The sequence below is a fragment of the Actinotalea solisilvae genome, assembly GCF_016464425.1.
GTDB classification, from domain to species: domain Bacteria; phylum Actinomycetota; class Actinomycetes; order Actinomycetales; family Cellulomonadaceae; genus Actinotalea; species Actinotalea solisilvae.
Genome location: NZ_JADDKQ010000020.1, coordinates 112,667 through 168,469 on the forward strand (window position 1 = coordinate 112,667; position 55,803 = coordinate 168,469).

Annotated in this window: 49 protein-coding genes; 28 read left to right on the forward strand and 21 right to left on the reverse strand. The window is 76.6% G+C overall.

The annotated features are described in order from the left end of the window. The first annotated feature begins 323 nt into the window (after positions 1 to 323). From nirB to JIG38_RS15840, 5 genes are all read left to right on the forward strand, one after another. Positions 324 to 2,939 (forward strand): nitrite reductase large subunit NirB, encoded by a 2,616-nt coding sequence (gene nirB, locus JIG38_RS15820; RefSeq protein WP_307844976.1) that lies wholly within the window; start codon positions 324 to 326, stop codon positions 2,937 to 2,939. Then, on the forward strand, positions 2,936 to 3,454 hold the full coding sequence (nirD, locus tag JIG38_RS15825; protein WP_199424781.1) for a nitrite reductase small subunit NirD: 519 nt from the start codon (positions 2,936 to 2,938) through the stop codon (positions 3,452 to 3,454). The genes nirB and nirD overlap by 4 nt, the downstream gene beginning before the upstream one ends. Then, complete coding sequence (gene cobA / locus JIG38_RS15830) at positions 3,451 to 4,677, forward strand: uroporphyrinogen-III C-methyltransferase (protein ID WP_199424782.1); 1,227 nt, start codon at positions 3,451 to 3,453, stop codon at positions 4,675 to 4,677. Before nirD ends, cobA begins: the two co-directional genes overlap by 4 nt. A 79-nt stretch (positions 4,678 to 4,756) precedes the next feature. Next, positions 4,757 to 5,851 (forward strand): uroporphyrinogen-III synthase, encoded by a 1,095-nt coding sequence (locus JIG38_RS15835; RefSeq protein WP_199424827.1) that lies wholly within the window; start codon positions 4,757 to 4,759, stop codon positions 5,849 to 5,851. Further along, positions 5,848 to 6,693 carry a sirohydrochlorin chelatase gene (locus tag JIG38_RS15840; protein ID WP_307844977.1) on the forward strand — a complete coding sequence of 282 codons (846 nt, stop codon included), beginning with the start codon at positions 5,848 to 5,850 and terminating at the stop codon, positions 6,691 to 6,693. Before JIG38_RS15835 ends, JIG38_RS15840 begins: the two co-directional genes overlap by 4 nt. Here JIG38_RS15840 and JIG38_RS15845 read toward each other — a convergent pair. Next, positions 6,590 to 8,323, reverse strand: a complete 1,734-nt coding sequence (locus JIG38_RS15845; RefSeq protein WP_199424783.1) for a GGDEF domain-containing protein — start codon at positions 8,321 to 8,323, stop codon at positions 6,590 to 6,592. The genes JIG38_RS15840 and JIG38_RS15845 overlap by 104 nt on opposite strands. A gap of 165 nt (positions 8,324 to 8,488) precedes the next feature. After that, complete coding sequence (locus tag JIG38_RS15850) at positions 8,489 to 9,355, reverse strand: CPBP family intramembrane glutamic endopeptidase (protein WP_199424784.1); 867 nt, start codon at positions 9,353 to 9,355, stop codon at positions 8,489 to 8,491. A gap of 173 nt (positions 9,356 to 9,528) precedes the next feature. Between JIG38_RS15850 and JIG38_RS15855 the strand changes: the two genes are divergently transcribed. The 4 genes from JIG38_RS15855 to JIG38_RS15870 are packed head-to-tail and all read left to right on the forward strand — an operon-like array spanning position 9,529 to position 12,419. After that, positions 9,529 to 10,371 carry a hypothetical protein gene (locus JIG38_RS15855; protein WP_199424785.1) on the forward strand — a complete coding sequence of 281 codons (843 nt, stop codon included), beginning with the start codon at positions 9,529 to 9,531 and terminating at the stop codon, positions 10,369 to 10,371. A gap of 55 nt (positions 10,372 to 10,426) precedes the next feature. Continuing rightward, on the forward strand, positions 10,427 to 10,702 hold the full coding sequence (locus JIG38_RS15860) for a transcriptional regulator (protein WP_199424829.1): 276 nt from the start codon (positions 10,427 to 10,429) through the stop codon (positions 10,700 to 10,702). Next, positions 10,699 to 11,670 (forward strand): ABC transporter ATP-binding protein, encoded by a 972-nt coding sequence (locus JIG38_RS15865; RefSeq protein WP_199424786.1) that lies wholly within the window; start codon positions 10,699 to 10,701, stop codon positions 11,668 to 11,670. Before JIG38_RS15860 ends, JIG38_RS15865 begins: the two co-directional genes overlap by 4 nt. Further along, positions 11,667 to 12,419 carry an ABC transporter permease gene (locus tag JIG38_RS15870; protein WP_199424787.1) on the forward strand — a complete coding sequence of 251 codons (753 nt, stop codon included), beginning with the start codon at positions 11,667 to 11,669 and terminating at the stop codon, positions 12,417 to 12,419. The genes JIG38_RS15865 and JIG38_RS15870 overlap by 4 nt, the downstream gene beginning before the upstream one ends. A 104-nt stretch (positions 12,420 to 12,523) precedes the next feature. Here the strand turns inward: JIG38_RS15870 and JIG38_RS15875 are convergent, their stop codons facing one another. The 3 genes from JIG38_RS15875 to JIG38_RS15885 all read right to left on the reverse strand — a co-directional run bounded on the left by JIG38_RS15875 (position 12,524) and on the right by JIG38_RS15885 (position 15,761). Next, positions 12,524 to 15,079, reverse strand: coding sequence for a heavy metal translocating P-type ATPase (locus JIG38_RS15875; RefSeq protein ID WP_199424788.1), 2,556 nt, complete (start codon positions 15,077 to 15,079; stop codon positions 12,524 to 12,526). Between the two features lie 88 nt (positions 15,080 to 15,167). Beyond that, the gene (locus tag JIG38_RS15880; protein WP_199424789.1) at positions 15,168 to 15,404 is read right to left on the reverse strand and encodes a heavy-metal-associated domain-containing protein; all 237 of its coding nucleotides are present in this window, start codon (positions 15,402 to 15,404) and stop codon (positions 15,168 to 15,170) included. 75 nt (positions 15,405 to 15,479) lie between these two features. Then, a complete protein-coding gene (locus JIG38_RS15885; RefSeq protein WP_199424790.1) occupies positions 15,480 to 15,761 on the reverse strand; it encodes a metal-sensitive transcriptional regulator in 282 nt (93 codons plus the stop codon). Between the two features lie 181 nt (positions 15,762 to 15,942). On the opposite strand from JIG38_RS15885, the gene JIG38_RS15890 reads away from it, so the two are divergent. The 3 genes from JIG38_RS15890 (at position 15,943) to JIG38_RS15900 (ending at position 20,193) form a co-directional block, all read left to right on the forward strand. Then, the gene (locus JIG38_RS15890) at positions 15,943 to 17,274 is read left to right on the forward strand and encodes an alpha-amylase family glycosyl hydrolase (protein WP_199424791.1); all 1,332 of its coding nucleotides are present in this window, start codon (positions 15,943 to 15,945) and stop codon (positions 17,272 to 17,274) included. A gap of 69 nt (positions 17,275 to 17,343) precedes the next feature. Further along, a complete protein-coding gene (locus JIG38_RS15895; RefSeq protein WP_199424792.1) occupies positions 17,344 to 18,681 on the forward strand; it encodes an MFS transporter in 1,338 nt (445 codons plus the stop codon). Between the two features lie 267 nt (positions 18,682 to 18,948). Further along, complete coding sequence (locus JIG38_RS15900; protein WP_199424793.1) at positions 18,949 to 20,193, forward strand: GNAT family N-acetyltransferase; 1,245 nt, start codon at positions 18,949 to 18,951, stop codon at positions 20,191 to 20,193. Positions 20,194 to 20,374: 181 nt separating this feature from the next. Here JIG38_RS15900 and JIG38_RS15905 read toward each other — a convergent pair whose 3' ends face one another. The 10 genes from JIG38_RS15905 to hemE all read right to left on the reverse strand — a co-directional run bounded on the left by JIG38_RS15905 (position 20,375) and on the right by hemE (position 31,643). Then, positions 20,375 to 22,132 carry an HNH endonuclease signature motif containing protein gene (locus JIG38_RS15905; RefSeq protein ID WP_199424794.1) on the reverse strand — a complete coding sequence of 586 codons (1,758 nt, stop codon included), beginning with the start codon at positions 22,130 to 22,132 and terminating at the stop codon, positions 20,375 to 20,377. 60 nt (positions 22,133 to 22,192) lie between these two features. Next, on the reverse strand, positions 22,193 to 22,462 hold the full coding sequence (locus tag JIG38_RS15910) for a hemerythrin domain-containing protein (protein WP_199424795.1): 270 nt from the start codon (positions 22,460 to 22,462) through the stop codon (positions 22,193 to 22,195). A 64-nt stretch (positions 22,463 to 22,526) separates the two neighbouring features. Further along, positions 22,527 to 23,867, reverse strand: coding sequence for a glutamate-1-semialdehyde 2,1-aminomutase (gene hemL, locus JIG38_RS15915; protein WP_372419904.1), 1,341 nt, complete (start codon positions 23,865 to 23,867; stop codon positions 22,527 to 22,529). A gap of 203 nt (positions 23,868 to 24,070) precedes the next feature. Next, the gene (gene hemB / locus JIG38_RS15920) at positions 24,071 to 25,057 is read right to left on the reverse strand and encodes a porphobilinogen synthase (RefSeq protein WP_199424796.1); all 987 of its coding nucleotides are present in this window, start codon (positions 25,055 to 25,057) and stop codon (positions 24,071 to 24,073) included. Then, a complete protein-coding gene (locus JIG38_RS15925) occupies positions 25,057 to 25,947 on the reverse strand; it encodes a uroporphyrinogen-III synthase (RefSeq protein WP_199424797.1) in 891 nt (296 codons plus the stop codon). Before JIG38_RS15925 ends, hemB begins: the two co-directional genes overlap by 1 nt. Next, positions 25,944 to 27,038 carry a hydroxymethylbilane synthase gene (hemC, locus tag JIG38_RS15930; protein WP_199424798.1) on the reverse strand — a complete coding sequence of 365 codons (1,095 nt, stop codon included), beginning with the start codon at positions 27,036 to 27,038 and terminating at the stop codon, positions 25,944 to 25,946. The genes JIG38_RS15925 and hemC overlap by 4 nt, the downstream gene beginning before the upstream one ends. Then, on the reverse strand, positions 27,035 to 28,285 hold the full coding sequence (locus JIG38_RS15935; RefSeq protein WP_199424799.1) for a ferrochelatase: 1,251 nt from the start codon (positions 28,283 to 28,285) through the stop codon (positions 27,035 to 27,037). The genes hemC and JIG38_RS15935 overlap by 4 nt, the downstream gene beginning before the upstream one ends. Continuing rightward, on the reverse strand, positions 28,282 to 28,956 hold the full coding sequence (hemQ, locus tag JIG38_RS15940) for a hydrogen peroxide-dependent heme synthase (protein WP_199424800.1): 675 nt from the start codon (positions 28,954 to 28,956) through the stop codon (positions 28,282 to 28,284). The genes JIG38_RS15935 and hemQ overlap by 4 nt, the downstream gene beginning before the upstream one ends. 112 nt (positions 28,957 to 29,068) lie before the next feature. Next, positions 29,069 to 30,553 (reverse strand): protoporphyrinogen oxidase, encoded by a 1,485-nt coding sequence (hemG, locus tag JIG38_RS15945; protein ID WP_199424801.1) that lies wholly within the window; start codon positions 30,551 to 30,553, stop codon positions 29,069 to 29,071. Between the two features lie 10 nt (positions 30,554 to 30,563). Beyond that, positions 30,564 to 31,643, reverse strand: a complete 1,080-nt coding sequence (gene hemE / locus JIG38_RS15950; RefSeq protein WP_199424802.1) for a uroporphyrinogen decarboxylase — start codon at positions 31,641 to 31,643, stop codon at positions 30,564 to 30,566. Positions 31,644 to 31,723: 80 nt separating this feature from the next. Here hemE and JIG38_RS15955 point away from each other — a divergent pair, with 80 nt between their 5' ends. Then, complete coding sequence (locus JIG38_RS15955; RefSeq protein ID WP_233405110.1) at positions 31,724 to 33,055, forward strand: glutamyl-tRNA reductase; 1,332 nt, start codon at positions 31,724 to 31,726, stop codon at positions 33,053 to 33,055. A 415-nt stretch (positions 33,056 to 33,470) separates the two neighbouring features. Here JIG38_RS15955 and JIG38_RS15960 read toward each other — a convergent pair whose 3' ends face one another. Beyond that, the gene (locus tag JIG38_RS15960; RefSeq protein WP_199424804.1) at positions 33,471 to 34,961 is read right to left on the reverse strand and encodes a CoA-acylating methylmalonate-semialdehyde dehydrogenase; all 1,491 of its coding nucleotides are present in this window, start codon (positions 34,959 to 34,961) and stop codon (positions 33,471 to 33,473) included. 252 nt (positions 34,962 to 35,213) lie between these two features. Between JIG38_RS15960 and JIG38_RS15965 the strand changes: the two genes are divergently transcribed. Beyond that, positions 35,214 to 36,068, forward strand: a complete 855-nt coding sequence (locus tag JIG38_RS15965; RefSeq protein ID WP_199424805.1) for a hypothetical protein — start codon at positions 35,214 to 35,216, stop codon at positions 36,066 to 36,068. Positions 36,069 to 36,126: 58 nt separating this feature from the next. Here the strand turns inward: JIG38_RS15965 and JIG38_RS15970 are convergent, their stop codons facing one another. Together JIG38_RS15970 and purB are read right to left on the reverse strand one after the other, a co-directional pair. After that, positions 36,127 to 36,354: a hypothetical protein gene (locus JIG38_RS15970; RefSeq protein ID WP_199424806.1), complete on the reverse strand. Its 228-nt coding sequence runs from the start codon at positions 36,352 to 36,354 to the stop codon at positions 36,127 to 36,129. A 103-nt stretch (positions 36,355 to 36,457) separates the two neighbouring features. After that, a complete protein-coding gene (purB, locus tag JIG38_RS15975) occupies positions 36,458 to 37,942 on the reverse strand; it encodes an adenylosuccinate lyase (RefSeq protein WP_199424807.1) in 1,485 nt (494 codons plus the stop codon). 117 nt (positions 37,943 to 38,059) lie between these two features. Here purB and JIG38_RS21110 point away from each other — a divergent pair, with 117 nt between their 5' ends. The 5 genes from JIG38_RS21110 to JIG38_RS16000 all read left to right on the forward strand — a co-directional run bounded on the left by JIG38_RS21110 (position 38,060) and on the right by JIG38_RS16000 (position 42,425). Beyond that, a complete protein-coding gene (locus tag JIG38_RS21110) occupies positions 38,060 to 38,875 on the forward strand; it encodes a DUF4129 domain-containing protein (RefSeq protein ID WP_199424808.1) in 816 nt (271 codons plus the stop codon). Then, positions 38,872 to 39,396, forward strand: coding sequence for a hypothetical protein (locus JIG38_RS15985; protein ID WP_199424809.1), 525 nt, complete (start codon positions 38,872 to 38,874; stop codon positions 39,394 to 39,396). Before JIG38_RS21110 ends, JIG38_RS15985 begins: the two co-directional genes overlap by 4 nt. A gap of 89 nt (positions 39,397 to 39,485) precedes the next feature. Beyond that, positions 39,486 to 40,424, forward strand: a complete 939-nt coding sequence (locus JIG38_RS15990) for an AAA family ATPase (protein ID WP_307844983.1) — start codon at positions 39,486 to 39,488, stop codon at positions 40,422 to 40,424. Between the two features lie 13 nt (positions 40,425 to 40,437). After that, the gene (locus JIG38_RS21115; RefSeq protein WP_199424811.1) at positions 40,438 to 41,784 is read left to right on the forward strand and encodes a DUF58 domain-containing protein; all 1,347 of its coding nucleotides are present in this window, start codon (positions 40,438 to 40,440) and stop codon (positions 41,782 to 41,784) included. Continuing rightward, positions 41,784 to 42,425, forward strand: coding sequence for a hypothetical protein (locus tag JIG38_RS16000; protein ID WP_199424812.1), 642 nt, complete (start codon positions 41,784 to 41,786; stop codon positions 42,423 to 42,425). The genes JIG38_RS21115 and JIG38_RS16000 overlap by 1 nt, the downstream gene beginning before the upstream one ends. 28 nt (positions 42,426 to 42,453) lie before the next feature. On the opposite strand, the gene JIG38_RS16005 is transcribed toward JIG38_RS16000, so the two are convergent. Further along, positions 42,454 to 43,419 carry an EamA family transporter gene (locus JIG38_RS16005; protein WP_199424813.1) on the reverse strand — a complete coding sequence of 322 codons (966 nt, stop codon included), beginning with the start codon at positions 43,417 to 43,419 and terminating at the stop codon, positions 42,454 to 42,456. A 106-nt stretch (positions 43,420 to 43,525) separates the two neighbouring features. After that, the gene (locus tag JIG38_RS16010; RefSeq protein WP_307844979.1) at positions 43,526 to 45,142 is read right to left on the reverse strand and encodes a methyl-accepting chemotaxis protein; all 1,617 of its coding nucleotides are present in this window, start codon (positions 45,140 to 45,142) and stop codon (positions 43,526 to 43,528) included. 274 nt (positions 45,143 to 45,416) lie between these two features. Here JIG38_RS16010 and JIG38_RS16015 point away from each other — a divergent pair, with 274 nt between their 5' ends. Together JIG38_RS16015 and JIG38_RS16020 are read left to right on the forward strand one after the other, a co-directional pair. Continuing rightward, positions 45,417 to 45,809 (forward strand): hypothetical protein, encoded by a 393-nt coding sequence (locus tag JIG38_RS16015; RefSeq protein ID WP_199424814.1) that lies wholly within the window; start codon positions 45,417 to 45,419, stop codon positions 45,807 to 45,809. Beyond that, a complete protein-coding gene (locus tag JIG38_RS16020; protein ID WP_199424815.1) occupies positions 45,806 to 47,443 on the forward strand; it encodes a lipase family protein in 1,638 nt (545 codons plus the stop codon). The genes JIG38_RS16015 and JIG38_RS16020 overlap by 4 nt, the downstream gene beginning before the upstream one ends. A 59-nt stretch (positions 47,444 to 47,502) precedes the next feature. Here JIG38_RS16020 and JIG38_RS16025 read toward each other — a convergent pair whose 3' ends face one another. Beyond that, positions 47,503 to 47,895 carry a phage holin family protein gene (locus tag JIG38_RS16025; RefSeq protein ID WP_199424832.1) on the reverse strand — a complete coding sequence of 131 codons (393 nt, stop codon included), beginning with the start codon at positions 47,893 to 47,895 and terminating at the stop codon, positions 47,503 to 47,505. A 100-nt stretch (positions 47,896 to 47,995) separates the two neighbouring features. Here JIG38_RS16025 and hisC point away from each other — a divergent pair, with 100 nt between their 5' ends. The 7 genes from hisC to JIG38_RS16060 form a co-directional block, all read left to right on the forward strand. Continuing rightward, positions 47,996 to 49,090, forward strand: coding sequence for a histidinol-phosphate transaminase (gene hisC / locus JIG38_RS16030; RefSeq protein ID WP_199424816.1), 1,095 nt, complete (start codon positions 47,996 to 47,998; stop codon positions 49,088 to 49,090). Between the two features lie 444 nt (positions 49,091 to 49,534). Continuing rightward, complete coding sequence (locus JIG38_RS16035) at positions 49,535 to 50,290, forward strand: cysteine hydrolase family protein (protein ID WP_199423026.1); 756 nt, start codon at positions 49,535 to 49,537, stop codon at positions 50,288 to 50,290. Continuing rightward, positions 50,290 to 50,943, forward strand: a complete 654-nt coding sequence (locus JIG38_RS16040) for an AmiS/UreI family transporter (RefSeq protein WP_199423027.1) — start codon at positions 50,290 to 50,292, stop codon at positions 50,941 to 50,943. Before JIG38_RS16035 ends, JIG38_RS16040 begins: the two co-directional genes overlap by 1 nt. Positions 50,944 to 51,272: 329 nt before the next feature. Then, positions 51,273 to 52,373: a pyruvate dehydrogenase (acetyl-transferring) E1 component subunit alpha gene (gene pdhA / locus JIG38_RS16045; RefSeq protein WP_199423303.1), complete on the forward strand. Its 1,101-nt coding sequence runs from the start codon at positions 51,273 to 51,275 to the stop codon at positions 52,371 to 52,373. Next, the gene (locus JIG38_RS16050) at positions 52,370 to 53,377 is read left to right on the forward strand and encodes an alpha-ketoacid dehydrogenase subunit beta (RefSeq protein WP_199423028.1); all 1,008 of its coding nucleotides are present in this window, start codon (positions 52,370 to 52,372) and stop codon (positions 53,375 to 53,377) included. The genes pdhA and JIG38_RS16050 overlap by 4 nt, the downstream gene beginning before the upstream one ends. An 89-nt stretch (positions 53,378 to 53,466) precedes the next feature. After that, positions 53,467 to 54,963 carry a dihydrolipoamide acetyltransferase family protein gene (locus tag JIG38_RS16055; protein ID WP_199423029.1) on the forward strand — a complete coding sequence of 499 codons (1,497 nt, stop codon included), beginning with the start codon at positions 53,467 to 53,469 and terminating at the stop codon, positions 54,961 to 54,963. Between the two features lie 137 nt (positions 54,964 to 55,100). Next, on the forward strand, positions 55,101 to 55,803 hold a 703-nt coding region (locus JIG38_RS16060; protein WP_233405111.1), incomplete at its 3' end, for a hypothetical protein.

Sequence of the window (55,803 nt, forward strand, 5' to 3'; positions counted from 1 at the left end):
CCGCCGTACGCCCGCAGCGGACACGCGCCACGGGTCTCACACACGCCCGGCCGACCGTGTGCGCAGACCGTTCCACAGGGGTAACCGGCGCACGCCGCCGGTGAAACACGGCCTTCCTAGCGTCGACGGCAGGCCCGGGGGTGCACCCGTCCCCGGCCAGCCGCTCCCCGGAAGGCCTCGCGATGGACGACTCGACGGACGCGCTCGACGGCGTGACACAGCCGAAACACCCCGGCACCTCCGGGGAAACCTCCCCTGCCTACCGTCGTGACGGTCAGGAGCCCGACGCAGCCCGCGAGCTGCCCGGCAGTGCAGGGGGACAGGTGGCGCAGCACCTCGTCGTGGTCGGTGGCGGCATGGTCGCGCACCGTCTCGTCGAGGCGCTCCGGGACCGCGACGCCGACGGCGCGTGGCGCGTCACGGTGCTCGCCGAGGAGCCGCGCGCCCCGTACGACCGCGTCGCCCTCACCTCCTACTTCTCGGGCCGCGACCCCGAGGACCTCTCGCTCGGCCAGCCCGAGCTGTGGTCCGACCCGCTCGTGCGCCTCGTCCGGGACACGACCGTCACGGCCGTCGACCGCGACGCGCGCACCGTCACCGCGCGCCGCAACGACACCGACCACGTCACCACCTACGCCTACGACGCCCTGGTCCTCGCGACCGGCTCGTCCGCCGCGGTCCCGCCCGTCGAGGGCACCGACCTGCCCGGCGTCTTCGTCTACCGCACGGTCGACGACGTCGCCGCCCTGCGCGGCTGGGTGGAGGAGCGCGGCCGGCGCTGGAAGCGGCCGGTGCGCGGCGCCGTCGTCGGCGGCGGCCTGCTCGGGCTCGAGGCGGCGGGCGCGCTCCAGGCGCTCGGCGCGCAGAGCACGGTCGTCCAGTTCGGCCCGCGGCTCATGCCGCTCCAGGTCGACGAGGGCGGCGGCGAGGCGCTGCGCCGGCTCATCAACGCGACCGGGGTCGCGGTCCGGCTCAACACCTCGACCACGTCGCTCCGCCCGGGTCGGGACGGCGCCGTGCGCCGCATGGATTTCGCCGACGGCGGCCGGCTCGACGTCGACGTCGTCGTGCTCGCGACGGGCGTGCGGCCGCGCGACGAGCTCGCTCGGGCTGCGGGCCTCCCCGTGGGCGCGCGCGGCGGCGTCGTCGTCGACGAGGCCTGTCGCACCGAGGACCCGGCGGTCTGGGCGGTCGGCGAGGTCGCGTGCATCGAAGGCTCCTGCATCGGCCTCGTCGCGCCCGGCTACGCGATGGCCGAGGTCGTCGTCGACCGCCTGCTCGGCGGCGCCGCCGTCTTCCCGGGCGCCGACACCGCGACCAAGCTCAAGCTCGCGGGCGTCGACGTCGCGAGCTTCGGCGACGCGTTCGCCACGACGCCCGGGGCGCTCGAGCTCGTCCACGCGGACCCGGTCGCCGGCCTCTACACCAAGATCGTCCTCTCGGACGACGCGCGGACGCTCCTGGGCGGCGTGCTCGTCGGCGACGCGAGCGCGTACGCCGCGCTGCGTCCCATGCTCGGGCGGCAGCTCGACGGGGACCCGGGGGCATACCTCCTCCCCGAGGGCGCCGGATCTGCCGGCCGACCGCAGACCTCTCTTCCCGACGACGCCGCCGTCTGCTCGTGCAACAACGTCACCGCGGGCACGGTCCGGGCCGCGGTCACCGAGCACGGCTGCACCGACCTCGGCGCGGTCAAGGCGTGCACGCGCGCCGGGACGAGCTGCGGCTCGTGCCTCCCGCTGGTCAAGAAGCTCGTCACGACCGAGCTGGAGAAGTCCGGCGTCACGGTGAGCACGGCGCTCTGCGAGCACTTCGACCTCTCGCGCGCGCAGCTCTTCGACGCCGTGCGCGTGAGCGGGCTGCGGACGTTCAGCGAGATCCTCGCCCGGCACGGCGCCGCGGCGCGGCCCGCGGGCTCGCGCGGCTGCGACATCTGCAAGCCGGTCGTCGGGTCGATCCTCGGCTCGCTCGGCGCGGGCCACGTGCTCGACGGCGAGAACGCGACGCTCCAGGACACCAACGACCACGTCATGGCGAACCTGCAGAAGGACGGGTCCTACTCCGTCGTCCCGCGCATGCCGGGCGGCGAGGTGAGCCCCGAGGGGCTCATCGTCGTCGGCGAGGTCGCGCGCGACTTCGGCCTCTACACCAAGATCACCGGCGGTCAGCGGATCGACATGTTCGGCGCGCGGCTCGAGCAGCTGCCCGAGATCTGGCGGCGCCTCGTCGATGCCGGCTTCGAGTCCGGCCACGCGTACGGCAAGAGCCTGCGCACGGTGAAGTCGTGCGTCGGGTCGACGTGGTGCCGGTTCGGCGTGCAGGACTCGGTGGCGCTCGCCGTCGAGCTCGAGCTGCGCTACCGCGGCCTGCGCTCGCCGCACAAGATCAAGCTCGGGGTCTCGGGCTGCGCGCGCGAGTGCGCCGAGGCGCGCGCCAAGGACGTCGGGGTCATCGCGACGGACAAGGGCTGGAACGTCTACGTCGGCGGCAACGGCGGCTTCACGCCGCGGCACGCGCAGCTGCTCGCCGAGGACCTCGACACCGAGACGCTCGTGCGGACGATCGACCGCTTCCTCATGTACTACGTGCGCACCGCGGACCGGCTCCAGCGCACGGCGCCGTGGATCGAGGAGGTCGAGGGCGGGCTCGACGGCGTGCGGGCGGTCGTCATGGACGACTCCCTCGGCATCGCCGCGGACCTCGACGCCGCCATGGCCGCGCACGTCGAGGCCTACACCGACGAGTGGCGGGCGACCCTCGACGACCCCGAGAAGCTCGCGCGCTTCGCGTCCTTCGTCAACGCGCCGACGACGCCCGACCCGTCGCTGGCCTACGTCCCCGAGCGCGGGCAGGTGCGTCCCGCGACCCCGGAGGAGCGAGCCGGTGCCCGCGCCGGCGCCGTCCTGGTCGCCGGGACCACGCTGGAGGTGCGCCGATGAGCACGCAGACCACGAGCCCCGCACCCGCCGCGGTCGGGGGCGCGGGCCCTGCCACGATCCTCGGGACCTCGGGCCGGACCGCGTGGACGGCGGTGTGCCACCTCGCCGACCTCGTGCCCGAGCGCGGGGCCGCGGCGCTGGTCGACGGCGAGCAGGTCGCCGTCGTGCGCCTGGTGGACGACACCGTGCTCGCGGTGCAGAACCTCGACCCGTTCTGCGGCGCGCACGTGCTGTCCCGCGGGATCGTCGGGTCGCGGGGTGACGCGCCGACGCTCGCGTCGCCCATGTACAAGCAGGTCTTCGACCTGCGCACGGGCGCCTGCCTGGACCGGGTGGGCCGCGAGCCGCTCACGGGCGACGGCACGCTGCGCACGTGGCCGGTCCGGACGGACGGCGGCCTGGTCCTCGTCGGCACCCCCCTCCTTTCCTCCCCTCGCCGAGATGACGACGTCCCGGGTGTGTCCGGGCGGCACGCGGGCGGGAGTCGGCATCTCGGGGAGGGGGTGGGCGGGTGACTGCACTGCTGGGGGTCGAGCTGGGCGGGCGGCGGGTGCTGGTGGCCGGGGGTGGGCCGGTGGCCGCGCGGCGCGTGCAGTCGATGCGCGTCGCGGGCGCCGACGTCGTCGTGGTCGCGCCCCAGCTGTGCGAGGAGCTGGCTGAGCTCGTCGAGGACCGCGTCGTGCGCTGGCGCTGCGGCGAGGTCCACGAGTCCGACGTCGACAAGGCCTGGCTCGTGCACACCGCGACCGGCGACCGCGCGGTCGACGCCCAGGTGGCCGCCTGGGCCGAGGCCCGGCGCGTGTTCTGCGTCAACGCGGGGGCGGCCGACGCCGGCACGGCGCGCACCCCGGCGACGACGCAGGTCGGGGACGTCCTCGTCGGCGTCGTCTCGACCGGCCCGGCGGACCCCGGGCGGAGCCGTGCGGTCCGCGACCACCTCGCCGCGACGCTCCGCGCGGGCGGCGCGGACCTGCGCGGCCGGCGCGGGAGGTCGGACGCGGACCGGTCCGGCGGGCGCCGCCAGGGTCGCGTCGTCCTCGTCGGCGGCGGCCCGGGCGACGTCGAGCTGCTCACGCTGCGCGGGCGGCGCGCGCTCGCGGAGGCCGACGTCGTCGTCACGGACCGGCTCGGGCCCCGCGACGTGCTCGCCGAGCTGCACCCGGACGTCGAGGTCGTCGAGGTCGGCAAGACGCCGGGGCACCACCCCGTCCCCCAGCACGAGATCGAGCAGATCCTCGTCGAGCACGCGCAGCGCGGGCGGACCGTCGTGCGGCTCAAGGGCGGCGACCCGTTCGTGTTCGGCCGCGGCGGCGAGGAGGTGCTCGCGTGCCGCGAGGCGGGCGTGCCCGTCGAGGTCGTCCCCGGCGTGAGCAGCGCGATGTCGGTGCCCGCGCTCGCCGGCATCCCGCTCACCCACCGGGGCGTCACCACGGCGTTCCACGTGCTCAGCGGGCACGAGGGCCTCACGGCCTCCGCGCGGGAGACGCTGCTCGACGGCGCGACGCTCGTCGTCCTCATGGGCGTGTCGATGCTCCCCGCGATGGTCGCGGACGCCCTCGCCGCCGGGGTCGACCCGGACCTCCCGGTCGCGATCGTCGAGAACGGCGCGACCCCGCGCCAGCGCGTGACGCGGGCCCCGCTGCGCGACGTCGTCGCGCGTGCGGCCGACGTCGGCGTGCGTGCGCCCGCCGTCATCGTGCTGGGCCGGGTCGCGGCGGAGGGGCTGCTGGATGGGTGAGGCGCCCGCGCGGACGACGGCGGTCGGGACGGCCGGAGCCGTCGCAGCGCCCGCACCCGCACCGCACCTCAGCCAGGCGATGGCCGGGTGCGTCGTCCTCGTGACGGCGGACCGTCGCTCGGGCGAGCTCGGCGCGGCCCTCGCGCGCCGCGGTGCGACCGTGCGCCACGCGCCCGCCATGAGCATGGTCCCGCACACGGACGACGCGGCGCTCGTGGCCGGGACCCGCGCGGTCATCGCGGACCCGCCCGACGTCGTCGTCGTGACCACCGGCATCGGGTTCCGCGGGTGGACGGAGGCGGCCGACGCCGTCGGGCTGCTCGAGCCCCTGCTGGACGTGCTCGGCGCGGCGCGGATCGTCGCGCGCGGTCCCAAGGCGCGCGGTGCGATCCAGGCCGCCGGCCTCCAGGCCGACTGGGTGGCGGAGTCCGAGACGTCGGCCGAGATCGCCGAGGTGCTGCTGGGCGAGGGCGTCGCGGGTTCGCGGATCGCCGTCCAGCACCACGGCGCGGGCGCCGACGGGCTCGACGAGGCCTTCGCCGCGGCGGGCGCCCAGGTGCGCAGCCTCGTGGTCTACCGCTGGGGGCCGCCGCCCGACCCGGCCGCGCTCGACGCCTCGGTGCGTGCCGCGGCGGACGGCGAGATCGACGTCGTCGTCTTCACGTCGGCGCCCGGCGCCGCCGCGTGGCTCGCGGTCGCCGAGGACGCCGGCGTGGGCGCCGCGCTGCGCCGCCGGTTCGCCGACGGCAACCTGCTCGCGGCCGCCGTCGGGCCTGTCACGGCGAAGCCGCTGCGCGACGCGGGCATCGAGCCGCTCATCCCCGACCGCGGACGGCTCGGGTCGCTCGTGCGCGCGCTCGTCGCGCACTTCGACGACCGGCGGACCCGGGCGCTCGTGACCGTCGCCGGACCGCTCCAGGTGCACCGCGGCGCGGCCGTGCTCGACGGCCGCGTGCTCGCGCTGTCGCCGACCGGGCTCGAGGTGCTCCGCCTGCTCGCCGCCGCCGGCGGCGGCGTCGTCCCACGCTCGGAGGTGCTCGCGGTGCTGCCCGGGGTGTCGACCGACCCGCACGCGGCCGAGGTCGCGATCGCCCGGCTGCGCGAGGCGACGTCGCGTGACCTCATCCGCACCGTCGTCAAGCGCGGCTACCGCCTCGAGACGGTGCCGCGGTGAGCGCGCCGACGACGACGGACGTCGTGCCGCCCGAGCCGTTCGGCGCGCCCGCCGACGACCCGCGCCCGCGCGGAGCCGCGTCGGGGCGCCGGGCAGCGCGCCCGGGCCCGGCCGGGGTCCTCGTCGGCTGCTCGCACGGGACCGCCGACCCGGCCGGCCGCGCGACGATCCACGCCCTCCTCGCGGGGGTCGCCGCGGCGCGGCCCGAGCTCGACGTCCGCGAGGCCTTCGTCGACGTCCAGCAGCCCGAGGTCGCCGACGTCGTGCGGGACGCCCTCGCCGACGCCGGCCCGGACGGCGGTCCGGTCGTCGTCGTGCCGCTGCTGCTCTCGGCGGGGTTCCACGTGCACGTCGACGTGGCCGCGGCCGTGGAGGGGACGCGCGCCGTCGCCGCCGACCCGCTCGGGCCGGACCCGCGCCTCGTCGACCTGCTGCTCGAGCGCCTGGAGCAGGTCGGGACGGGACCCCGCGACGCCGTCGTGCTCGCGGCGGCCGGGTCGAGCGACGCCCGCGCGGCGGCCGCCGTCGAGCGCGTGGTGGCGGAGCTCGCGGCGCGGCGGGGCGGGGACGTCAGCGTGGGCTACGGCTCGGGCTGCGACCCGCGGGTCCCGGTCGCGGTCGCGGCGGCCCGCGAGCGGGTCGAGCGCGCCGGACGCGGTGGACGCGTCGTCGTGGCGTCGTACCTGCTCGCCCCGGGGTACTTCCACGACCGCCTGCTCGAGGCGGGCGCCGACGTCGTCACGGCCCCGTTGGGGGCGGACCGGCGGCTGGTGCAGATCGTCCTGGACCGTCATCTCGAGCAGCTCGGGCACCTCCGCCTGCCCGCCGCCGCGCGTTCTTGACGCGGTACATCGCGGCGTCCGCGGCGGCGAAGAGGTCGGCGGGGTCGGCGTCCCCGTCGAACGCGAGCGCCGTCCCGATGCTCGCCTCGACGTCGAGCAGGACGCTGTCGAGGTGCACGGGCGCGGCCACCGCCTGCTCGAGGCGGCGCGTCACGGCACGCACCTGGTCCTCGCCGGTGACCTCGGTGAGCACGGCACCGAACTCGTCCCCGCCGAGCCGCGCGAGGTGGTCGTGCGACCGCAGGCCCCCCGCCAGGCGCTGGGCGACGACCTCGAGCAGGCGGTCGCCCGTCGCGTGGCCGTAGGTGTCGTTGACCTCCTTGAAGCGGTCGAGGTCGATGAACAGCACGGCGACGCCCGCGCCCGCCGTGGCCTCGGGCAGCACGAGCCGCAGCCGGCGCAGGAGCTCCGCGCGGTTGGGCAGGCGCGTGAGGTCGTCGTGCGACGCCGCGTGGGCGAGCGCCTCGGCCGCGAGCCGGCGGTCGGTGACGTCCCGCATCTCGACGACGAGCCCGCCGACGAGCGGGTCCTCGTGCTGCAGGAGCGTCCACTCGAACCACCGCCGCTCGCTGCTCGCGAGCACGGCGAGCACGTCGAAGCTCGCGCGCGTCCCGGGGCCCTCGCGCACGACCTCGGCGAGCTGGAGGGCGACCGCGGCGCGCTGGTCGGGGTCGACCAGGTCGAGCAGCGAGCGGCCCAGGAGGGCCTCGGGCGTGTAGCCCAGGGTGCGCCGCACCGCGGGGCTCACGTCGGTGAGCCGGCCGTTGCGGTCGCTCACGGACAGGACGTCGGTGGAGGCGTCCATGAGCGCGCGCAGGCGCGCGTCGGCCCGTCCGAGCGCGGCCTGCGAGCGCTCGCGCTCGGCGATCGACGTCGCGACGTTCCACACGCTGAGCACGGCGACGGCGAACAACCAGCCCGCCCCCACGTGGCTGAGGTCCTCCGGGAGGACGGTCGGCAGCAGGCCCGCGTGCACCCCGAGCTGGCCCGCGGTCGTGAACACCACGGTGACGGCGGCGGCGAGCGGCCACGCCTGGCTGCCCGAGCGCTGGAGCATGACGATGGTGGCGAGCACCGCGGCGCCGGGCAGGAGCATGCTCCAGCCCGACGTCCAGGTGCCGGCCGCGAAGATGCCGAAGGCGACGACGAGCCGCAGCAGCGGCCGGTTGTCGAGCCGGCCCGCGCCGAGCCACCGCTGCACCGGCACGCTCGCGACCACGACGGCGACGACGCACAGCAGCGCGAGCAGCCAGGGGACGCCCGTGATGAGGCCCTCGTCGCGCAGCGCGGCGATGCCGGGCGTCGCGGCGGCCATCCACGCGAGCGCGCCGACGGCGCCCGCGGCGCGACGCACGCGCGGGCTCGGTCGGCGGGCGGCGTCGTCGTCGAGCGGACGCGCTGCGTGGGGTGGCAGGTGGGCGGCGTCCCGGCCGTGGGCCGTGGTGCGGAGCGCGGAGGTGTCCGGGGCAGTGGTGTCCGCTGCCGTGGTGTCCGGGGCGGCGGTGCCGGGGGCGGCGGTGCGGGGTGCTGCGGTGCCGGGTGCGGCCGCGCCGGTGGCAGCGGGGCTGCGCGCAGCGGCGCGGTGCGCAGGGGTGCGGGGCGCGTCGGCGCGGTGGCGGCCCGGCTCCATGCTCGTCCCCGATCGGCTCTCCCGGGACGGCCCGGCCCCCTCCAGCCGTCCGGTGCTGGGCTCAGTGTGGCGCGGGTGCGCAGGTGAGGCGAGGTGAGGGCGTCGAAGTACCCCCCGCGTGCGCACGCGGGGCGGGGCGGTGTCACCCGGTCGGACGCGGACGGCTCAGCCGACGCCGAGCCACTCGAGCCAGGCGTCGGGCAGCACCGCGAAGCCCACGAACGAGACGACGTCGAGCGCCGTGTGCGCCACGACGAGCGGCATGACGCGGCGCGTGCGCAGGTACCACCCGGCGAACAGCAGACCCATGACGACGTTCCCCGCGGCCATGCCCGGGCCCTGGTACAGGTGGTACGAGCCGCGCAGCAGCGCGCTCGCGACGATCATCGCGGGCACGCCCCAGCGCAGCGCGCGCAGGCGCTCGAGCAGGTAGCCGACCGCGACGACCTCCTCGAGCAGGGCGTTCTGGAGCGCCGAGAGCACGAGCACCGGGACGGCCCACCAGTAGGGCTCGAGGCCCGACGGGTTGATCTGCACCGTGAGGCCGAGGGCGCGGGTGGCGAGGTAGAGCCCGAGGCCCGGGATGCCGATGACGGCCGCGAGCCCGAGGCCGGCGAGGAGGTCGCGACCCGGGCGGGCGCCGTCGAGCCCGATGAGGCGCGTCGCGCGCCGGCCGTGGGCCGAGAGCAGGTAGAGCGCGAGCACGACGGGGACGACGGCGAACGCGATCCCGACGAGCTGGTAGGCGAGGTCGAGCCAGGGCCGGTCGGACTGCTGGGGGTTGAGGGTCGCCTGCTGCTGCGCGAGGGGCACTTCGCGCGTGAGCCGGTCCCACAGCCGCAGGAGCGCGTACACCCCCGACTGGCCCAGCGACAGGCCGAGGACGATCCACACCTCGGCGCCCAGGCGCCGCCGGGCGCGGGCCTCGTCCGTGCCGGGAACGTCCGCGGCCGCGGGTGCTCCCGGGTCCGTCGGCGTCGCGGGCCGGGCCGCCGGGGCGCCGGTCGGGGGAGCGGGGTCGCCGTCGTGCACGGGCACAACCTACGTCAGGGGCTTGACGCGAGTCGTGCCGAGGGTCACGCTGAACAAAGAACTTTGCGACGCAAAGTAGAGGCGACGCCGGGACGGCTCCCGGCACGGGCGGGCATCCGCGCCGAGGGCTCGACGACGGCTCCGGCGCCCGGCCGGGACAGAGGGGGACGGCCATGACGGCAGACGTGGGTGGCGACGAGCGGCGCCGCCGAGCGGACGACGCGCCGCCACGCGGCGCGGACGATGCCGCGCTCGACCGCGGAGCCCGCGCGGGCGACGACCACGCCGTGCTCGGCGCCGGTGCGGGCGTGGGGGCCGACGCCGTCCCCCTCGATCCCACGCCCGGGGGAGGAGACGACGACGTCCCCCTCGACCCCGCGGCCGGCGCGGCGATCCTCGCGGAGCAGCGCGCCCGCGTCCGCTCCGCGACCGACGTCGACGGCCGCGTCCTCTTCGGCGCGTGGGGCGTCGCGTGGGTGCTCGGCTTCGGTGCGCTGTGGCTCGCCGCGAGCCGCGACGACCCGCCGTTCTCCTACGGCGTGGCGCTCGTCGTCTTCGCCGCGCTCCTCGTCGCAGCCATGGCGGTGACCGGGTGGCACCTCGCCGCGCGGACCGCCGGCGTGCACGGCGCCTCCGCCGTCCAGGGCGCGATGTACGGCTGGACGTGGTTCGTGGCGTTCGCGGGCATCTTCGCCCTGTCGGTCGCGCTGGGGAGGGCGGGCGCGAGCCCCGCCGTCGTCACCACCGTGATGACGCTCGTCCCGGCGCTCGTCGTCGGCGCGATGTACATGGCGGGCGGCGCGATCTGGGGCGACCGACCCCAGTTCGTGCTCGGCGCCGTCATCGGCGTGGTCACCGTCGTGGCGGCGTTCGTCGGGCTGCCGCACATGCTCGGGGTCATGGCCGCCGTCGGCGGGGGCGGCATGCTCGCCGCCGCGGGCGTCGTGCACGTGCGCCGTCGTGCCGTCCGGGCGCGGGGCGCCCTCGGCCTCGCGGGCGGCGGCGGGGGCGGGTGACGCGGTGAAGGACGAGCTCGACCCGCTCATCCACAGCCAGGCGCGGCTGCGGATCATGACGACCCTCACGGCGCTCCCGCGCGGCGACCGCTTGACGTTCCCCCGGCTCCAGAGCCTGCTCGACACGACGGCCGGGAACCTCTCCACCCATCTGCGCAGGCTCGAGGACGCCGGCTACGTCGCCGTCACCAAGGGCCACCTGGGTCGCGTGCCCTCGACGCACGTCGAGGCGACCCGTGCCGGCCGCGCCGCCTTCGAGGCGTACGTCGCCCGGCTCACCGAGCTGCTCACGCCGCCGACCGGCGGCTCGTCCACCACGGAGGACCGATGACCACCCCACCCAGCGCGCGGCCAGGTGCCGACGCGGCACCGCCGCGCGGCGACGCGCACGGCCCCGTCCTCGAGGCCGTGGGCGTCACGCGGCGCTTCGGCGACGTCGTCGCGCTCGACGACGTGTCGCTCGCCGTCCGGCCCGGCGAGCTCGTGGGCCTCCTCGGTCCCAACGGCGCGGGCAAGACGACGCTCCTCAGCCTGGTCACGGGCCTGCGCCGCCCGGACTCCGGCGTCGTCCGCCTCTTCGGCGGGGACCCGCGCGACCCGTCGAACCGCGTGGGCCTGGGCACGACGCCGCAGGAGACCGGGCTCCCCGCGACCCTCACGGTCCGCGAGGTCACCGACTTCGTCGCCGGCCACTACCCGTCCCCGATGCCGCGCGGCGAGGTCCTCGAGCGGTTCGGGCTGACCGACCTCGCGAAGCGGCAGACCGGCGGGCTCTCGGGCGGGCAGAAGCGGCGCCTCGCCGTCGCGCTCGCGCTCGTGGGACGGCCCCGCCTCGTCGTGCTCGACGAGCCGACGACGGGCCTCGACGTCGAGGCGCGGCACGAGCTGTGGCAGGCGCTGCGCGACTACCACGCCGACGGGGCGACGGTCGTGGTCACGAGCCACTACCTCGAGGAGGTCGAGGCGCTCGCGGAGCGCGTCGTCGTCATCGGGCAGGGCCGGGTGCTCGTCGACGACACGCTCGCGGCCGTGCTCGCGCGCGTCCACCTGCGGCGGGTCACGGTGACGCTGCCCGGCGCCGCGACCGACGTCGTGCGGGCGCTGCCCGGCGTGAGCCGGCTCGAGCGCGACGGCGACCGGTTCGAGCTCCTCGCGTCCGACGCGGACGCGCTCGTCCGCGCGCTCGTCACGCTGCCGTTCCGCGGCCTCGAGGTGCGCGGCGCCTCGCTCGAGGAGGCGTTCCTCGCCCTCACCCGCACGGCCGGGACGTCTGCCGCCCCGCAGGAGGTACCGGCATGACCACGCTCCAGCTCACCGCGCTGCACGCGCGCTACCAGGTGCTCGAGACCCTGCGCATCCCGGTCGCCGTCATCGGCAACATGCTGTTCCCGTCCCTCGCGATGTTCTTCTTCGTCGTGCCGCAGGAGGCGGTGGCCGGGGACCCGGTCGCGGCCACGGCCGCCGTCGGGCAGCTCGCGATGTTCTCGGTCATGTCGACGTGCATGTTCACGTTCGGCGTCGGCGCCGCGGAGGACCGGGCGCTGCCCTTCGACCCGTACGTCCGCACGCTGCCCGCCGGGCCGATGCCGCGGCTGCTCGGCCGGATGCTCACGGGCGGGTTCTTCGCCCTGCTGGGGCTCGTCCCGCTCGTCGTCATCGGCTGGCTGTTCACCGCGGCGACCGTGACGCCGGCGCAGTTCCTGCTCGCCGGGCTCGTCATCGTCGGCGTCGCCCTCCCGTTCCTCGGGCTCGGCCTCGGCATCGGGTACTCGACCAGCGCGAAGGCGGCGATCGCCGTCGTGCAGGTGATCCTCTTCCCGATCGCCTTCGCGGGCGGGCTGTTCATGCCGCCGCAGGTGTTCCCCGACTGGCTCGACGCGCTCTCGCGGGCGCTCCCGAGCCGCGCCGGGCGGGACCTGCTGGTCGAGACGCTCACGGACCTGCCCGCGTACGCGGGTGCGCTTCCGGTGCTGCTCGGCTGGGGCGCGCTGTTCATGGTGTTCGCCCTGTGGGCCTACCGTCGCGACGAGGGCCGCCGCTTCCGCTGACCCCTTGTCGGCCACCGACCTCGTCCCCCCGCGGACTGGAGCGTCGCGGCCGCGACACGCGGGCGTGCCGGGCGCGAACGCTCCAGTCCGGGCGGGGGTGGGGCTCAGCCGGCGCGGCGCAGGCGGAGCGAGTTCGTGACGACCAGCACCGAGCTGAACGCCATCGCCGCGCCCGCGATCATCGGGTTGAGGAACCCGAGCGCCGCGAGCGGGATCGCCGCGACGTTGTAGGCGAACGCCCAGAACAGGTTCTGCTTGATCACGCGCAGCGTCTGGCGCGACAGCCGCACGGCCTGCCCGGCCGAGCGCAGGTCGCCGCGCACGAGCGTGAGGTCGGCGGCCTGCATCGCGACGTCGGTCCCGGTGCCCATCGCGAGGCCCAGGTCCGCCTGCGCGAGCGCCGCGGCGTCGTTGACGCCGTCGCCGACCATCGCGACGACCCGGCCCTCGGACTGCAGCCGGCGCACGACGTCGACCTTGTCCGCGGGGAGCACCTCGGCGATGACCTCGTCGACACCCACCTGGGCGGCGACGGCGCGCGCGGCGCCCGCGTTGTCGCCCGTGAGCAGCACGGGGCGCAGGCCCAGGCGCCGCAGCTCGGCGATCGCCTCGGCCGACGTCGGCTTGACCGGGTCGCGGAGCACGAGGACGCCGCGCGCGGAGCCGCTCCAGGCTGCCATGACCGCCGTCGCGCCGTCGGCCTCGGCCGCGGTGAAGGCGTCGTCGAGCGCGGACGTGTCGACGCCCTGCTCGCGCAGCCACACCGGACGGCCCACGAGGACGCGCCGACCGATCCCCACCCCGCTGTGCGCGGTGCGGACGACGCCGCTGACGCCGCGTCCGGCCTCGTTCGCGAAGTCGACCACCTGGTCGTCGCCGATCGGGACGCCGTCCGCGCCCACGGCCGTGGGCTCCGGGGCGAGGCCCGACGTGAGCGTCCCCCGTGCGCCGGACGCGATCGCGCGGGCGATCGGGTGCTCGCTGCGGGCCTCGACGGCGCCCGCGAAGCGGAGCACCTCCTCGTCGTGCTCGCCCGGCGCCGCGACGACCTCGACGAGCTCCATGCGCCCGGCGGTCACGGTGCCGGTCTTGTCGAGCACCACCGTGTCGGCGCGGCGCGTCTGCTCGAGGATCTCCGGGCCCTTGATGAGCACGCCCAGCTGGGCGCCCCGGCCTGTGCCGACGAGCAGGGCGGTCGGCGTGGCGAGCCCGAGCGCGCACGGGCACGCGATGATCAGGACGGCGACGGCGGCCGTGAACGCCGCCTGGACGTCGCCGTCGAGGAGCAGCCACCCGGCCAGCACGCCGACGGCGATGACGAGCACGACCGGGACGAAGACCGCCGAGATGCGGTCCGCGAGCCGCTGCACGGGCGCCTTGCCGGTCTGCGCCTGGGTCACCAGGCGGCCGATCTGGGCGAGCATCGTCTCCTCGCCCACGCGGGTCGCGCGGACCTCGAGGTAGCCCGACGTGTTGACGGTCGCCCCGGTGACGGCGTCGCCCGGCCCGACGTCGACCGGGACCGGCTCGCCGGTGAGGAGCGAGGTGTCGACCGCGCTCGTGCCCTCGAGCACGACGCCGTCCGTCGCGACCTTCTCGCCCGGGCGCACGGCGAACACGTCCCCGACCGCGAGCGCGTCGACCGGGACGCGGTCGCACCGGCGGGTGCCGTCCGCGCTGCGGAGCAGCTCGACGTCGGTCGCGCCCAGCGACAGGAGGCTGCGCAGGGCGTCACCCGCGCGGCGCCGCGAGCGGTGCTCGGCGTACCGGCCCGCGAGCAGGAAGGTCGTCACGACGGCGGCGACCTCGAAGTACAGCTCGGGCGCCTCCATGCCTGCCATCGCGCCCATCTCGGAGGCGCGCGGCACGAGCGTCGGCTGCATGCGCAGGCCGATCTCGCCGGCCCCGCCCAGGAGCACGGCCCACAGGGACCAGGCGCTCGCGGCGATGACACCGATCGAGACGAGCGTGTCCATGGTCGACGCACCGTGCCGGGCCGCCCGGGCCGCCGCGCGGTGGAACGGCCACGCCGCCCACGTGACGACGGGGAGCGCGAGCGCCGTGACGACCCACTGCCAGCCGGCGAACTGCAGCGCGGGGATCATCGAGAGCAGGAGCACGGGAGCGCTGAGCACGGCCGCGACGACGAGCCTGCGGCGCAGGTCGGCACCGCGGTCGGCGACCGGCGCGGACGTGTCCTCGTCCTCCTCCATGACGTGGCCCTCGGCCATCGAGTGCCCCGAGAGGGCGTGCTCGACGTCGGGTGCGGCGCCGTGCGCGCCGTGCGCATCGCCGGGCGCCATGCCGGACCGGGTGCCGGGCGCCGTCGTGCCGGGCGACGCGGTGGCCGTCGTCGTGCCGGGCGCGCTCGACGCCGGCGCCGCGGGCGCGCTGCGCCGCAGGACGCGGGCGGTGTAGCCCGCGCTCTCGACCGCCTTGACGAGCGCCGACGGGTCGACGTCCTCGGAGAGCTCGACGTGCGCGGTCTCGGTCGCGAGGTTGACCGTGGCCGTCGCGCCCGCGACCTTGTTGATCTTCTTCTCGACGCGCATGACGCACGACGCGCACGTCATGCCCTCGACGGCCAGGTCCACGACGCCGACGGGTGTCGCGGGCCTGGTCGCCTGCTCGAGCGGTCCGGGGGTCTGCTGTGCAGTCATGCGAATCACGTCCAGGAAGAGGCGGGTGGTGCGGGGCGACGCGAGCGGCCCGGGCGGGCGGGCGCGCCGGTCGGCGTGAGGGCTCCGGTCAGAGGAGCGAGCGCGGCGGGGCGACGGCGTAGCCGGCCTCGGTCACGGCGGCGGAGATGTCGTCGGCGGCGAGCGGCTCGGTCGACGTGATGCGGACCTGGGACGTGGCGCCCGAGACCAGCTCGACCTGCACGTCGGTGACGCCCGGGAGGGCGCGCAGCTCCTCGTCGACCGAGCGGACGCAGTGGCCGCAGGTCATGCCCTGGACGCCGATCTCGACGGTGGTGGTGCTCATGGTGGTTCCTCTCGTGGTGGTGTGCTGGTCGTACGGCTGGGTGGTCGGGAGCCGGTGCGCCCGTGCCGGACGCGGTCAGCTCCGGACGAGGCGGGCGATCGCGTCGGCCGCCTCGCGGACCTTCGCCTCCCCGGCCTCGTCGGACTGGCGCGCCGCGTCGACGACGCAGTGCCCCAGGTGGTCCTCGACGAGCCCGAGACTCACGGCCTGGAGGGCCTTCGTCACGGCGGAGACCTGGGTGAGGATGTCGATGCAGTACTCGTCCTCGTCGACCATGCGCGCGATGCCGCGCACCTGGCCCTCGATGCGCCGCAGGCGCTTGAGGTAGTCGTCCTTGGTGCCGCTGTAGCCGGCCATGGGTCCTCCCGGGGTCTCGACCGTCCCAACAGGGTACCCCCCCAGGGTATTCCCTCCCGGGACGAAGGGCCCGCTGCGGACGCCGACGACGCCGCGCGCTGCCACCCGGGACCGCGGCCGGTACGTTCGAGGCGGCGTGCTGCGCGCGTCGAGCACCGTCGGACGCGGGTGGGAGGTCGGGATGCCGGGCTGGGTCGAGCACGCGCTGTGGTGGCACGTGTACCCGTTGGGGTTCGTCGGCGCCGAGCCCGCCGCGACCGGCCGCGAGCCGGTGCACCGGCTGCCGCGGATCACCGCCTGGCTCGACCACGTCGTCGAGCTGGGGCTGTCCGGGATCGCGCTGGGCCCGGTGTTCGCCTCCGAGACGCACGGGTACGACACGGTGGACCACTTCGCCGTCGACCCGCGGCTCGGGACCGAGGAGGACCTCCTCGCACTCGTGGGTGCGGCGCACGAGCGCGGGCTCCGCGTCACGCTCGACGGGGTCTTCAACCACGTCGGGCGCGGGTTCGGGCCGTTCCAGGACGTGCTGCGCGGTCCCGGTCCGGCGGACCGCTGGTTCCGGCTGCGCCGGGCCGACGACGCCGCACCCGGCGCCGAACCGGACTACGAGGACTTCGAGGGTCACCACGCGCTCGTCGCGCTGAACCACGACGAGCAGGTCGTCGTCGACCACGTCGTGGCGGTGATGGACCACTGGCTCGCGCGCGGCGTCGACGGGTGGCGGCTCGACGCGGCGTACGCGGTGCCCACGTCGTTCTGGGCGCAGGTGCTGCCGCGCGTGCGCGCGTCGCACCCCGACGCGTACGTGTTCGGCGAGGTGCTGCACGGCGACTACGTCGCCGCGGTCGCGGACGCCGGGTTCGACGCCGTCACGCAGTACGAGCTGTGGAAGGCGATCTGGAGCTCGCTCAACGACGTGAACTTCTTCGAGCTCGCGTGGGCGCTCGAGCGCCACAACGGGTTCCTCGAGCACTTCGCACCCGTGACCTTCGTCGGCAACCACGACGTCACGCGCATCGCGAGCCGGCTCACGGACCCGCGGCACGTCGCGCACGCCGTCGTGCTCCTGCTCACGCTCGGCGGCACCCCCACCGTGTACGCGGGCGACGAGCTCGGCATGCGGGGCGTCAAGGAGGAGCGGGCGGGGGGCGACGACGCGGTGCGGCCCGAGTTCCCGCCGGACCCGTCCACCGCGCCCGGCCGCGACGGCGAGACCTACGCGCTCCACCGGGAGCTCGTCGCGGTGCGTCGACGCCACCCGTGGCTGCACCGCGCGCCCGCCGAGGTGCTCGCGACGACGAACGGGCAGCTCGTGTACCGGGTCGCGGGCGGCGGCGAGGCCCTCGTGGTCGCGCTCAACGCCGACGACGCCCCGGTGACGCTCGACGTCCCCGGCGCGACGGCGGTCGAGGCCTCGGGTGCGGGCGGGGCGACGCTCCACGGCTCGGGCGACGGCGCACGCGTCGAGCTCTCCGCCCACGGCTGGGCGGTGCTCGCGGCCGGGTCCTGAGCGCACCGGGCGCGACCTGTCCTGGGAATCGGGTTCCGCCGTGTCGGTGCCCGGTCGCAGGATGGGCGGATGAGCGAGCCGCCGCCTCTGCCGCCCCACCCGGACGCGCCGCCGGACGACGCCGTTCCCGCCGCGACGCCGGTCGCCGACCGCCCGACGTGGCGGCGCGACGTGGCGATCTTCCTGTCCGGGCAGACCGTGTCCCTCTTCGGGTCGATGCTCGTGCAGTACGCGGTCATGTGGCACCTGACGCTCGTGACGCAGTCGGGGAGCGTCCTGGCGATCTCGTCGGTCGTCGGGTTCCTGCCGCAGGCCGTGGTCTCGGTGTTCGGCGGGGTGTGGGCCGACCGGCTCGACCGGAAGAAGCTCATCATCGGCGCGGACGCGGTCATCGCCGTGACGACGCTCGCCCTGGCGCTGCTCATGGCGAGCGGCGTCGACGACCTCTGGCTCATCTACGTCGCGCTCGCGATCCGCTCGGCGGGCGCCGGGGTCCAGATGCCCGCCGTGAGCGCCCTGATCCCGCAGATCGTGCCGACCGAGAAGCTGATGCGGGTCAACGGGATCAACGCCTCGATCCAGTCCGGGATGATGCTCGTCGCGCCGGCGGCCGCGGCGGCGCTGTACGCCTCGTGGTCGATCGTGGCGGTCTTCTTCGTCGACGTCGTCACGGCGGTGATCGGGATCGGGCTGCTCGCCGTGCTCACGGTCCCGCGGATCGTGCGGGTCGCCGGCGGGGGTCCCACGGGCTACTTCGACGACCTCGTCGGTGGCCTGCGATACGTCCGCTCGCACGGGTTCGTGCGGTGGGTCATGGCGCTGTACGCCGTGGTGTTCCTGCTCATCGTCGCGCCGTCGTACCTCACGCCGCTCATGGTGGTGCGCACGTTCGGCGACGAGGTGTGGAAGCTCACGGTCAACGAGCTCGCGTTCAGCGTCGGGATGCTGCTCGGCGGGGTGCTCATCGCGGCGTGGAGTCCCAAGAACCGCGTGTCGCTGCTGCTCGGCTCGACCGTGGTGTTCGGCGCGCAGTCGGTGGCGATGGGCTTCTCGACGAACATGTGGGTGTTCTTCGCGCTGATGTTCAGCCTCGGGCTCGCGGTGCCCTACTTCTCGACGCCCTCGATGACCGTGCTCCAGGAGACCGTCGAGCCGGAGATGCAGGGGCGCGTGTTCGGGTTCGTGGGCATCGTCATGGCGCTCGCGATGCCGCTGGGCATGGCCGTCTTCGGCCCGCTCGCGGACACGTTCACCGTGCAGAGCCTGCTCGTGGTCGCCGGGCTCGCGCTCTTCGTGGTGGTCGCTCTCGCGCTCGTGCTGCCGTCGGGCCGCCGTGCGATCGCGGTCGCGCGCACGACGTCGGCCGGAGGGACCGCGGAGCCGAGCGCCGAGGTGCGCGTGGGCTGAGTCCGGGGGTGAGGGGACGCGGGGAGCGGCAGCACGACGCGGGTACAAGCACGTGGTGCGGGGGCGGATCAGGCGTGGGCGGCGTCGCGTTCGCGCGAGTCGGGTGGGCCGCGTCGGATGCGTCGTGCGAATCGCCTGGACCGCGTCGCGTTCACCGCGTGGATCGGGGACCGCGTCGCGTTCGGCGCGCGAGTCGGGTGGGCCGCGTCGGGTGCGTCGGGGCGAATCGGCTGGACCGCGTCGCGTCCACCGCGCGACCCTCGGCCCATGACCACGCTCCCCGGCGGCCTCGAGCTCCGCCCCGGCCGACCCGCCGACCTCGACCAGATCGCTGCCCTCCTCGTCGAGCGCGGGGAGGAGCCGGACGCGCTCGACCACCGGCTCGTCGTCGAGGGCGAGCTGGGGTGGGAGGCGTGCGCCGTCGTCGTCGACGGCGACCGTGTCGTGTCGACCGCGACCCTCCTCGACGAGACGGTCCGGGTCGGCGACGTCGTCCTCCCGGCCGGACAGGTCGAGCTCGTCGCGACCGATCGCGAGTACGAGGGGCGCGGGCTCGTCCGGGCACTCATGGGCTGGGCGCACGACCGGTCGCGCGCCCGCGGGCACCTGCTCCAGGTCATGATCGGGATCCCGTACTTCTACCGGCTCTTCGGCTACGAGTACGCGATCGACATCCCGCGCGCGCGTGCGTTGGGCACCGACGGCGGTCCCGTCCCGGCGGGCACGGCAGGCACGGCAGGCACGGCAGGCACGGCGGGCGCCCGTCCGACCCCCGCACTGCGTCGGGCGACGCGTGACGACATCCCCGCCCTCGCCGGGCTCCAGGACGCGGCCCAGGCGGGCTACGACGTCGCGATGCCGCACCCGGTCGAGCGGTGGCGCTGGATCCTCGCGCACGAGGGGAGCACCACGTGGGTCCTCGAGCGCGAGGGTGCGGTCGTCGCGTCGGCGCGCACCGGCCCGCCGGACGAGGGCGTGCTCGTCGCCGAGGCCGCCGCGGTGGACGAGCCGGCCGCGCTGGACCTGCTCGCGGCGCTGTGCGCGCTCGACGAGCCGCTCACGGTCGTGCACCGTCCGCTGACCGTCCCGGGGCGCGCGTGGCAGTCGCTGCTCGAGCCCGCCGGCACCGACGCCTCGCAGTACTACGCCCGGATCGAGCGGCCCGAGCTCGTGCTCGACGCCTTGCGCCCCGTGCTCACCGCACGTCAGCGCGCCGCCGGGCTGGGGCGTCCGCTGCTCCTCTCGACGTTCGGGCGGCACTACCGGATGGCCTGGAGCGAGGACGGAGGGCTGGGTCCCGTCGAGGTGGGCGGCCCGATGCAGGCGCCGGGCGTCGGCCGAGGGGCCGGCGTCGCCCCCGACCACCTGCCCGCCCTGCTGCTCGGCCCGCACGGCATGGCCGGACTGCAGGAGAGGTACCCCGACGTGTACGCCGACGCCGACCCGGAGCTCTTCCACGCGGTGTTCCCGCCCCTCACGGCGGATCTGCTCACCTACTACCTGCCCTGGTGACACGTCTGGCAGCCCCGGACCACGCGCTCTGAGGGCGCCGTGGTCCGGGGAGCTGCGGACCCCAGGGCCCGCGCCGAAGCTCGTCGCCGCGGCATGGCGCCGAGGCCGATACCGCGCCCCTCGAGGGAGACTCCGCTCCGTCGGCGGGCTCACCGGATCCGATGCTCGGGCGCGCCCAGGCTCAGGCGGGCACCTCGAAGAGACCGGCTCTGGCCCACGGGCCGACGCCGTCCGCAGGTCCTCGACGTCGGGACGGTGTGCCTGGTGCGACGTCCGGCACCGCTGCGCCTCGGGCGACGCGCGGCGACGCCGTCACCCCCGTCGGGACTGCTCCGCTCGCTGGGGCCGCGCTGCCCGGCGCGGTTACTCCGCCCGGCGGTGCTGCTCCGCCCGGCGGTGCTGCTCCGTCCGGCACGGTCGCTCCGTCCAGCACGGTCGCTCCGCCCGGCGCGGTTGCCTCGCCCGGCGCGGTTGCTCCGCCCGGCGGTCCTGCTCCGCCCGGCGCGGTTGCTCCGCCCGGCGGTCCTGCTCCGCCCGGCGCGGTTGCTCCGCCCGGCGGTGCTGCTCCTCCCGGCTCCGCCGTGCCGCCTCCGGTGCTCGGCGGGCCCAGCGGGGTGCCGTCGGCCGCGGTGATGTGCCAGCGACCGACGTCACGGCTGATCCGCAGCCGGCGCTGGTGCACCTGGGCGTGGTGGTACCAGCACAGGAGGATGCCGTTCTCCGTCGACGTCTCGCCGCCGTGCTCCCACCACCGGATGTGGTGCACCTCGCCGAGCGGGGGTGGCGCGCTGCAGCCTGGGTAGGCGCAGTGCCGGTCCCGCGCGATGACGGCACGGCGCAGCTGGCGGCTGTATGTCCGCTGCGCCCGCCCGACGTCGAGCACCTGCCCCTCGGGGCCGAACACCACGCGGCTGATCTCGCTGTCGCACGCGAGGCGCGCGAGGACGGACGGCGGGATCGGCTCGCCGGACTCGAGCTCGGCCGGCTGGTCGAGGGCCCCTGCGCGACCTCCGCCGACGCCCGCGCCCGCGCCCGCGTCACCGGTGAGCCGGCACAGCGTCTCGTACCGCACCAGCACGCTGAGGTGGGGGCGCACCTGGGCGCCCGACCCAGCGAGGCCGCGATCGAGGACGAGCCGCATCGCGCCGGTGAGGGCGGCCGCCTGGCGCTGCTCCGCGGAGCGCTCGTCGTCGGCGGCGGGCACCCCGGCCGCGGCCCGCATCGCGGCCGCGACCACGGCCCCGTTCTCGTGCGTGAGGAACCCGGTGATCGCGACGCCGTCGCGTCGCTGCGCGACGGAGAAGAACTCGCGCGCGACGCTCTCGGCGTGCTCACGCTCGGCCGCCTGGTCGTCGACCGCGATCGCCCAGCGCTTCACGACCCGCCGGAACTGGTCGACCGGAAGCCGCCGCGCCTGGTCGACGAGGAACGCCTCGTCGCGGTCCGGCGCCCGGGACGTCAGCGCCTCACGCCGTACGGGCGACGACTCCGCGGCCTCGGCCAGCGCGTCGGCGTGCCCGCGCGTGATCTCGCCGCTCACCACCGCCGCCGCCACGGTCGGCAGGTCGGCGAGCGCCCGGCCGAGCGTGAGCTCGCGCCGCGCCTGCCCGTACGCGATGCCCTCGCGCCGCGCCGCCCACGCCGGGAGGGTCCGGTCACGACCGCCCGCCGCCCAGCGCCCGTCCGCCTCGACCGCGACGAGCAGAGCCGACGAGGCGACCTGCACCTGGTCCGAGACGACCCGCAGGACGCGTCGCGCCGCGGCCGCGCGCGCGCCGTCGGCGTCGCGCAGAGGCAGCCCCACGAGCAGCGCGGCGTCGGCGCTCAGGCGCTTCAACAGCGCGTCGAGCTGCACGAGCGCCTCTGCCCCCGTCCCGCGCCCCGCCACCGCGACCGCCGTCACCTGCCGCTCCTCCTTGTGCCGCTGCTCTTCGAACAACAGTACGAAGATCCACAGGGAGGTGGGAAGGGGGTCAGGAAATCTGTGGATGACGGCGGGTCACGGGCGGGACGGGCAGGGCAGGGGCACCAGGCTGGACGCCCTCTCCTCCTCCTGCGCGTTGTGCAGCCGCAGCACGGCGTACAGCCCGTACAGCAGGCCGCGGAGCACGACGACGTCCTCGGGCTCGACCTCGTCCCCGTCGAGGTCCCGCAGCAGCCGCCCGACCCGCACCACCTGGTGCTCGGTCTCCGCGTGCGTGCGGCTGAGCGCCGCCGTCGCGTCGCTCCCGCCGAGCGTCCGCGCGACGAGCGGGACGAGCAGTGCCATGCCCCCATCGTGGGCAGGGCGGTCCCGGCGGGACGAGGGCCGAACGGCCCCGGCCCGTGCCTGCCTACGCCCGGGCGGCCGCGGCTGCGCGCGCCGCGCGCGGCAGCGCGTCGAGGACCCGGCCCACCGCGGCGTCGTCGTGCGCCGCCGAGACGAACCAGGCCTCGTAGACGCTCGGCGGTGCGTGCACGCCCGCCTCGAGCAGCGCGTGGAAGAACGGCGGGTAGCGGAACGCCTCCTGCTGCTGCGCACGGGCGTAGTCGGTCACGGGGCCGTCCGCCGGGTCGACGAACGCGGCGCTGAAGAGCGTCCCGGCCCGCTGGATCGAGTGCGCGACGCCCTGCGCGGTGAGCGCCTCCGCGAGCCCGGCGGCCACGGCGTCGGCCACCGCGGCGACGCGCGCGTACGCGGCCTCGTCGGCGAGCCGCAGGGTCGCGAGGCCCGCCGCGGTCGCGACCGGGTTCCCCGACAGCGTCCCCGCCTGGTAGACGGGCCCGAGCGGAGCGAGCTGCTCCATCACCTCGCGCCGACCTCCGACCGCGGCGACCGGCAGCCCGCCGCCGACGACCTTGCCGAACGTGAACAGGTCCGGCGCCCAGCCCTCGACCGCGCCCTCGAGCCCCCACCAGCCGGACGGCCCCGCGCGGAACCCGGTGAGCACCTCGTCGAGCACGAGCAGCGCCCCGTGCCGCGCGGTGATCTCGCGCAGCGCGCGGTTGAACCCGGGCAGCGGCGGGACGACGCCCATGTTCGCCGGCGCGGCCTCCGTGACGACGACGGCGATCCGGTCGCCGTGCGCCGCGAACGCCGCCTCGACCGCGGCGACGTCGTTGTAGGGCAGGACCAGCGTCTCCGCCGCCGTCGCCTCCGTCACGCCCGCCGAGCCCGGCATCGCGAGCGTCGCGACGCCCGAGCCGGCCGCGGCGAGGAGCGCGTCGAGATGCCCGTGGTAGCAGCCCGCGAACTTCACGACGAGCGGCCGGCCGGTCACGCCGCGCGCCAGCCGGACGGCGGTCATCGTCGCCTCGGTGCCGGTCGAGACGAACCGCAGGCGCTCGACGGCGGGCACGCGGCGCCGGATCTCCTCCGCGAGGTCCGTCTCGCGCGCGGTCGGCGCGCCGAACGACAGCCCGCGCGCGGCCGCCTCCTGGACGGCCGCCACGACGTCGGGGTGCGCGTGCCCCAGCAGCGCGGGGCCCCACGAGCACACGAGGTCGACGTACTCGTGACCGTCCGCGTCCGTGAGGTACGGACCCTGCGCGGAGACCATGAAGCGCGGCGTGCCGCCGACGGAGCGGAAGGCGCGCACGGGAGAGCTCACCCCGCCGGGCATGACGGCCTGCGCCTCCGCGAAGAGCGCCTCGGAGACGGGCACCTCGGTGCGGTCCGCGACGACGCCGTCCACGAGCGCGCGGTCCGCGGGCCACACCTCGCTCGGCCCGTGGTCGCCCGACGTCGAGCCCGCCTCGTGCACCGCGCCCTCCGGGGCCGGTGCCGCGGCGGGACCGGAGGCGTCGCGGTGCGCGACGCCGCTCGTGCCCTCGACCCCGGTGCCGCCCGGGTCGCTGCTCACGGCCCCGTCGGCCGTCCCGCTGCCCGCGATCTCGCTCACGCCTGCTCCTCCCGCAGCCACCCGGCCAGCTCGAGCGCCCAGTACGTGAGCACCGCGTCCGCGCCCGCCCGGCGGATGCCGACGACCGACTCCGTGACCGCGCGCCGGCGGTCGATCCAGCCCTGGGCGGCGGCGGCCTCGACCATCGCGTACTCGCCCGAGACCTGGTAGGCCCACACGGGCACCGGGCTCGCGGCGGCGACGTCGGCGAGCACGTCGAGGTAGGACATCGCGGGCTTGACCATGACGACGTCGGCGCCCTCCTCGACGTCGAGCAGCGCCTCGCGCAGGCCCTCGCGCCGGTTGGCGGGGTCGAGCTGGTACGTGCGCCGGTCGCCCTCGAGCTGGGACTCGACCGCCTCGCGGAAGGGCCCGTAGAAGGCCGACGCGTACTTCGCGGCGTACCCGAGCAGCGCGACGTCCGTGCGCCCGGCGGCGTCGAGCGCGTCACGCACCGCCGCCACCTGGCCGTCCATCATCCCGCTGAGCCCGAGCAGGTGGGCACCGGCCTCGGCCTGCGCGAGCGCCATGCGCCGGTACTGCTCGAGGGTCGCGTCGTTGTCGACGCGGCCGTGCGCGTCGAGCACGCCGCAGTGCCCGTGGTCGGTGAACTCGTCGAGGCACAGGTCCGCCTGGACGACGAGCGCGTCGCCCACCTCCGCGACGACGTCGGCGATCGCGACGTTGAGCACGCCGTCGGCCTCGCACGCGGCGCTGCCGGTCGGGTCCCGCCGTGCGGGCACGCCGAAGAGCATGACGCCGCCCAGCCCGGCCGCGGCCGCCTCCGCGACCACGGCCCGCAGGCTGTCGCGCGAGTGCTGGACCTGGCCGGGCATCGACGTGATCGGCGTCGGCTCCGTCGCGCCCTCGCGCACGAACAGCGGCAGGACGAGCTGCGCGGGGGCGACGGACGTCTGCGACGTCAGCCGTCGCATCGCGGGCGTCGTGCGCAGCCGGCGCGGGCGGACCGCGGGGAACGGCATCAGGTCTCCTGGGGGTCGGAGGGGGATCCGGGGCTCGCGTCGGCGGACGCGGCCGGGGCGCCGTCGACCCGTCCGGACGCGTACCGCGCGAGCGCGTCGACGAGCTCCTCGCCCGACGCGGCCGGCGGCACGACGTGCACGGGCAGCCCGTGGTCGCGCGCGGCCTGCTCGGTGCGCGGGCCGATGCAGCACACGACCGTCGTCGGCGGCGGGGTCCCGACGAGCTCGACGAGGTTCGCCACCGTGCTCGCCGAGCTGAGCAGCACGGCGTCGAACCCACCCGTGCGCACCTCGGTCCGCAGGCCCTCGCCCGGCACCGGGCCGGACAGCGTCCGGTAGGCGACGACGGCCTCGACCTCCCAGCCGAGCTCGCGCAGGCCGTCGGTGAGCGTCGGCTCGGCGAGGTTGGACTGCGGCAGCAGGACGCGGCCGGGGCGCCCGGGCAGGGTGACGCCTGCGTCGGCCGCGGGGAAGTCGGCGAGCAGGCCGCGCGCGGACCGCTCGCCGGACGGCAGCAGCGCGGGTGCGACGTGGTACCGCTCGAGGGACCGCGCCGTCCCGGGCCCGACGGCGGCGACGTGCGTGTCCCCGACGAACGTCGCGAGCGCCGTCGCGGGGGTCTCGCGACCGCGGTTGACCAGGGTCGCGACCCGGGCCGAGAGCGACTGGACGGTGGTCGCGCTCGTCACGACCAGCCAGTCGTAGTCGCCCCGCGCGAGGCCGTTGAGCGCCGAGTCGTAGCTCTGCAGGTCCTCCGGCGGCGCGAACTCGATGAGCGGGACGACGACGGACTCGGCCCCGTGGTCCGCGAGCAGCGCGGCGACCCGCTCGCCCCACTCGCCGCCGCGCGGCACGAGGACCCGCCACCCGGCGAGTGCGGGCAGGCTCACGAGCCGCCCGCGTCCGTCGGGGCGCCGACGTGGCCGGCGCCCGCCCGTCGGTCCGGCGCGGCGAGGTGGCCCGGCAGGTCGGCGATCTCGGCGGCCCCGGCTGCGAGCACGTGCCGCGCCACCTCCTCGCCGAGCAGGCGCGCCGCGTCGACCTGACCGTCACGGTCCTCGGGCAGCGTGACGGACGCCGACGTCCGGACCTGCCGACCGCCGTCGGGCGCGCAGACGACGGCGTCGAGGCGGAGGCGGACGAGCCCGGGGTGCCACGAGTCGGCGAGGCCGTGCTCGACGTGCCCGAGCGCACCGATGGGCGCGGCGCAGCCGGCCTCGAGCACCGTGAGGAGGGTGCGCTCGGCGGTCACGGCGAGGCGCGTGGGCAGGTGGTCGAGCGCGCGCAGCGCGTCGCCCACGGGCCCGGCCGCGAGCAGGTCGGGCCGGCACTCCACGGCGAGCGCACCCTGCCCGGGCGCGGGCGCCACGAGGTCGGGCGCGAGGTGCTCGGTCACCGCGTCGAGCCGGCCGAGCCGCGCGAGCCCGGCTGCCGCGAGCACGACGGCGTCGAGGTCGCCCGGGCCGGACGCGCTGCCCGCGACGCGCCCCAGGCGCGTGTCGACGTTGCCGCGGATGTCCTCGATGCGCAGGTCGGGCCGCGCGGCCCGCAGCTGCGCCGCGCGGCGCGGTGACCCTGTGCCGACGCGCGCGCCCTCGGGCAGCGTGGCGAGGGTCAGGCCGTCCCGCGCGCACAGCGCGTCGCGCGGGTCGGCGCGCTCGGGCACCGCGGCGACGACGAGCCCCGGGGCGGGCGCCGTCGGGAGGTCCTTGAGCGAGTGGACGGCGAGGTCGCAGCGGTCGGCGAGCACGGCCTCGCGCAGCGCGGCCACGAAGACGCCCGTGCCCCCGAGCGTCGCGAGCGAGCCGGTGAGCCGGTCACCCTCGGTCCGGACGTGCACCGTCGCGACGTCGTCGGGCGCGAGGCCCGCGAGGCGGCGCAGCGCGTCGACGACGTGACCGGTCTGGGTCGTGGCCAGGGCGGAGCCCCGCGTCCCGACCCTCAGCGTGCGTGCGCGCTGCCCCCCGGCGCCCGACGTCACGGTGCGAGACCCGCCACCGCCGGTCGGGTCTCGCGCATCGCAGGGTTGAGGCAGCAGCCGGGCCGGCACACGTCGTACCAGGGCCCGAGCGCGGTCAGCGCCGGACGGGAGCGAGGGGTCACGGGGTCAGTCTGCCCCGCCAGGCGCTCCTGGACGAGGTCGACCAGTCCGGTGACGAACGCGGGGTGCACGCCGGGGGTCGGCACGCGCTCGGCGTGCAGCCCCGCCTCGCGCGCCGTCGTGAGCGCCTCCTCGTCGAGGTCCCACATGACCTCGAGGTGGTCCGAGACGAACCCGATGGGCGCGATGACCACGGCCTTGACCCCGCGCTCGGCGAGCTCGGCGATCGCGTCGTTGATGTCGGGCTCGAGCCACGGCGTCGTCGGAGCGCCGCTGCGCGACTGGTAGACGAGCGACCACGGCACGCCCGCCAGCGCTGCGCCGTGGGCGCCCGAGGTCGAGCCGGCCGTGGGCCCGTCGCTGCTGCCGATGCTGGCCATGACGACGTCGGCGACCGCGCGGTGCTGCGCGCCGTACGCGCCCTCGTCGCCGAGCTGCGCGTCGCGCGGACCGGACGCGACGGCGGTCGACGTCGGGATGGAGTGCGTGACGAACAGGACGTGCGCGTCGCGGACGAGGTCGACGTCGTCGGTGGCGCCGGCCGTGCCCTCGCCCGCGGCCCGCAGCGCGTCGTGCGCCCGCACGAGCGCGCCCCGCACGCCCTCGACGAAGGGCGAGACGAAGCCGGGGTGGTCGAAGTACTGGCGCACCTTGTCGATGGTCAGCTCGCCCTCGAGGCCCGTCTCGATGAGCGCGCCCGCGAGGTCCTCGCGGTACTGGCGGCACGAGGAGTAGGAGCTGTACGCGCTGGTCACGACGGCGAGCAGCCGGCGGTGACCCGCGGCGTGGGCCTCGCGGAGGGCGTCGGCGACGTACGGGTCCCAGTTGCGGTTGCCCCACAGGACGGGCAGGTCGAGCCCGCGCGCGTCGAGCTCGGCGCGCAGGGCCGCGCGCAGCGCGCGGTTCTGGTCGTTGATCGGGCTCACGCCGCCGAAGTGGCGGTAGTGGTGCGCGACCTCCTCGAGGCGCTCCTCGGGGATGCCCCGCCCGCGGGTGACGTTGCGCAGGAACGGGATGACGTCGTCCTGGCCCTCCGGCCCGCCGAAGGAGACGAGCAGGACCGCGTCGTACGGCGCGGGCGGCCGCGGGTCGCGGTCCGGCAGCGTGGTCGGGTCGCACACGCTCATCGGACGACCTCCGGGACCTCGTCGAGCTCGACGCGGCGGCCCGTGAAGAACGGGACCTCCTCGCGGACGTGCCGGCGCGCCTCGGTCTCGCGCAGGTGGCGCATGAGGTCGACGAGCTCGGTGAGCTCGGCGGCCTCGAACGCGAGCAGCCACTCGTAGTCGCCGAGCGCGAAGGACGCGACCGTGTTGGCGAGCACCTGGGGGTAGTCGCGGCCCTTGAGCCCGTGCTCCATGAGCATCGCGCGACGCTCCTCGGCCGGGAGCAGGTACCACTCGTACGACCGGACGAACGGGTAGAGCGTGAACCACGGCAGCGGCTCGGTGCCGCGCATGTACGCGGGCAGGTGGTCGCGGCTGAACTCCGCCGGGCGGTGCACGCCCATGCCGGACCAGACCGGCGTGAGCGGGGCCAGGTCCTGGCTGCGGCGCAGCGTCCGCGCGGCGGACTGCAGGTCCTCGGGCGCGTCGCCGTGCAGCCAGAGCAGGAGGTCGGACCCGGCGCGCAGGCCCGAGACGTCATAAGCGCCGCGGAGCGTCACACCGGAGGGGAGGCCCGCCGCGGCCTCGGTGAGCGGGGGAGCCGCCGGAGCCTGCACAGGGGCGGCCGTCGGGCGGCCGAGCACGGTCCACAGGGTCCAGGCGCCACGGGTGTCGGTCGCCGGGGAGGTCATGGGTCGAAGTCTGCGCGACGGTCCGGGAATGCGGAAATCGACGGGCGGTCCGGGTGGCGACGATCACATTTGTGGTGACGATCCGTCAGCATTTTCTGACGGCCGGTCAGGATCATTCCGGAATGCGACCGAGAACGCCGTCGGCGACCGTTCCGGCGTCGGCGACGACGGCGGCCAGGCCCGTCCCCGCGAGCCACGCGCCGCACGCGTGCAGGCCGGGGTGGACGGCCAGCCCGGCGCGCACCGCGGCCACCCGCGCGCGGTGCCCGGGGCGGGCCTGGGGCAGGCCCGCGGGCCAGTCCGTCCGGGCGAAGCCGACGACGTCCACCGGGTCGAGCGCGACCCCCAGCAGGGCCGCGGCGTCCCGCGTCGCGACCGCGCGGAGCGCGTCGCCGGCCGGCACGGCCGGCCCGCCCACGAGCCCGTAGGAGAGCCGGACGACCTCGCGACCTCCGGCGCGCGCCGCGAGCCACGGCCACTTCGCCGTCGCGTGCGTGAGCGCCTTGGCCCGGACCCCGCGCCGACCCTGCGCGCCGCGCGCGACGAGCACGCCCGTCCCGCGCGGCGCCTCGGCCAGGGCGCGCGTGTCGATCACGAGCGTCGCGAGCGCGACGCCGGTGTCGGCCGCGGCCTCGAGCCCGTCGACCGGGGCGAGCCCGCGCAGCAGGCCCACGGCGACCGGCCCGGGGGCCGCGACGACGACGTCGTCGCAGGTCACGAAGGCGTCCCCGGTCGAGACGACCCAGCGGCCGCCGGCCGACGCGGCGCCGGCCGCCGGTGCGCCGGGGCCGCCCGCCGACGCCACCGAGGTCACGCGCGCCCCGGTCCGGACGTCGGCGCCCGCCGCGCGGGCGTCCCGCGCGAGGGCGTCCACGAGCCGGTGCATGCCGCCCTCGATCCCGGCGACCGCCGATCCCGCGGGCGCCGCCGCGCGGATCGCCGCGACCGCGGCGGCGAGCGAGCCGTGCCGCTCGACGCGTTCGAGCAGCCCGGGCAGCACGGCGTCCAGGTCGACGTCGTCGGGGTGGGCCGAGTGCACCCCGCCGACGACGGGCGCGACGAGCCGGTCGAGGACGCGCCGGCCCATGCGGTGGCGCACGACGGCGCCCAGGCTGGGCGCTGACGCGCCGCCCCGGCGGGCGGGGCCCGAGCGGGCCGGGAGCACGCGGTCCAGGGACGCGCGCAGCGCCCCGACCAGTCCGACCGCCCGCCGGACGTCCGCGGCCCACGGGTCGCCCGGGATCCCGAGGACGCCCGTGCGCGGCAGGGGCAGCGCCCGGCCCGGGAGCTGGAGCCACGCCGAGCGCGGGGCGGGCAGGACGACGTCGTCGGCGAGGCCGAGCTCGGCGAGCAGGTCGGGGACCGCGGGCGAGCGCGTCGCGAACGACTCGGCGCCTGCGTCCAGCACGAGCCCCGCGACCTCGGCCGACGCCAGGCAGCCCCCCAGGCGCTCCGACGCCTCGAGCAGCACCACCCGGCGTCCGGCCCGGGCGCACGCCCGCGCCACCACGAGGCCGGCGACGCCGCCGCCCACGACGACGACGTCGGCCCGGCCCGCGTCGCCGGCCGGGCCTGGCGTCCCGGGCGCGGGAGTCATCGGACCGGCGTCACAGCTCGCCGTGGGCGAGCCGCACGACGCGCGTGAGCACGTCCGGGTCCGTCTCCGGCGGGACGCCGTGGCCGAGGTTGAGCACGTGCCCGGGCGCGCTCGCGCCGCGGCGGATCACGTCGCGCACGTGCGCCTCGAGCGCCGGCCACGGCGCGCCGAGCAGCGCGGGGTCGACGTTGCCCTGGAGCGGCGTGGTGCCCCCGAGGCGGCGGTTCGCCTCGTCGAGCGGGATCCGGTGGTCGACGCCCACGACGTCGGCGCCGACGTCGCGCATCGCGCGCAGCAGCTCGCCCGTGCCGGTGCCGAAGTGGACGACCGGCACGCCCAGGTCCACGACGTGCGCGAGCGCGCGGCTCGACGCCGGCGCGACGTGCGCCTCGTAGTCGGCCAGCGACAGCGACCCGGCCCAGGAGTCGAAGAGCTGCGCGGCGCTCGCACCCGCGAGCACCTGGGCGCGCAGGAAGACGCCCGTGACGTCCGCGGCCCAGTCCATGAGCGCCTGCCACGTCTCCGGGTCCGCGTGCATGAGCGTGCGGGCGCGGAGCTGGTCCTTGGACGGGCCGCCCTCGACGAGGTAGCTCGCGAGCGTGAACGGCGCGCCCGCGAAGCCGATGAGCGGCGTCGTGCCCAGCGCCGCGACGGTGCGCTCGACCGCCTCGACCACGGGCGCGAGGGCGGCCGGGTCGAGCGGGCCGAGGCGCGCGACGTCGGCCGCGGTGCGGACCGGCTCGGCGAACACGGGACCCGTGCCGGGCACGATGTCGACGTCGACCCCCGCGAGCAGCAGCGGCACGACGATGTCGCTGAAGAAGATCGCCGCGTCGACGCCGTGGCGACGGACGGGCTGCAGCGTGATCTCGCTCGCGAGCTCGGGCTCGAGGCACGACGCGAGCATCGTCACGCCGCGGCGGACCTCGCGGTACTCGGGCAGCGAGCGTCCGGCCTGGCGCATGAACCAGACCGGGACCGTGCCCGCGTCGCCGTCCGCGGTCGTGTGTCCTTCGTCACCGGAATGCGCCGCCCGCTGCCCGCGAAATGCGCGGACCAGGGGCGAATTCTCGGTCCGGCCGTCGATCATGGGATGTCCTGCGGGCAGAGTCACCACCCGATTGTGCCGAACAAACTCCGGAATGGTTGACTCGGCGCGTTGTGGTGCTCATGACCCTCACGGCGAGTCACCGCGACCTCGACCTCGACGTGCTGGAGCAGCTCAGCTCCGGGGGGCACTCCGTCGGGGCGGCGGTCGTCGCGGACAGCCCAGACGTCACCGGTTCCGTGGTGCTCGCCACGTGCAACCGGTTCGAGGTGTACCTGGACGTCGCGGCGGACGGCGGCGACGGGGTCCGGGGCGAGGCGGTCCTCGCGACCGCCGTCGACGCGGTCGCCGCGGCGAGCGGCCTCGCGCACGAGGACGTCGCCGCGTCGCTCCAGGCGCGCACCGGGCCGGCCGTCGCGCGGCACCTCTTCGCCGTCGCGTCCGGGCTGGACTCGATGGTCGTCGGGGAGCGCGAGGTCGCCGGCCAGGTGCGCCGCGCGCTGCAGGCCGCGCGCGCCGACGGCACGACGTCGCCCACGCTCGAGCGCCTCTTCCAGACGGCGTCCCGCACCTCGCGGGCCGTGGGCGCGCGGACCGGCCTGGGCAGCGCGGGCCGGTCGGTCGTCGGCGTCGCGCTCGACCTCGCCGCGCAGACGGTCGACCTCTCCCGCGCGCGCGTCCTGCTCATCGGTACGGGCTCGTACGCCGGCGCGAGCCTCAGCGCGCTGCGTGCGCGCGGCGTGACCGAGGTGGCCGTGCACTCGCCGTCGGGCCGGGCGCAGGCGTTCGCGGCCGAGCGCGGGCTCACGGCGGTCGAGGCCGGCGGGCTCGCGCGGCACCTCGCGAGCGTCGACGTCGTCGTCTCGTGCTCGGGCGCGCTGGGGCCGGTCGTCGACGCGGCCATGGTCTCGGCGGCGCGCGAGCGCTCGGCCGCCGACGGCGAGCCGCGCCCGACCGTCCTCGTCGACCTCGCTCTGCACCACGACATCGACCCCGCGGTCGCCGGGGTCCCCGGCGTGCGGCTCATCGACCTCGCCGCGGTGCAGCGGCACTCGCCGACGACCGTGACGCCCGAGGTCGAGGCGGGCCTCGCGATCGTCGAGGAGCGCGTCGCGCAGTTCGAGGAGACGCTCGCCGAGCAGGCCGTGGTGCCTGCCGTGGTGGCGCTGCGGTCGCACGTCGAGCAGGCGCTCGACGCCGAGGTCGAGCGCGCGCGGACGCTCGCGCGGGCCCGCGGCGACGAGGCGTCGGCGGAGCAGGTCGAGCGCGCGCTGCGGCGGTTCGCCGCGGCGATGCTGCACACGCCGGCGGTCCGGGCGCGCGAGCACGCGCGGTCCGGCCGGCACGCCGAGTACCGCGACGCGGTCGAGGCGCTCTTCGGCCTCGAGGTGCCGCGCGACGCGGACCCCGCAGCCGACGACGCCGTCGGTCGCACCCCCCGCCACCGCGCCTGACGGCACCTCTCCCCGCCGCACGCACCCCCTCGATCGCGCCGAGGTCGCTGGTTCCCGCCCATGTCGCTGGTTCAGACCAGCGACCTCGACGCGAACCAGCGACCTCGGCGTCGTGGCCGCCGGGGTCGGACGTGCGGTGCCCCGGACCGGCGGCCCACGCGCACGGGGGGGGGGGGGACGCCGCTGGGCCGACCGCGCGGTTCGCCGACGAGGTCATGACCACCGTCGTCACGGGCTGACGGCCGGCGCGCTCCGGGCCGAGCCGTGCGGCGCATGCGACGCGCGGGGCGCGAGCGCCCTCCCCGGCGCGTCGCGGGGTCACTCCTGCACCTCCAGCACCGTGCGCCGCACATCCCGGTCCGGGTCGGGTCCGCGATCCTCCGGTGCCGGTCGTCCCGGCACCGGGGGCGCGGCGTCAGCGCTGCGTGGGGAAGCCCAGGTCGACGCCGCCGTGGCTCGGGTCGGGCCACCGCGTCGTCACGACCTTGCCGCGCGTGAAGAACCGGACGCCGTCGGCGCCGTGCGCGTGCAGGTCGCCGAAGAGCGAGGACTTCCAGCCGCCGAACGAGTAGTAGGCCATGGGCACCGGGATCGGCACGTTGACCCCGACCATCCCGACCTCGACCTCGACCTCGAACCGGCGGGCCGCGCCGCCGTCGTTCGTGAAGATCGCGGTCCCGTTGCCGTAGGGCGTCGCGTTGATGAGCGCGAGCCCCTCGTCGTAGCTCGCGACGCGGAGCACCGAGAGCACGGGGCCGAAGATCTCGTCGGTGTGGATCGACATGCCGGGCCGCACCCGGTCGAAGAGCGTCGGGCCCAGCCAGTAGCCCTCCGGGTCGCCGTCGGGCTCGACGAGGCGGCCGTCGACCACGAGGTCCGCGCCCGCGTCCACGCCGGCCGCGACGTAGCCGAGCACGCGGTCGCGGTGCTCGGCGGTGACCAGCGGGCCCATGTCGCACCCGCGCCGGCCGTCCCCGGTGCGCAGGTCGCCCATGCGCTTCGCGATCTTCGCGACGAGGGCGTCGGCGACCGGCTCGACGGCGACGACGGCCGAGATCGCCATGCAGCGCTCGCCCGCGGAGCCGAAGCCCGCGCTCACGGCGGCGTCGGCGGCGAGGTCGAGGTCGGCGTCGGGCAGCACGAGCATGTGGTTCTTCGCGCCGCCGAGCGCCTGCACGCGCTTGCCGTGCGTCGTCGCGGTCTCGTAGACGTACCGGGCGACGGGCGTCGAGCCGACGAAGGACACCGCGCGGACGTCCGGGTGCGTGAGCAGCGCGTCGACCGCCTCCTTGTCGCCGTGGAGCACGGTGAGGACGCCGTCGGGCAGGCCGGCCTCCCGCCACAGGCGCGCCATGACCATGGCCGCGGACGGGTCCTTCTCGCTCGGCTTGAGCACGACGGCGTTCCCCGCGGCCAGGGCCACGGGCACGAACCAGAGCGGGACCATCGCCGGGAAGTTGAACGGCGAGATCACGGCGACGACGCCGAGCGGTTGCCGCACCGAGTGCACGTCGACCCCGGTCGAGACGCTCTCGGAGTGCCCGCCCTGGAGCAGGTGCGGCATGCCGCACGCGAACTCGACGACCTCGAGGCCCCGCTGCACCTCGCCCGCCGCGTCGGAGAGCACCTTGCCGTGCTCGGCCGTGATGACCGCGGCGAGCTCGTCCGCGTGCGTCGCGAGGAGGTGGCGGAACGCGAACAGCACCCGGGTGCGCGCGCTGAGCGACGCCCGGCCCCACGCGACGGCGGCCTCGGACGCGCGCGCGACGGCGTGGTCGACGGTCGCGGCGTCGGCGAGCGTGACCCGCGCGGTCTCGCGGCCCGTCGCCGGGTCGTGCACCGGCGCCGTCCGGCCCGGCGCCCCGGAGTGCTCGCGACCATGGATCCAGTGGGAGATCAGCGTCATGGCGACGAGTATCGGTGGTCGCACCGCCTCACGGCTACGGTTTCCGCGGCCCGGCTGCGCCGCCTCAGCAGGTGACGGTGCCTGCGGTCGTCGCGCCCTGCCCCCGGCCGCGCCGTCGGGCGCCGGGCTCCGCCTCCGTGCGGGATCCCACCCGATCGGGTGTCCCGCTGGGGAGCGGTGGCACTCGGGCCGCCGCGGGCCTGGGATGCTCGTCCTCCGCCGGACGCCGCCGGCCCGCACCCAGGGAGCGCCGTGTCCGAGGACGTCGGGGTCGCGCCGTCCGGCAGCCGCTGGATGGCTCGGTCGGTCGCGATCGGGCTCGTCGGGGTGGCACTCACGACGGTGGGCGTGCTCGCGCTCGCCGACGCCGTGCCTCGCCGCGGGGCCGTCCTCCTGGTGCTCGGCCTCCCCCTGCTCGCCGTCGGCGTCGCGAGCCTCGCCGCGGCGATGCGCGTGGAGGCCCGTCACCACGCGGTCGCGGTGCTGCGGCCGCATGACGACGTCGTCGAGGTCTCGCTCGGCGACGGCTGGGTCGACGCGCTGCCGGCAGCGGGAGCCGACCCGGGTCCCGTGGGCATCGCGCTGCTGCGGCACGTCACGGCCGCGGTCGGCGACGAGGGCGTCGGTCTGTGGGCCGGAGGTGCGACGCCGTCGCTCGCGGCGCTGGTCCCGTGGTCGGCCGTCACCGGCGTCGCACCGGGCGCCTCGACGACGGTCAACGGCGCGAGCTCACCCGCGGTCGCGATCGGCCTGCCGGGCGCGACGCTGCTGCTCGTGCCGCGCCGGGGCGCGAGCGGCGACGGCTGGGCGGGCCCCGAGGAGACCGTGCGCCTCGTCGAGCGCTGGGCCGCACGCCGTGCCGGGTCCGGCGACGTGACCGACGTCGGCGTGACCGCCGTCGAGCCGGCCGAGGTCGAGCCGGCCGAGGTCGACCAGGCCGGGACCGGTCTGAACGCGGGGCACGCCGACGTCGCGGTGCCTCGTCCGCCCGTCGCGCCGACGGCCGGCGCGGCAGACGGCGATCACGCTGCCGCCCCCCGGGGCGTGGGCACGGGCGGCGAGAGCATCGACGACCGGATCCGCCGTCTCGCGGGCACGGACGACTGACGCCGTCGGCACCGACGTCGCTGGTTCGTCGGGCGGTACCAGCGACCCCGGCCGCAGGTCAGCGGGTGCGGTCGTCCTCGACGGGGAGGTGGTGCGGGTCCCCGCCCGAGAGCGTCGCGCGCAGCTCGTCGGGCGCGTCGTCGGGCAGGCCCGAGAGCGTCGGGCCGTCCTCGCGGATGCCCGAGCCGTGGGGGTGCGGGCCGTCCGGCACGCCGTAGGGGTCGTCCGGCGTGGCGCCGGGAACGGCGTCCGGCCGGGCGGTGGGGGCGGTGGCGTCCTCGGTCACGGTGTCCTCCTCGGTCCACGCGTGCACGCGCACGGCGTGGGGCGACCGTACGTCGAGCGCCCCGACGGCGCGCGGCGTCGGGCGCCGAGCGAGGCGTCGGCCGTCAGGCGTCCAGGTACCGGACGAGGTCCGCGGCCGCGCCGGTGTACGACGCGGGCGTCATCGCCGCGAGGCGCTGCGCGACGTCGTCGGGCAGGCCGAGGCCCAGCACGAACGCGCGGAGGTCCTCGCCCGTGATGCGGCGGCCGCGCGTGAGCTCCTTGAGCCGCTCGTAGGGCTCCTCCATGCCGGGCACGCCCGCGACGCCCGCGGCCCGCATCGCCGACTGGACCGCCTCGCCGAGCACCTCCCAGTTCGCGTCGAGGTCGCGCTCCATCGCCGCGGGGTCCGCGTCGAGGCCCGCGAGGCCCTTGCGGACGTTGTCGATCGCGAGCAGCGAGTGGCCGAACGCGGGTCCGATGTTGCGCTGCGTCGTGGAGTCCGTGAGGTCGCGCTGGAGGCGCGAGGTGACGAGCGTCGAGCCCAGGCTGTCGAGCAGCGCGCAGGAGAGCTCGAGGTTCGCCTCGGCGTTCTCGAACCGGATCGGGTTGACCTTGTGCGGCATGGTCGACGAGCCGACGGTCCCCTGGCCGCGCACCTGGGCGAAGTACCCGAGCGAGATGTACGTCCACACGTCGGTCGCGAGGTTGTGCAGCACGCGGTTGAAGCGCGCGACGTCGGCGTAGAGCTCCGCCTGCCAGTCGTGCGACTCGATCTGCGTCGTCAGCGGGTTCCACGTGAGCCCGAGGTGCTCGACGAACGACCGGGAGATCCCGGGCCAGTCGGCGCCCGGCACGGCCGCGAGGTGCGCGCCGTACGTCCCCGTCGCACCGTTGAGCTTGCCCAGGTACTCGGCGCGCGCCACGCGACGCAGCTGGCGGCGCAGGCGGTGCGCGAGCACGGCGAGCTCCTTGCCGAGCGTCGTCGGCGTCGCGGGCTGCCCGTGCGTGCGGGCGAGCATCGGGACGGCGGCGTGCTCGCGGGCCATCGCGGCGAGGTCGTCGACGAGCGCCGTCGCCGCCGGCAGCCAGACGTCGCGCACCGCGCCCTGGACCATGAGCGCGTAGGCCAGGTTGTTGACGTCCTCGCTCGTGCAGCCGAAGTGCACGAGCTCGGTCACCTGCGGCAGCACGGTGTCGCCGCCGAGCAGCGCCGGCGCCGCGGCGAGCCGCTCCTTGAGCAGGTACTCGACGGCCTTGACGTCGTGCACCGTGATCCGCTCGGTGGCGGAGAGCTCGGCGACCGTGTGCGCGTCGAAGTCGAGGACGACGTCGCGCAGGTACGCCACCTCCTCGCCCGAGAGCGTCGGGGCGCCCGGGAGCACCCGGTGGGCCGCGAGGTGCACGAGCCACTCGACCTCGACGTGCACGCGCTCGCGGTTGAGCGCGGCCTCGGAGAGGTGGTCGACGAGCGGCGCGACCGCGGCGCGGTACCGGCCGTCGAGCGGCCCGAGCGCGATCGGCGGCGTCTGCTCGGCGAGGCTGCGGCGTCGCCGCGCGGGCGTGTACGGGGTCACGGACTCGGTCGCGTCGGTCTGCTCCTCGGGCATGCGGCGATCCTCCCAGAACGACGGGACGGCGCGACGCCGTGTCCGCAGCCACCGCGTGCGCCGACGGGCCGCGGCGCGGTTCGCCCGCGCGGGGCGTGCGTCGCCGATGATGGGGCGGTGGACCCGAGGGCGAGGACCGAGCCGGCGGACGCCGTCGCCGGCCCTGCCGCGCCCGGGGTCGGTCCTGGCGCGGCCGGACCGTTCGGCCGCGCGGCGCTCGCGGTCGTCCTCGTGCTCGTCGCGGTCGCGGCGACGGCGCTCACGGGCCCGTGGGACCCGCCGCTGAGCGGCGACCCTGTGCCCGTCGAGCAGCCGACCGAGGTCCCCACCCCGCAGGCGACGGCCCCGTCCGAGGACGGCCTGACCGAGGCGCTCGAGCAGATGGACGTCACGCCGTGGGACCTGCGGTGGCTCGGCGCGACCCTGGCGGTGCTCACGGTGGTCGGCGCGCTCTACGTCCTGGTGCGCCTGTACCGGATGCTGCCACGGCGCCGCCCGGAGGACCCGCCCGACGACGCCGGCATCGAGCCCGGCAGCGCCGTCGGGCTCGCGGACGGCCTGCCCGACCTGCCCGCCCTGCGCGACGGCGTCCGCGACGCGGGCGACGAGCTGCGCGCGCACGTGTGCCCCGCCGACGCCGTCATCGCGGCGTGGGTCGCGCTCGAGGCGGCGGCCGACGCGTCCGGGCTGCACCGCGACCCCGCGGCGACGCCCACCGAGTTCACGGTCGAGGTCATGGACCGCACCCCGGCCGACCCGGCCGCGATCCGCACGCTGCTGGCGCTCTACCTGCGCGCGCGCTTCAGCACGGACCCCGTCGGCCCGGACGACGTCGCCTCGGCGACCGCCGCCGTGCGCACCCTCGCGCGCGGCCTCGCGGCCGGCGGGCGACCGCCCGACGCGCCCGGCGCCGACGGCGGCGGCGCGCCGTGATCCCCCCGCGCTGGACGTGGCCCGCCCTCGCCGCGGTCGCGGCCGGGCTGCTCGTCCGGCTGCTCGGCCTGCGCCTCGTCGACGCGCTGCTCGTCGCGCTCGTGACGCTCGTCGTCGCGCTCGTCTGGGCCGCCCTGCCCGCGGGCGAGGAGGACCCCTGGCCGCCGGACCGCCGCGACGACGCCGCGGGCGCCCGGAGCGAGATCGCCGTCCTCACCTGGGCGTTCATCGGTCGCGACGGCCGCGTGACGGAGGCGGCCGTCCGCCGGCTCCGCGAGCTCGCGGCGCAGCGGCTCGCGCGCCTCGGGCTGCCCGTGGCGGCCGGGCTCGGGCCCCGCCCCGCGAGCGCCGCACCCGACCCGGAGCGCGACCGCGCGCGGGCCGTCCTGGGCGAGCGCGCCTGGGCCGCGCTCACGGCGCCCGGCGGCCACATGCCCTCGCTCGCCGACGTCGCGCACTGCGTCGACGTCATCGAGCGGCTCGACCCGTCCCGACCCCTGACCGGAGGACCCCGCTCGTGACCGCACCGCCTCCCGGGTCCGCGCCCGACCCCGTCGCCCCCACCGCCCCGGCGTCCGGACCGCCGCCCCTCACCCCGAGCGACGTCGCGGTGCGGGCGGAGGCCGTCCTCGCCGAGGTCGGCACGGCGGTCGTCGGCATGACGGAGGCGCTGCGGGTGGCCCTCGCGGCGATCCTCGCGGGCGGGCACGTGCTCTTCGAGGACGTTCCCGGGCTCGGCAAGACGCTCGCGGCGCGCAGCCTCGCGACGGCGCTCGGCCTCGAGTTCCGGCGCATCCAGTGCACGCCCGACCTGCTGCCGTCGGACATCACCGGCTCGTCGGTGTTCGACCCGGCCACGGCGTCCTTCCGGTTCCGGCCGGGCCCGGTGTTCACGGGCCTCCTGCTCGCCGACGAGATCAACCGCACCGCGCCCAAGACCCAGTCGGCGCTGCTCGAGGCGATGGCGGAGCGGCAGGTCACGGTCGACGGCGCCACGTACGCGATGGCCCGCCCCTTCCACGTCATGGCGACGTCGAACCCCGTCGAGTACGAGGGCACCTACCCCCTGCCCGAGGCGCAGCTCGACCGCTTCATGGTCCGGCTCGCGGTCGGCTACCCCGACCGGCACGCCGAGGCCGACGTCCTCGCGCGGCGGCTCGACCGTCGCCAGGAGGCCGCGCCCGTGCGCCAGGTGGTCGACCCGGCGGCGCTGCTCGCGATGCAGGCGGGCGTCGAGGCGGTCGAGGTCGACCCTGACGTCGTCCTCTACTGCGTGGACCTCGCGGCCGCGACGCGCGCTCACGAGGCGGTCGAGGTGGGCGCGTCCCCGCGCGGCTCGCAGGCGCTCCTGCTCGTCGCGCGCGCCCTGGCCGTGCTCTCGGGCCGCCGCTTCGTGGCGCCCGAGGACGTCAAGGCGGTCGCGGTGCCCGCGCTCGCGCACCGGATCACGCTGACGCCCGCGACCTGGGCCGCGGGGGTCGCCGCGCAGGACGTCGTCCGCGAGGTCCTCGCGCGCGTCCCCGGACCGGCCGCGGTCCCGCAGCGGTGAGGCGCACCCGGCCGTGACCCCGGCCCGCCCCACCGCCGCCTCGGGCGGCCCGGACGCCGCGGCGCGCGACGCCGGCCTCGCGTGGGCGCCGACCGCGGCCCTCGTCGGCGGGGTCGGCGTGGGACTCGTCGCGCTCGTCCTCGGCGTGCTGGGCGGGCGCCCGGACGCGGCGCTGCTCGGCGCCCCCGCCGTCGTCGGCGCGCTGTGGGCGCTGTGGGGGCGGCCGCGCGGCGAGGTGTGGGCGGACGTCACGCCCGCCGACGCCGGCCGCGGCACCGCGCTCGTCGCGCGCGTGCGGCTCGCGGCGCCGGTCGGCACCGAGGCCGTGCGGGTGCGCGTGAGCCGGCCGGGCCACGGCGGCACCGAGGCGCTCGTGCACGTCCCCCTGGTCCGCACGCTCGAGGTCGCGGCCGCGTCGGTCCGCACCGGGCCGCAGGACCTGTTCCGCGTCGAGCAGCAGGGCGTGGGTCCCGGCGCGCTGGTGGTCGGACCGGTCGCCGCCGAGGAGCCGTCGCGCGTGCTCGTGCTGCCGACCGCGCGCGCCGTGCCCGCCCTCCCGCTGCCCGCGCGCCTGCGCGGGCTCAGCGGCCAGCACGAGTCGCGGCGCGCGGGCGACGGCGGCGGCCTGCGCGACATCCACCCGTTCCAGCCCGGGGACACGCTGCGGCGCATCGACTGGCGCGCGACCGCGCGCCGCTCGCCCGGGCTCGAGCAGCTCTACGTGCGCCGCACGCTCGCGCTCGCCGAGGCGGTCGTGACGCTCGTGGTCGACTCGCGCGACGACGTCGGACCCGACCCGTCCACGTGGAGCGGGATGCGCGCGATCCGCCCCGACGACGCCACGTCGCTCGACCTCGCACGCCAGGCCGCCGCGACCGTCGCGCAGGGCTACCTCGCGGGCGGCGACCGGGTCGGCGTCGAGGACCTCGGCGTGCGGCGCCGCGCGCTGCGGCCCGGCGCGGGCCGGCGCCAGCTCGACCGCGTCGTCCACCAGCTCGCGCTGCTGCGGCCCGAGGGGGACCCGCCGCGGCGCGTCCGGCCGCCGCACCTCACCGCGGGCAGCCTCGTCTACCTCTTCAGCACGTTCCTCGACCCCGAGTCCGCGGAGCTCGCACGGACGTGGCGCCGCGCGGGACACCGCGTCGTCGCGGTCGACGTCCTGCCGCGCCTGCGCGTGCGGGGCCTCGACGCGCGCGAGCGTCTGGCCCTGCGCATCGTCCGGATCGAGCGCTCGGACCGCCTCGACGACGTCGTCGCGGCGGGTGCAGAGCTGGTCCGCTGGGCCGACGACGACGCCTCGGCGCGGCTCCAGGCGCTCGCGCGCCTCTCGCACCGGCGGCCCGGGCGGGGGGTCGGCTGATGGCGGGCGAGGGCGCCGGGGACCGGGTGCGCGAGGCGCTGGGGCTGCCCGTGCGCCACGGCGTCCCGTCGCCCCCGCGGGTCGAGCTGCGGCTGGCCGGCGCGGTGCCCGGCTCGGTCGTGCGGATCGCGGCGGCACTCGCGGTGGTCGCCGTCGTCGGGCTCAGCGGCCCGCCGCCGCAGCTCGGAGTGGTGCTCGCGGCGGCCGCCGCGCTCGTCCTGCGGTGGCCGACCTGGCCCGTCGCGCCGGCGGTCCTGCTCGTCACCCTGTTCGTCGTCCTCGCCGGCCCGGACCTCCTCGCGGTGGACGCGTCGGGCGACGCCTCGGGCCTCGTGCGGGCGTCGGCACTCGTGCTGGCCGTCCACCTCATGCTCCGGCTGGGCGCGCTCGCGGGCCGCATCGCGTGGCGCGGGCGGGTGGACCGCGCCGTGCTCGGCACCGTCGGGCGGTCGGTCCTCGGCGTCCAGGTCGTCGTGCAGGGCGCGCTGCTCGCCGTCGTGTGGCTGCGCTCGGGCTTCGGCACGACGCCGGGCGTGCAGGAGGCGCTGCGCCTCGTCGCGGTGCTCGCCGTCGCCGCCGTCGCGGTCCTCGTCGTGCCGCGGGCGTGGCTCGCGCGCTCCTGGCGGCCGCGCGACCGCTGACCGCGCGGTGCCGACGCGCCGCGGAGCGCTAGTGGCTCTCGACGACGTCCGACGCGGGCACGACGCTCGGCCGGGCGCGCGCCGTCTCCGCGAGCGCGACACCGCCGAGCACGACGGCGCCGCCGAGCAGCTGCACCGGCGTCATCGCCTCGGAGAGCACGAGCCACGCGGCGGCCGACGCCGCGACCGGCTCGAGCATGCCGATGATGCCCGTGCGCGCGGCACCCAGCCGGACCACGCCCGCGAGGATGAGCACGTAGGGCACGACCGTGCCGAGCACGACGATGTACGCGAGCAGCACCCACAGCGGCAGGCGCGAGCCCTCGAGCGCTCCCGGCAGGTCGACGTCGTCGGCGAGGACGCCCGCGTCGAACGTCCACAGCGGCTGGAGGACGACCCAGAACACGGCCGCGAACACCATCGACCACGCCTGCGTCGAGAGCGGGTCCCGGCGGCGCACGAGGCGGTCGGCGAGCAGGTAGTAGACCGCGAGCGACACGGCCGCCGCGCCCGCGGCGACGAGGCCGAGGACGTCGAGCCGCACGCCGTCGCCCACCTGCGCGACGAGCGTGAGCCCGGCCAGACACGCCGCGAGCGCCCACCAGACCCGGGCCCGCACGTCCTCGCCCAGCACGAAGCGCGCCCACAGGGCCACGAGCAGCGGCGCCGTGTACTCGATGAGCAGCGCCAGGCCGACGGGCAGCCGCGAGATCGCGACGAAGTACAGCCACTGGACCATCGCCATGCCCACGATGCCGAGCACCGCGATCCCGGCGAGCTCGCGTCCGCGCGGCAGTCGGGCGCGCGGCGTCATGACGAGGACCGCCGCGACGAGGACCACGGCGGAGCCCAGCGAGCGCAGCTCGACGAGCCGCGTCGTGCTCAGGCCGGCCTGCATCGCGAGCTTCGACACGGTCCCGTTGACCGCGAACAGCACCGAGGCGGTGGCCACGAGGGCGACGCCGACGGCGGTGCGGCGGGCGGAGGAGGTCACCCGCGCGAGCCTAGGGCGCCGCGGCGACACGTCCGTCCAGTGCGCGGTGCGTGCAGTCCGCTCGTCGCGTGCAGTCCGCTCGGTGCGCGCAGTCCGCTCGGTGCGCTCAGTGCGCGAACACCGACGCGCGGTCCATGAGGTCGCTCGACATCCGGGCGAGCTCCTCGGTCGCGCCGCGCATCTGCGTGAGCACGTCCGTCGAGGACTCCGACGCCGTCGCGACGGCCACGACGTTGCGCGCGATCTCCGCGGCGCCGGTGGCGGCCTCGGTGACGCTCCGGCTCATCTCGGTCGTGGTCGACGTCTGCTCCTCGACCGCGCTCGCGATGGTCAGCTGGTAGGCGTTGATCCGGCCGACGATCTCGCTGATCCGGCCGATCGCCGTCACGGCGCCCGCGGTGTCGGACTGGATCGTCTGGACGCGGCGCGAGATGTCGTCCGTCGCGCGCGCCGTCTCCTGCGCGAGCTCCTTGACCTCGCCCGCGACCACCGCGAAGCCCTTGCCCGCCTCGCCGGCGCGCGCCGCCTCGATCGTCGCGTTGAGCGCCAGGAGGTTCGTCTGCTCCGCGATCGCGGTGATCGCCTTGACGACGTCGCCGATCTCCTGGCTCGAGACGCCGAGCTGCGCGACGGTCGCCGTCGTCTGCTCCGCGACGTCCGTCGCCTCGGACGCGACGCGGACGGCCAGGGTCGCGTTCTCCGCGATCTCGCGGATCGAGGCGCCCATCTGCTCGGCGCCCGCGGCGACGGTCTGCACGTTGCGCGACACCTGCTCCGCCGCGGCGGCGACGACGCCGGCCTGCGTGCTCGTCTCGGCCGCCCCGGACGCGACCTGCGCGTTCGACGCGCTCAGCTCCTCGGCCGCCGACGCGACGGTCGTGGCGGAGTCGGCGACCGCGGAGACGAGGGTCCGCATCGACGTCACGGCCGCGTCCAGCGCGCGACCGGCGGACGCGGCCTCGTCGGCGCCGGTGAGGCCGGTGGTCCGCGAGAGGTCGTGCCGGGAGACGGCGTCGGCGACGTCCTGGATGCGGCGCAGCGGCCGGACCACCGAGCGGGTCGCGACGAGCGAGCACGCGGTCGCGAGCAGCAGGGCCAGGACGCCCGCGGCGACGAGCGCGACGCGCGCCCGGCCCTGGGCGGCGTCCTGCTCGTCGCGCAGGGCGGACACGCGCTCCTGGGCGGACGCCTGGACGCTGTCCGCGATGCCGAGGACCGCCGAGTAGGCCGCCCCGGCGTCGCCGCCGTTGATGGACTCGATGGCCTGGCGCGACGCCGACTCCTCGCCGGTCTCGAGCCACTCGACGACCTGGGCGTCCCAGGTGAAGAAGTCGTCCCACGCCGGGCGCAGGCCCTCCCACGCGGCGCGCTCGTCGTCGTCCATCGCGCCGGTGTCGACGTCGTCGAGCCACGCGTAGACGGCGTCGCGCGCCTCGAGCATGCCGGACCGGTTGTAGGCGTCGGCGGCGAGCCCGACCTCGGGGCCGTAGACCTGCACGTCCGCGAACACGAGGCCCTGCCAGCCGGTGAGGTCGGCGATCTGGAACCGGGCCGTCTCGGCGTGCTGGAGCACGGCGGCGGCCTCCTCGACGTCCGAGGCCAGGCGCTTCTGCTCGGCGACGGCCAGGAGGCCGGTGGCGGACGAGGCCACGACGAGCGCGGCGACGGCGCCGAACGCGAGCCCGAGGCGGGCGCCGACGGTGCGGGTCTTCAGGGCGGTCACGGTGTCCTCCGGTGGGCGCGCCCGGGGGGTCGCGGGCTGGAGCGCTCGTCCGGGCCATCGGCCGCGGCCGCGGCCTTCTGATGCGCGCGCCGGGTGAGATGCGGGGACCGGGCGGCGGGCCGGGGCGCTGGGCGAGCGTGGGTGTGCCGACGACGGCGTCCGGGGGCGTCGTCCCCAGGTGCGGGCCTGGTCACCGGCGTCCCCAGGCCCGGCGGGCCTCCGCTCCCGGGCGGCGCCGGCGTCCCTAGCGTCCGTCGACGGGAAGGGGGCAGCGATGGGCTGGGACGTGTGGGCAGCGCCGCCGTCGGCGGGCGTGGTGCTGCGGGCGTCGGGGGCGGCGCAGGAGGCGGTCGCGCTGGCACGCGGTCGGTTGGGCGCCGCGGGGCAGGTCGCGTGGGTCTCGAGCGCGGCGGCCGCGTACGGCGCGCTGCTCGACGCCGCCGCCGCGGAGGTCGCGCTCGTCGCCGCGCGCGTGCCGGTGGCGCGCGACGCGGTCCTGCCGCACGTGCGCGCCGCGGACGCGGCACGCGCCGCCGCGGCGGAGCCTGGCGCCGACCTCCGCGCCGCCGTGCGCGACCTCGCCCGTCCCGGCGCGGGGACCGGCGCCGTGGCCTGGCCCGTCCCTGCCCCCGTTCTTGGGTCGCCCGGCGCGGGCGCGGCGCCGTGACGTCCCCGCCCCCCGTCCTGCCCCCGCCCGACGACGGCGCCGGCCTGCCCGCGGGCGTCCGGGTGACCGGCGGCGCGGGCGGGACCGCGGCGCACCTCGAGGACCTCACCGCCGCCGCGGCGGCCCTGGACCGCGCGGCCGACGCGCTCGACGACGCCGCGCGCGAGGTGCTCGTGCTGCGTGACGCCGTGGAGGACGCCGCGGCGTGGTCGCCCGTCACGGCGCCCGGCGCCCGCGCGGCCCTCGCGCCGCTGCTCTCGTCGTGGGCGTCCCCCCGCGTCGTCGCCGCGCACCTGCGGGACCTGGCGGCGCGGGTGCGGGCGTCCGCCGAGCTCTACGCCGCCACGGACGCCGCCGTCGCGGCCGGGGTCGGCAGCGCGGTCCGCACCACGGGTGTCGTGCTCGGCGGCGCGCTCGGCGAGGCCGGGCCGCTGGGCTGGGCCGTCGCGGGGGCGCTCGGGCTGGCGGCGGCGGGTCAGGCGGTCGTGCTCACGATCGGAGGCGCGGTGGTGCGGGCGGTGCCGTCGCCCGCCGGGCTGGTGCTGGGCCGCCTCGGCACCGCCGACGCCCGGGCCGCGGCCGGGCCGCTCGGGATGCTGGCTCGCGGCGGGGCGAGCGTCGGGCTGGTGGGGGGAGGTCCGGGCTGGCCGGACCCGCGTGCCGTCCAGCTCCTCACGCCGGGCGTCGCGGCACTGCTGCGCAGCTCCGCCCCGGGTCTCCAGGCGTACGTCGCGGACCCGGTGCCCGGGGCGGCGCGCACGCTGCGGACCGGCTCCTCGCTCCTCACGGCGCTCGTGGGCGCGCCGCGTCCGGGGCTCGTCGTCGCCCCCCTCGTCCGCGCGGACGCCCCGCGCGGACCGGGCACGGACCCGCCACGCCCGGCGTCGAGCGCGGACCTGCTGCGCCAGGTGCACGCGCTCTACCCGCACCCGGACGACGACCCGCGCCTCGGCACGGGCGGTGTCCCGGGCACGGTCGGGGTCCAGCAGCTCGACCACGCCGACGGCTCGCGGACGTGGGTGGTCGCCGTGCCGGGCACCGAGGAGTGGTCGCCCGTGGCGGGCCCGAACCCGTTCGACCTCACGTCGAACTTCGACCTGGTGGGCGGGACCGGGGGCGACGCGCTGCGCACCGTCGTCGAGGCGATGGACCAGGCGGGCGTCGAGGCGGGTGAGCCCGTCGTCCTCGCGGGGCACAGCCAGGGCGGCATCGTCGCGGCGACGATCGCGGCGGACCCGGACCTCGCGGAGCGCTTCACGGTCGCCGCGGTGGTCACCGCCGGGACACCCGCGAGCGGCATCGACCTGCCGCCCGGCGTCCCCGCGCTCCACCTCGAGCACGCGCCCGACTACGTCCCGACGCTCGACGGCGCCGCGACGGCCGCGACGCCGGACCGCACGACGGTGCTTGTCGACCTCGCGCGGTCACCGGACCCGCGTGACCAGGCCGCGGCCGCGAGCCCCGTGAGCGCGCACGGCGTCGACGCCTACGCGCGCACGGCCGACCGGCTGACGGGCGTCGGCGACCCGTCGGTCGACGCGTTCGAGGCCACTCTCGGCCGCCTCCTCGGCGACGACGCGACCACGGTGACGTCCCGGCGCTACGTCGGGGTGCGCGTCCCGGCCGCGTCATGACCGGTCGCACGACGCGTCACGCGCACGGCGGGCGGCCGTGGCTCGCCGCCCCGGGTCGGTCAGTCGCGGTCCTTCTTGCGCGCGCCCGGGATGACGACGCTGAGCAGGAAGCTGACGATCGAGATGATGAGCGCGCCCAGCACGGCCGTGCCGAAGTCGTCGATGCGCAGCCCGTAGTCGGTCCGCTCCGAGAGCCAGCCGGTGAGCATGAGCATGAGGGCGTTGACGACGAGCGTGAACAGGCCGAGCGTGAGGATGTAGAGCGGGAACGAGATCGCCTTGACGATCGGCTTGACGATCGCGTTGACCAGGCCGAAGACCAGCCCCACGGCCAGCAGCACGAGGACCGTCGACGTCGCGCCCTCGTCGCTCACCACGTCGAGCCCGTCGAGGACCTGGGTCGCGAGCCAGATCGCGGCCGCGTTGATGATGACGCGCAGCAGGAAGCTCATGGTCGCCATGCTTCCACCTCGGCCCGCCCGGCGGCAGGCGTCCGGGGGACCGCCCCGTCACGGGGCCCGTCGTTCGGCGTGCTGTGCTCTTTGACATGCTGTGCCGGTGACCACCTCGCCCGGCCCCCGCGCCGTCGTGCAGCGCATCCCCGCCTACGTGCCCGGCGCCCGCGCCGCGGTCGACCAGCGCGCGTTCAAGCTGTCGTCGAACGAGAACCCGTTCCCGCCGCTCGACTCCGTGCGGGACGAGGTCGCCCGGGCCGCCTCGCTGCTCAACCGGTACCCGGACATGTTCGCGACCGAGCTCGGCGAGGCGCTCGCGGCGCGCCACGGGGTGGACCCGGCGGGGGTCGTCGCGGGCTGCGGCTCGGTCGCCGTGCTCGGCCACGTGCTCCAGGCGTTCTGCGACGCGGGCGACGAGGTCGTCCACGCGTGGCGCTCGTTCGAGGCCTACCCGATCCTCGTGGGCCTCCAGGGCGCCGTCGGCGTCGAGGTGCCGCTCGCCGCCGACGGCCGGCACGACCTGCGCGCCATGGCCGCCGCGGTGACCGAGCGCACGCGCGTCCTGCTCGTGTGCTCGCCCAACAACCCCACCGGGCCGGCCGTGCACCACGCCGAGCTCGTCGAGCTGCTCGCCGCGGTGCCGGACCGCGTCCTCGTCGTGCTCGACGAGGCCTACGTCGAGTTCGTCCGGCACGACGACGCCGTGCGCTCGCGCGAGCTCCTCGCGGCCCACCCGAACGTCGTCGTGCTGCGCACGTTCTCCAAGGCGTACGGGCTCGCGGCGCTGCGCGTCGGCTACGCGGTCGCGACTCCCGACGTCGCCCGCGCGGTGCGGACCGCGTCGACGCCCTTCGGTGTCAACCACCTCGCCCAGGTGGCCGCGCTCGCGTCGCTGCGCGCGGAGGACGAGCTCCTGGAGCGCGTCGACGCCGTCGTCGCGGAGCGCGCGCGCCTCCTCGCGGGCCTTCGTGACCAGGGCTGGTCCGTGCCCGACGCCCAGGGCAACTTCGTCTGGCTCCCCGCGGGCCCGCGCACGGTGGACCTCGCGGCCGACGCCGTCGCGCACGGGGTGCTGGTCCGCCCGTTCGCCGGCGAGGGCCTGCGCATCACCGTCGGCGACGCCGCGGCGAACGACCGCGTGCTCGAGCTCGCGCACGGCTGGGTGACGCGGGACGGCAGCGCGCAGGGCTGAGCGCTCGGGACCGGCGTCCACCCGCCCCGGCCCGCCCGTCCCGCCGCGGACCGGCTCCGCGAGGCGCCGGTCTCGGTCTGCGAGACCCAGGCGGCGCGGCCGCCGCACGGGCCGCTCGGGCGACTAGGTTCGTGCGCGTGAGCATCACGCAGGGATCCCGGCCCGAGGCGACGTCGTCGCCGCGCGCCTGTCGCCCCTGCCGAATGCCCTGCTGAGTCCCCACGGACTCCGCCGCGCGCGCCCCCGGCCCGCGCCGGCCCCCTCTCCGCCCGCCCGCCGCGGCTGACCGCCGTCGTGCCGGCACGGGCCGCCGTCTGCCACGGCGCGTCCATCCGGGCGGGTCCGGACCACCCGTCCGGGCCGGCCCGCGGCGTCACCACCGCCGCGCACCCGACCAGCACGCCCTCAGGCGCCTCCATCGCGCGCCCCTGACCAGGGAGAACCATGACCACCCTCGACACCCGGACCGACCGCCGGACGCCCCTCGAGCCCGTCGAGCTCGACCCCGCCGCGCTCGGCCTCCCGGCGAGCAACGCCCACCTCATCCCGCCGCTGCCCGCCCACTGGGCCGGCCTCGACCTGCGGGAGATCCTCAGCCGTCCCGCCGCGTTCCTCTCGGTGAGCCAGTCCAACTCGCTCTACCGCCCGGGCGGCGTCCAGTACGCCGAGGGCCACGCGTTCCGGGGCAGCCTCCCGGCCACCGTGCGCGCCGTCCAGGCCGCCCGCCGGGCCCCGAACTTCGTCTCCTTCAACTGGATCGGCTACTCGGTCTTCCGCCAGGACTACCCGCAGTCCGTGCTCGACCGCGCGCAGTACGACTCCTGGACCGGGTCGATCGACGCGACGCCCGAGCAGATCGCCTGGGACGACGCCCTCGTCGACGAGCTGCGCGACCTCGTCGAGCCCGGCGACAACGAGCTCTACGAGAAGGCCCTGCAGACGGCGTTCGTCGGCACGGACCTCCCGCTCGAGCTGGCCCGCAAGCGGGTCGAGGTCGTCGTCATCACCGGCATCCACCTGGACTGGTGCATCGAGGGCAACGCGCGTGCGGCGCGCGACCACGGCCTGCTGCCGATCGTCATCGGCGACGCGACCGGGGCCCAGCGGCCCGACCAGGAGGCCGCGGCGTTCGAGCGCATCACCAACTTCTTCGCGCCCGTCCTCTCGTCGGAGACGTTCGAGTCGTTGGTGACCCGCTGATGGGGAACGTCGGCCTCCTCCTCGTCGGCGTGGTGCTCTTCGTCAACGGCCTGTCGACGCTCGGCGTCGTGCCCGCGCGCAGCGCCGCGCCGCTGAACTTCTTCGTCGGGACCGCGCAGGTCGTGCTGCCGACGCTCGTGCTCGTGCTCCACGGCACCGAGCCCGGCGTGCTCCAGGCGACGTGGCCGAGCTACCTGTTCGGCATCACGTACCTGTGGTTCGGCTTCCAGACCGTGCACCGGATCGAGCCCCAGGGCTTCGGCTGGTACAGCCTGTTCGTCGCCGGCATCGCGGCCTACTACGCCGTGACGTCGATCGCGACCGACCCCGTGTTCGCGGTCATCTGGGCGACGTGGGCGAGCATGTGGGCGCTCTTCTTCGTGCTCCTCGGCCTCGGGCGCACGCACGTCGGCGGGCTGGACCTGGGCCGGTTCACCGGGTGGTTCCTCGTGCTCCTCGGCATCCCGACCTGCACGGTGCCGGCGCTCTTCCTCCTCGAGGGCCGCTGGACGACGAGCCCGGTCGCGGGTCTGGCCGCGCTCGCGGCCCTCGCGCTCGCGACGGTGGCCTCGGCCGCCCTGGCCCGCCGCGCCACCCGGCCCACGACCCCGCCGGCGGTGCCGACCGAGGCCCTCGCCAGCACCCCCGCCTGACCCACGGCCCGCACCACCCGGCCACCCGGCCACCCGGCCATCCGGCCACCACGCACCCTCACCACGCCGAGGTCGCTGGTTCGCGCCGAGGTCGCTGGTTCGAACCAGCGACCTCGAGCCGAACCAGCGACCTCGGCGGCGGCGATGGTGCGGGGCGGGGGGCCGTTCGTCCCGGGTGGGCGCGTGACGACGTGTTGGAGAGTCGGTACAAAGGGGAGTCCGACGTCGTTGTCGGGCCCGGACAGCGCCAACCTACGGTGGCGTAGCCTACGCTGACGTAGGTTAGCCCTGGCCGTCACCCGGAAGGACCCTGCGTGAACGAGCCCGACATGATCCAGCTGCTCACCCCGACCGGGGAGCGCCTGGAGCATCCCGAGTACAGCCCACGCATCGCCCATCTCGACCCGGAGGCCCTGCGTGGGCTGTACCGGGACATGGTCATGGTGCGGCGCTTCGACTCCGAGTCGACAGCGCTCCAGCGTCAGGGCGAGCTCGGCCTCTTCCCGCCCGCGCTCGGCCAGGAGGCCGCGCAGGTCGGCTCGGGCCGCGCGCTCGCGCCGCAGGACTACGCGTTCCCGTCCTACCGCGAGCACGGCGTCGCCCACACCCGCGGGGTCGACCTCGTCGACATCCTGCGCCAGTTCCGCGGCATCGACCACGGCGGGTGGGACACCGAGGCCCACAACTTCCACCTGTACACCCTGGTCATCGGTTCACACACGCTGCACGCGACCGGGTACGCGATGGGCATCCAGCGCGACGGCGCCGTCGGCACCGGCGACCCGACGCGCGACGCCGCCGTCGTCGCCTACTTCGGCGACGGGGCCACGAGCCAGGGCGACACCAACGAGGCGTTCGTCTTCGCGGCGGTGAACAACGCGCCGCTCGTGCTCTTCTGCCAGAACAACCAGTGGGCCATCTCCGAGTCCACCGAGAAGCAGTCCCGTGTGCCGATCGTCGAGCGCGGCCGGGGCTTCGGCGTGCCGAGCGTCCGCGTCGACGGCAACGACGTCCTCGCCTGCTACGCGGTCACGGCCGAGGCGCTCGAGCGTGCGCACTCGGGCAACGGCCCCACCTTCATCGAGGCGTACACGTACCGCATGGGCGCGCACACGACGTCGGACGACCCGACGCGGTACCGCTCGTCCGCCGAGGAGGAGGCGTGGCGCCGCCGCGACCCGATCGACCGGCTCCGCCTCCACCTCGAGGCGATCGGCGAGCTCGACGCCGTCTTCCTCGCCGAGCTCGACGCGGAGGGCGAGGCGTTCGGCGAGCGCCTGCGCCGCGAGGTCCGCGCGATGGGCAAGCCGCCGACGTCGACCATGTTCGAGCACGTGTACGCGGGCGCCCACGCCGTGGTGGACGCCGAGCGCGCCTGGTTCGAGCAGTACGAGGCGTCGTTCGACGTCGCACCGGAGGTCACGCGATGAGCGCCGTCCCCGCCGTCGAGCGCCTGACGCTCGCCAAGGCCATCAACCTCGGCCTGCGCGCCGCGCTCGAGGAGGACCCCAAGGTCCTGCTCATGGGCGAGGACATCGGCGCCCTGGGCGGCGTCTTCCGCGTCACCGACGGCCTGCAGAAGGACTTCGGCCCGGACCGCGTCGTCGACACCCCGCTCGCCGAGTCCGGCATCGTCGGCACCGCGATCGGCCTCGCGCTCCGCGGCTACCGGCCGGTGTGCGAGATCCAGTTCGACGGCTTCATCTTCCCCGCGTTCGACCAGATCACGACGCAGCTCGCCAAGGTCCGCTACCGCTCGCGCGGCCGGCTGTCGCTCCCCGTCGTCATCCGCGTGCCGTACGGCGGCGGGATCGGCGCGGTCGAGCACCACAGCGAGTCGCCCGAGGTCCTCTTCGCGCACACGGCCGGGCTGCGCGTCGTGACGCCGGCGAGCCCCGCGGACGCGTTCACGATGATCCAGGAGGCCATCGCCTCGCCCGACCCCGTGCTCTTCTTCGAGCCCAAGGGCCGGTACTGGGACAAGGGCGACGTCGACCGCGGCTTCTCCTACGGCTCGGCGACCGGCGAGGGCCTGGACCGGGCGCGCGTCGCGCGCGCCGGCACCGACCTCACGCTCGTCGCGCACGGACCCACGGTCGCGACCGCGCTCCGCGCCGCCCAGGCCGCCGCGGCGGACGGCACGAGCATCGAGGTCGTCGACCTCCGCACGCTCTCGCCGCTCGACACCGCGACCGTCGTCGCGTCCGTGCGCAAGACCGGCCGGTGCGTCGTCGTGCACGAGGCGCCCGTGCTCTACGGGACGGGCGGCGAGGTCGCCGCGCGGATCAGCGAGGAGTGCTTCTACTCGCTCGAGGCGCCCGTGCTGCGCGTCGGCGGCTTCCACAGCCCCTACCCCGTCGCGCGGCTCGAGCACGAGTACCTGCCGAGCCTCGACCGCGTGCTCGACGCCGTGGACCGCGCGCTCGGCCACTGAGCCCGCCGAGCCTCCTCCCGCCCGAGCCCGCCGGCTGAGACGCTGAGCCGTCCGCGCGGACCGACCGACCCCGACCCCAGGAGCCCCACGTGCCCCGGTACGAGCAGTTCCGCCTCCCCGACGCGGGCGAGGGCCTCACCGAGGCCGAGATCGTCGCGTGGCACGTCGCCGTCGGCGACGCGGTGACGGTCAACCAGCCGATCGTCGAGATCGAGACGGCGAAGTCGCTCGTCGAGCTGCCGTGCCCATGGGCGGGTGTCGTGACCGCGCTGCTCGCGGAGCCCGGCGAGACCGTGGAGGTGGGCACGCCGATCATCACGGTCGACGTCGACCCGCACGGCGCGCCCGACCCGGGCGCCTCCGAGGGCGGTGCCGCCGCCGGCGGCGCGGTCCGCGCCGCTCCCCACACGGCCGCGCAGGACGCGGCGGACACCGCGGCGTCCGGCCAGGCCGCGTCCGACGACGGCGCGAGCGGCGCGGTGCTCGTGGGGTACGGCGTCAGTGCGCACAGCGCGACGCGACGCCCGCGCCGCGCCGCCACGGTCGACGCCGGCTCGGGGCCCGCAGCTGCTGCCGGGGCGGCCCCGGTCGCCGCCGTCGCAGCGCCGCCCGCGGCGGCCGGCCCCGACGTCCCCGCGGTCGCTGCCGCCCCGACGGCCGCGGGCCGCAACGAGGAGTCCCGCCGCATCCTCGCGAAGCCTCCCGTGCGCAAGCTCGCGCGTGACCTCCGCGTCGAGCTCGCGACCGTCCGGCCCACCGGCCCCGGCGGGATCGTCACGCGCGAGGACGTCCTCGCGCGCTCGCAGGCCAACGAGGTCAAGCCCCTCGCGACCTACGCGACCGACGACCAGCCGTGGCTGGCGTCCGGCACGGTGAGCGACGACGGCCGCGCGACGCGCGTGCCCGTGAAGTCGGTCCGCAAGCGGACCGCCGAGGCGATGGTCTCGAGCGCCTTCACCGCGCCGCACGTCTCGGTGTTCCACACGGTCGACGTCACCAAGACCATGCGGCTCGTGGAGCGGCTGCGCGCCGACCGCGAGTTCGCCGACGTGCGCGTGACCCCCCTGCTCGTCGCGATGAAGGCGCTGCTCCTGGCGGTGCGCCGGCACCCCGAGATCAACGCGTCGTGGGTCGACGAGACCCAGGAGATCGTCTACAAGCACTACGTCAACCTCGGCATCGCGGCGCAGACGCCGCGCGGCCTCATCGTCCCGAACATCAAGGACGCGCACCGGCTCGGCCTGCACGACCTCGCGGTCGCGCTCGCCGACCTCACCGCGACGGCCCGCGCCGGGAAGACGCAGCCGGTCGACATGAGCGACGGCACCATCACGATCACCAACGTGGGGGTGTTCGGGATCGACACGGGCACGCCGATCCTCAACCCGGGCGAGTCCGCGATCCTCGCGTTCGGCGCGATCCGCGAGCAGCCCTGGGTGCACAAGGGCAAGATCAAGGTCCGCCACGTGACGCAGCTCGCGCTCTCGTTCGACCACCGCCTGGTCGACGGCGGCCTGGGCTCGCGGTTCCTGGCCGACGTCGCCGCGGTGCTCGAGGAGCCGGGCCAGGGCCTGGTCTGGGGCTGAGCCCGCCGACGGCGTGGGGCCGCACGGCCGTCGCCCGTGACCTGGACGAGTGATGGCCCGCGACGCGCGCGGCCCGTTACAGTCGCCCCGATCGCACGCGCTGGGGGGCAGATGAGCGAGATCGCGGGGGTGCGGGGATGACGACGAACCCGTTGGTCGCGGGTCCGGTGGACACGTCGTCCGCTCTGGGCGGGACGATGCTGGTGGAGTCCCTGTACGACCTGTCGCGGGCGATCGAGTCCGAGGACTGGGTGGCGGCGGGTCTGGCGGGGCTCTCGACGGTGCTGGACACGGCGGCGGCGGTGATGGACCCGTTGGGTCAGCTGATCGCGGCCGGGCTGGGCTGGTTGATGGAGCACGTGGAGCCGCTCAAGGGGTGGCTCGACGACCTGACCGGTGATGCGGGGGCGGTGCTGGGGTTCGCGGGGACGTGGGACAACATCGCCACGCAGATGGGCAGCGCGGCGGGGGACCTGGACCACCTCGTGGCGGCGGACCTGGAGGGGATGCGGGGCCAGGGGGTCGAGGCCTACGCCCGCTACGCGAGCGACGTCGCCGAGCACCTGCGGGGGATCGGTGGGTCCTCGACGGCGGTCGCGAGCAGTCTGCGGACGTGCTCGACGATCGTGCAGGTGGTGCACGACCTGGTGCGTGATGCGATCGCGGAGCTGGTGGGTGCGGCGATCTCGTGGGCGGCGCAGATCGTGTTCACCGTCGGGCTCGGGACGCCGTGGGTGGTGTCCCAGGTCGCGACCCGGGTCTCGTCCCTCGCGGCGCGGGTGGGCAGCAAGGTCACGGGCGTGATCACCTCGGCGCGTGCGCTGGGCGACCTGATCGACG

What these genes read in the sequence shown, in the direction of transcription:
- nirD (WP_199424781.1), top strand. Translation starts at nt 2,936, where the DNA reads ATGAGCACGCAGACCACGAGCCCCGCACCCGCCGCGGTCGGGGGCGCG.
- JIG38_RS15835 (WP_199424827.1), top strand. Translation starts at nt 4,757, where the DNA reads ATGGCCGGGTGCGTCGTCCTCGTGACGGCGGACCGTCGCTCGGGCGAG.
- JIG38_RS15845 (WP_199424783.1), bottom strand. Translation starts at nt 8,323, where the DNA reads ATGGAGCCGGGCCGCCACCGCGCCGACGCGCCCCGCACCCCTGCGCAC.
- JIG38_RS15855 (WP_199424785.1), top strand. Translation starts at nt 9,529, where the DNA reads ATGACGGCAGACGTGGGTGGCGACGAGCGGCGCCGCCGAGCGGACGAC.
- JIG38_RS15860 (WP_199424829.1), top strand. Translation starts at nt 10,427, where the DNA reads ATGACGACCCTCACGGCGCTCCCGCGCGGCGACCGCTTGACGTTCCCC.
- JIG38_RS15865 (WP_199424786.1), top strand. Translation starts at nt 10,699, where the DNA reads ATGACCACCCCACCCAGCGCGCGGCCAGGTGCCGACGCGGCACCGCCG.
- JIG38_RS15870 (WP_199424787.1), top strand. Translation starts at nt 11,667, where the DNA reads ATGACCACGCTCCAGCTCACCGCGCTGCACGCGCGCTACCAGGTGCTC.
- JIG38_RS15875 (WP_199424788.1), bottom strand. Translation starts at nt 15,079, where the DNA reads ATGACTGCACAGCAGACCCCCGGACCGCTCGAGCAGGCGACCAGGCCC.
- JIG38_RS15880 (WP_199424789.1), bottom strand. Translation starts at nt 15,404, where the DNA reads ATGAGCACCACCACCGTCGAGATCGGCGTCCAGGGCATGACCTGCGGC.
- JIG38_RS15885 (WP_199424790.1), bottom strand. Translation starts at nt 15,761, where the DNA reads ATGGCCGGCTACAGCGGCACCAAGGACGACTACCTCAAGCGCCTGCGG.
- JIG38_RS15890 (WP_199424791.1), top strand. Translation starts at nt 15,943, where the DNA reads ATGCCGGGCTGGGTCGAGCACGCGCTGTGGTGGCACGTGTACCCGTTG.
- JIG38_RS15895 (WP_199424792.1), top strand. Translation starts at nt 17,344, where the DNA reads ATGAGCGAGCCGCCGCCTCTGCCGCCCCACCCGGACGCGCCGCCGGAC.
- JIG38_RS15900 (WP_199424793.1), top strand. Translation starts at nt 18,949, where the DNA reads ATGACCACGCTCCCCGGCGGCCTCGAGCTCCGCCCCGGCCGACCCGCC.
- JIG38_RS15910 (WP_199424795.1), bottom strand. Translation starts at nt 22,462, where the DNA reads ATGGCACTGCTCGTCCCGCTCGTCGCGCGGACGCTCGGCGGGAGCGAC.
- hemB (WP_199424796.1), bottom strand. Translation starts at nt 25,057, where the DNA reads ATGCCGTTCCCCGCGGTCCGCCCGCGCCGGCTGCGCACGACGCCCGCG.
- JIG38_RS15935 (WP_199424799.1), bottom strand. Translation starts at nt 28,285, where the DNA reads ATGAGCGTGTGCGACCCGACCACGCTGCCGGACCGCGACCCGCGGCCG.
- hemQ (WP_199424800.1), bottom strand. Translation starts at nt 28,956, where the DNA reads ATGACCTCCCCGGCGACCGACACCCGTGGCGCCTGGACCCTGTGGACC.
- hemG (WP_199424801.1), bottom strand. Translation starts at nt 30,553, where the DNA reads ATGACTCCCGCGCCCGGGACGCCAGGCCCGGCCGGCGACGCGGGCCGG.
- hemE (WP_199424802.1), bottom strand. Translation starts at nt 31,643, where the DNA reads ATGATCGACGGCCGGACCGAGAATTCGCCCCTGGTCCGCGCATTTCGC.
- JIG38_RS15955 (WP_233405110.1), top strand. Translation starts at nt 31,724, where the DNA reads ATGACCCTCACGGCGAGTCACCGCGACCTCGACCTCGACGTGCTGGAG.
- JIG38_RS15960 (WP_199424804.1), bottom strand. Translation starts at nt 34,961, where the DNA reads ATGACGCTGATCTCCCACTGGATCCATGGTCGCGAGCACTCCGGGGCG.
- purB (WP_199424807.1), bottom strand. Translation starts at nt 37,942, where the DNA reads ATGCCCGAGGAGCAGACCGACGCGACCGAGTCCGTGACCCCGTACACG.
- JIG38_RS16000 (WP_199424812.1), top strand. Translation starts at nt 41,784, where the DNA reads ATGGCGGGCGAGGGCGCCGGGGACCGGGTGCGCGAGGCGCTGGGGCTG.
- JIG38_RS16015 (WP_199424814.1), top strand. Translation starts at nt 45,417, where the DNA reads ATGGGCTGGGACGTGTGGGCAGCGCCGCCGTCGGCGGGCGTGGTGCTG.
- JIG38_RS16025 (WP_199424832.1), bottom strand. Translation starts at nt 47,895, where the DNA reads ATGAGCTTCCTGCTGCGCGTCATCATCAACGCGGCCGCGATCTGGCTC.
- JIG38_RS16035 (WP_199423026.1), top strand. Translation starts at nt 49,535, where the DNA reads ATGACCACCCTCGACACCCGGACCGACCGCCGGACGCCCCTCGAGCCC.
- JIG38_RS16040 (WP_199423027.1), top strand. Translation starts at nt 50,290, where the DNA reads ATGGGGAACGTCGGCCTCCTCCTCGTCGGCGTGGTGCTCTTCGTCAAC.
- pdhA (WP_199423303.1), top strand. Translation starts at nt 51,273, where the DNA reads ATGATCCAGCTGCTCACCCCGACCGGGGAGCGCCTGGAGCATCCCGAG.
- JIG38_RS16050 (WP_199423028.1), top strand. Translation starts at nt 52,370, where the DNA reads ATGAGCGCCGTCCCCGCCGTCGAGCGCCTGACGCTCGCCAAGGCCATC.